This is a genomic window from Agromyces sp. GXS1127, assembly GCF_050565425.1.
In the GTDB taxonomy this organism is placed as follows: Bacteria; Actinomycetota; Actinomycetes; order Actinomycetales; family Microbacteriaceae; genus Agromyces.
Genome location: NZ_JBOCIG010000005.1, coordinates 1 through 56,041, shown reverse-complemented (window position 1 = coordinate 56,041; position 56,041 = coordinate 1). Strand labels below are relative to the sequence as shown.

The following is a 56,041-nucleotide window of genomic DNA, read 5'->3' as shown; positions in this document are numbered from 1 at the left end:
TGCGCGGCCTCCTCGGCCTCGTCCCGCTCGTGGAGGGCACGATGCGCTTCCGTGGCGCACCGCATGCCGCAGACGGAATGATCGGATTCCTCCCGCAGTCGTCCGAGCTCGATCCCGACTTCCCGATCAGCCTCGAGCAGGTCGTGATGCAGGGTCGGTACCGGCGACTCGGACTGCTCCGATGGCCCGGCCGGCACGACCGCGAGGCCGTGCGCGGCGCGCTCGAGACCGTCGGTCTCGCCGACCGCGCGCGTCGACGGTTCGGCGAGCTCTCGGGCGGGCAGCGGCAGCGCGGGATGCTCGCACGCGCCCTGGCCTCCGAGCCGGCGCTGCTGCTGCTCGACGAGCCGTTCAACGGCCTCGACCAGGCCAACCGGGATGCGCTCATCGACACCGTGCGGACGCTCAAGGCGCGGGGCGTCGCGATCATCGTGTCGACGCACGACCTCGAACTCGCGCGTGAGGTGTGCGACACCGTGCTGCTCGTGAACGGCACGCAGGTCGGGTGCGGTCGCGTCGAGGACGTGCTGACGCTCGAGAACGTGCAGGAGTGCTTCGAGGGCGTCGAGGTCGAGATCGACGAGCACACCCTGGTCGTCCCGGGTCACGAGGGGCATTGATGCCGGATCGGGCATGCGACCGGGGGAGGGGTGCGCGATGAGCCCCGGCGACGTCCTCTTCGGCGCCTTCGCCCTCCCGTTCATGGGGCGGGCCCTCCTCGTGCTGCTCGTCCTCGCGGTCGTCGCGGGCATCGTCGGCGTGCTCGTGAACCTGCGCGGACTCGAGTTCATCAGCGACGGCCTCACGCACGCGGTCTTCCCGGGTCTCGCGATCGGGCTCGCCGTGGGCGGCACGGCCGGGCTGGTCCCGGGCGCGGCGATCGCGGCGCTGATCGGCGCGGTGCTGCTGACGCTGTTCGTCCGAGCCGGCGTGACCTCCGACGCCGCCGTCGCCGTCGTGCTGACGGCCACGTTCAGCGTGGGCGTCATCGTCGTGTCGCGCAGCGACGACTACGCCGGCGAGCTCGAGGCGCTCCTCTTCGGCCGGGTGCTCACCATCGCGCCGGAGGACGTCGTCCCCCTCCTCGTGGTCTCGCTGGTCGCGGCGGTCGCGGTGGGCGCGACCCTCAAGCAGCAGGTGTTCCTCGCGTTCGACCGGCAGGGCAGCCGGGCGGCGGGCGATCGGGCGCTCCTGCTCGACCTCGTGCTCAACGCGTCGATCGCGCTCGTCGTCGTCGCCGGCGCGAGCACCGTCGGGACCCTCCTCGTCCTCGCGCTCCTCATCGTGCCCGGGGCGTCGGCCCGGCTCGCGACCGTGCGCCTCTGGCGGCTCTTCCCGATCGCCGCGGCGGTCGGAGCCGTGAGCGCCTGGCTCGGCCTCGCGGTCGGCTTCGGCGCGTCCGTCGGTGCCGGCGTCGACCTGCCCGCGGGCAGCACGGTCGTCGCGGTCTTCGTCGTCGTGTACGGGGTCATGCTCGGCGTGCGGCTCGTGCGCGACCGACTCGCCGGCCGGAGTCCCGTGGTCCGGGCGTCGGCGGATTCCGAGCCGATCGGCGACCGGCGGGTCGGCGCAGGGGCGGGGGAGGGCTGATGGGCTACTTCGAACGCGCCCTGCTCGCCGCCGTGGTGATCGGTGCGGGAGCCGGCTTCGTCGGCGCCCTCGTCGTTCTGCGTCGGAGGACCTTCTTCGCCCAGGCGCTCACCCACGCCACCTACCCGGGGGCGGTCGCCGCGGCAGCGCTCGGACTCAGCGTGCCGCTCGGCGCGGCCGTGGCATCCGTCGTCATCGTCGCCGTGATGGCCGCCATCGCCCGGGTGCGCCACCAGGGCGCCCAGGTCGCCGCGGGCATCGTCCTCACCGGGGGCTTCGCGGCGGGCGCACTCCTCCAGGCCGTGATCCCCGGCATCCCGGTCCGCCCCGAGTCCCTCCTCGTCGGGTCGATCCTCACGGTCACCGACGCCGACGTCGCCCTCGCGGCGGCCGTCCTCGTCGGCGCGATCGCGCTGGTGGCGGCCTTCGGCCCGCGGATCGCGTTCTCGACCTTCGATCCGGCCGGGTTCCGGGCCGCGGGGTTCCGCGAGTGGCCCGTCGAGCTGCTCGTGCTCGGCCTCACCGCGGCATCCGTCGTCAGCTCACTGCCCGCGGTCGGCGCCATCCTCGCCATCGCGCTCATCGCGGCACCCGCCGCGGCCGCCCGCGCCGTGGTGACGACCTACCGGGGCGTCCTCGTCGCGGCGCCCGTGATCGGTGCGGCGTCGGGCGTCATCGGCGTGCTCGCGTCGCGCGCGCTGGCGGTCGCGGCGGGGCCCTCGATCGCGCTCGCGGCGACCGCGTTCTTCCTCCTCGCGCTCGGCGGCTCACAGCTGCGGCGACTACCCTCGAGGCGGGCTCCGATACCGGTGGAGACCGCGGAGGACGCACGGATCGCATGAAACGGAACACCTGGCAGCGCGAGGCGGTGCGCGACGCGCTCGACGGCACCGACGGGTTCATCAGCGCGCAGGCGCTGCACTCGGCGCTGCACGCGAGCGGCTCGCCGATCGGCCTCGCGACGGTCTACCGGGCGCTCGGCGATCTCGCCGCGAGCGGCGACGCCGACTGCCTGCAGTCGCCCGAGGGCGAGGCGATCTACCGCGCCTGCAGCACCGGCCACCATCACCACCTGATCTGCCGCAACTGCGGCCTGACCGTCGAGATCGCGGCCGACGAGGTCGAGACGTGGGCCCAGCGGGTCGCCGCCGAGCAGGGCTTCACCGCACCGGCGCACGTCGTCGACGTCTTCGGACTGTGCGCGGAGTGCTCCCGGCAGGCGGCGGAGGGCATGCGCGCCTGACGGCCTGCTCGCCGCACCCCCCCTCACGCGACGCGCTCGAACGACGCCAGGTGGTTCTCCGAGCCGGCGCATGGGTCGGAGGTCCCGCCGGCTCCGCCGATCCGGCGACCGCACGGTCTCCGGTGGAATCCCCGGTCAACGCGAAATCCTCCGTCTCGATTCGACAACCCGTCGAACTCGTGGCTACGGTGGAGGACGGTCCGTGAGGACCAGACCGCCCAGTCCGCGCCCCCGGTCGCCGGCGCTCGCACGAGTGCCCGCCGAGGTCGTACGGTTCCCCGCGTGGTGTTCGGCCCGGATGGCCGGACGCGCTGGATTCGGTGTTCGCCGCGGTGCGCAGCAACGCCGCGGCTCGAGCCCGTCTCCCGGATCGCCAGGAACCCGGCCGTGACCCTGAGCACGCTCCTGCCCTCGGCCGAGCACCATGGCCGGCGAACGACGAGCGCGCCTCGGAGTGCCCGCACACATGCCCGAATCCCCCGTTTCCGAGGCGGACGGCGTCGCGACCCCTGACGTCGCCGCGCCGCCCGGCACGAACCCCGACCTCCGCGCCGCCCGCCCCGGTGTCGCTTCCCCCGACGCCGCGGCCGACCCCGCCGCCGCCGTCGCGGCCGCCGCGGCGCGGCACACGCCCCCGGCCCTCGAGGTTCGCGGCCTCACCCGCTTCTTCGGCCGGAAGCCCGGCGAGGCCCTGCAGCGGCTCGCCGAGGGCGCCACGCGCGACGACATCGCGCACCTCGGCACCGCCGCGGTCGTCGACGCCGAGTTCGACGTGCGCCGCGGCGAGATCTTCGTCGTCATGGGCCTCTCCGGCTCGGGCAAGTCGACCCTGATCCGCATGCTCAACGGCCTGCTCGAGCCCACCGCGGGCACGGTCACGGTCATGGGGGAGCGGCTCACCGGCGTCTCCCCGAAGCGCCTGCGCGCCGTCCGCCGCGACCACGTGTCGATGGTCTTCCAGCACTTCGCCCTGCTGCCGCACCGCACCGTGCTCGACAACGCCGCCTACGGCCTCGAGATCCAGGGCGTGCCCGCGCCGGAGCGCCGCGACCGGGCCGCTCGCGTGCTCGACCGCGTCGGGCTCGGCGGCTGGGGCGAGAAGATGCCGTCCGAGCTCTCGGGCGGCATGCAGCAGCGCGTCGGCCTCGCCCGCGCGCTCGCCGCGGACACCGACATCCTGCTCATGGACGAGGCGTTCTCGGCGCTCGACCCGCTCATCCGCCGCGAGATGCAGGAGCAGCTCGTCGAGCTCCAGCAGGAGCTCGGCAAGACCATCGTCTTCATCACGCACGACCTGAACGAGGCGATGTTCCTCGGTGACCGGATCGCGGTCATGCGCGACGGGCGCATCGTGCAGCTCGGCACGGCCGAGGAGATCCTCACCGACCCGGCCGACGACTACGTCGCGCAGTTCGTGCAGGACGTCGACCGCGCGCGCGTGCTCACCGCCGGCAACGTCATGGAGGCGCCGCGCGCGATCGTCTCGTCGAGCGCCGGGCCGCGCGCCGCGCTGCGGGCGATGCGCGACCTGCAGACCTCGACCGTGTTCGTGGTCGCGCCCGGCCGACGCCTGCTGGGCGTCGCGCACGATCGCGAGGTGCTCCGCCTCGTCCAGCGAGGCGAGCGCAGCCTCGACTCGGCGATCCGCGACGACATCGCGACCGTCGGCCCCGACGTGCACCTCGCCGACCTGCTCGGCAGCTCGGTCGAGCAGGAGCTGCCCCTCGCCGTCGTCGACGAGCGGCACCGCCTGCTCGGCGCCGTGCCGCGCGTGACCCTGCTCGCGGCGCTCGGCAACGTCGCGCCGTCGACGGGCGAGATCACGGTCGTCGACCCGCCCGCGACCGTGCCCGTCGAGGTGATCACGGCGACCCTGCACGGCACCGAACCGGCCGCCGAGGAGCCGGCCGCGGAGGAGGCCGCCGCCGCCCCGGCCTCCGCAACCCACCACCCCGCCGCGACCGAGGGGAGCCGCGCATGAACGAGTTCCGCCTGCCCCTGGGCGACGTCGCCGAGGCCGTCATCGACGTGCTGACCGACGCGCTCGGCGCCCTCTTCGACGTCATCCGTGCCGTGTTCGCCGGCTTCTACGACCTCGTCGACGTCATCCTGTCGACCCCGCCGTTCTGGGCCGTGATCCTCGTGATCGCCGCGATCGCCTGGTTCGCGAAGGGCTGGAAGCTCGCCGTCGGCACGGCGGTCGGCCTCCTCGTCATCGTCGGCGTCGACCAGTGGGAGAACGCGATGGACACCCTCGCGCTCGTCCTGGTCTCGAGCGCGATCGCCGTGGTCATCGCGATCCCCCTCGGCATCCTGGCCGCCCGGAACGACGTCGCGAGCCGCGTCATCCGGCCGATCCTCGACTTCATGCAGACGATGCCCGCGTTCGTCTACCTGATCCCGGCGCTCATCCTGTTCCGCGTCGGCGTCGTGCCGGGCATCGTCGCGACGATCGTCTTCGCGATGGCGCCCGGCGTGCGCCTGACGGAGCTCGGCATCCGCGGCGTGGACCGCGAGGTCGTCGAGGCGGGGTACGCGTTCGGCTCGTCGCCGTCGCGCATCCTGCGGCAGATCCAGCTGCCGCTCGCGATGCCGTCGATCATGGCGGGCGTCAACCAGGTGATCATGCTCTCGCTCTCGATGGTCGTCATCGCCGGCATGGTCGGCGCGGGCGGGCTCGGCGGCGACGTCGTGCAGTCGCTCACGCGCATCGACGTCGGCCTCGGCTTCGAGGCGGGCCTGTCGGTCGTGATCCTCGCGATCGTGCTCGACCGCATCACGGGCGCGTTCGGCGGGGGCCGCACCACGCGGTCGTTCCGGTCGAGGCGAGCGGATGCCGCGTCCGCGCGTCGCACGGACGCGTCGCCCGCGACGCCGACGACGGATGCCGCCGCGGCGACCGACCTCGCCGAGACCGACGGCTCCGGCCTCGCGCTGAAGCACTCCGCAGTGAAGTCGCCCGTCGGCTCGAAGTAACCAGACCATCCGGTCACCGCACGGCCGCCCTGCGGCACGGCGGTGCCCGGCATCCCCGGGACGCGGCATCCGTCGCCCCCGGAACCCCGCGCGACCCGCGCGCGGAGCCCCGACACCCGTGCCACAGCACACGGGAGGAAAGGAACACCCTGCAATGACCAAGCGTCACCTGATCTCCGCCCTCGCCCTCGGCGGCGCCGCGGCACTCGCCCTCTCCGGCTGCGCCTCGGGCGCCGGCGCCGAGGGCGACGCCCTCGACAACGGCGACCGGAAGGACGTCACCATCGCCGTGTTCAACGGCTGGGACGAGGGCATCGCCGCCAGTGAGCTCTGGAAGGCCGTGCTCGAGGAGCAGGGCTACGACGTCGAGCTCGAGTACGCCGACGTCGCGCCCGTCTACCAGGGCCTGAGCGACGACGACTACGACGTCGTGCTCGACACCTGGCTGCCCATCACCCACCAGGACTACATCGACGAGTACGGCGACGAGCTCGTCGACCTCGGCGCCTGGAACGAGGACGCCAAGCTCACCATCGCCGTGAACGAGGACGCGCCGGTCGACTCGCTCGACGACCTCGCCGCGAACGCCGACGCGTTCCGCAACCGCCTCGTCGGCATCGAGCCGGGCTCGGGCCTCAGCCGCGTCACGACCGAGAGCGTCATCCCGACCTACGGCCTCGACGGCATGGAGTACCTCACCTCGTCGACGCCGGCCATGCTCGCCGAGCTGACGGCCGCGACCGACGCGGGCGAGAACATCGCCGTGACCCTGTGGCGCCCGCACTGGGCCTACGACGCGTTCCCGATCAAGGACCTCGAGGACCCGGAGGGCATGCTCGGCGACGCCGAGGGCATCCACTCGTTCGGCGGCAAGAGCTTCGAGGAGAACTTCCCCACGCTCTCCGGCTGGCTGAAGGACTTCGAGATGGACAGCGAGCTGCTCTACTCCCTCGAGAACGCGATGTTCAACGAGAACGACACCGACGACTACGGCCCCATCGTGGAGCAGTGGATCGAGGACAACCAGGAGTACGTCGACTCCCTGACCTCCTGAGGTCTCCGGACCCGAGGAGGTCGGCCCGCGCCGAGACGGCGCGATGAGACGAAGAGCGGATGCCGCGGGCGCACGTCGTGCCCGCGGCATCCGTCGTCTCGTCTCGGCTCAGGACGTGCCGCCCGTGCCGGCCGTCCCTCGTCGTTCGGCGCGGCGCGCGGCCCGCGCCGCCTTGAGCTCCGCGTCGGTCTCCGCCATGGACTCCTTCGCCTCGTCGAGGTCGCCCAGCAACGGCCGCACCCAGGCCATCGACGGATTGGTGTCCACGAGCAGCACCCGGACCAGCAGCGTGAGCGGGATGGCGAGGATGGCGCCGACCGGTCCGATGACGAGGGCCCAGAACAGCACCGAGAAGAACGTGATGCCCTGGCTCAGCGAAACCGCGTTGCCGACGACGCGCGGCTGGACCACGGACTGCACGCCGGCGTTCACGATGCCGTAGATCACGACGACCGCGATCACCGTGGGCCACCCGCCGACCAGCCCGCCGAAGATGAGCGGCGGGATGATCGCGATGAAGTAGCCGATGTTCGGGATGAAGCTGCAGAGGAACGAGAGCAGCCCCCAGATGAACGCGCCCGGCACTCCGAGCAGCACCAGCGCGAGCCAGTTGAGGAAGCCCTGCGCCAGTCCGAGCAGCGTCGTCACGACCATGTACCGACGCACGCCGGACGCGTAACCGGCCAGCGCGGTCACCAGCAGCGGGCGGTGCGGCCGCAGCTGCCGGAGGAGGGTCGGGAGGAAGGCGCCGTCCATCGCGAGCAGGAGCAGCATCGTGAAGATGATCACGAGGAGGCTCACCCAGCCCGTCAGCCCTCCGACGAGCCCGCCGACGAACCCGACGAGCACCGACGGGTCGAAGTCCGAGCCGATCGCCGCGATCTGGTCGGCGGTGATGCCGATCGACCCGAGCCAGGCGGCGACATCGCCCAGCCAGTCCTCGATCTGCGGCTCGAACTGCGGCAGGAGCTGCGCGAACTGCCCGAACGCGACGAGCACGGCGTAGCCGAAGGCGAGGAGCAGCAGCAGGACGGCGAGGATGACCGAGCCCGTCGCAAGCCCGCGTGGGACGCCGCGTCGCTCGAGCGCGTCGCGCAGCGGGTGCACGCAGATCGTGAGCACGAGCGCGAAGAACACCGGCGCGAAGATCGGCGCGATCGCCGCGAGCCCGAAGGCGCCGAGCACCGCACCGCCGATGCCCATCAGGATGAATGCATTGCGGTGCACGGGCACCGGAGGCGGCGGCGGGGTCATCGCCGGATCACGCCCCCGACGGCTGCGGATACGCGACGTGCACCCGGTCGATGCGCCCCTCGAAGGCGAAGGGCATCCGGTCGGCGTACTGCCGCGACACGGCGCCGCCGTACGCTCGCCCGATGTCGAGGCAGTCGTTCGCCGAGAACAGCAGCGGCGCGCTCACCGGCACGGTGCCCGACGCCACCTCGCTGCCGTCCACGCGGAGCACGACCTTCAGCGGCCCGCCGGGCCGCGGCTCGACGTACGAGGTCTCGACCTCGAGCGTCACGTCGCCCGCCGGCAGCGGCGACGGCGATGCGATCACCGTGCGCTGCACGAGGAAGAGGTTGTACTCGTAGGTGAGCACGCCGTCGACCAGGAAGCAGGTGAGCCCGCCGCCCGTGCCGCCGAGCTTGTAGAGCACGCCGTCGGCGCGCTCGGGCAGGTGCACGTGCATGGTCACCGTGTTGGGGCGGTTGCCGAGCGCCGGCGCGCAGAACTCGGGCACGCGCACGGTGTCGCCGCTCAGCTCCCACTCCGTGTACGGCGGCGTGATCCGGTCCTCCGGGTGCAGCGCGACCACCCAGAGGCCGCCGCCGATCGGGAGCGCGTCGTTGCGGGCGGCCTCGATCGCGAACAGCTCCTTGAGCTCGGCGAGCTTCTCCGGATGCTGCGCGGCGACGTCGCGGGCCTGGCTCCAGTCGTGCTCGAGGTCGTAGAGCTCCCAGCGGTCCTCGTCGGGCGTCCACGTGCGGATACCGGGAGGCGCGCCGGGTACCCACGGCAGGCGCGGGCCGAGGGCCGATGCCATCCAGCCATCGGCGTAGATCGATCGGCTGCCCATGATCTCGAAGTACTGGGTTCGGCGGCGGCCCGCGGCATCCGCGTCGCCGATCGAGTACGCGAGGCTGATGCCGTCGATCGGGTCCTGCGGGATGCCGTTGACGACCTCGGGATGCGAGATGCCGAGGATCTCGTAGATCGTCGGCACGACGTCGACGACGTGGTGGAACTGCGTGCGCGGCACGGGGTCGGGCTCGATGCGAGCCGGCCACTGCACGAACATCGGGTTGCGCGTGCCGCCGAGGTGCGAGGCCAGGAGCTTCATTCCCTGGTACGGGGACGAGCCGGCCCACGCCCACGCGGCGTGGTACTGGTTGTCGGTGAGGGGGGAACCGAGCACGTCGAGGCCGCCGAGCTCGTCGAGCGCCGCGATGTGCTGGTCGACCGTCGAGGGGATCATGTTCTGCGCGAGCAGCTCGCTGATCGTGCCGTTCTGCCCCTCGCCCGACGAGCCGTTGTCGCCCCAGATGTAGATGATGATCGTGTCGTCGCCGTAGCCGAGCCGCTCGACCTCGTCGACGAGCCGGCCGGCCTGCACGTCGGCGTGCTCGCCGAACCCCGCCGCGACTTCCATCAGGCGGCGCTGGAACGGCTTCTGGTGGTCGGGGATGTCGTCCCATGCGGCCAGGCTCTCCGGCCGCGGCGTGAGCTCGGCGTCCTCCGGGATCCATCCGGCCGCCTTCGCGCCCGCGTGGGCCCGCTCGCGGTACGCGTCCCAGCCGTCGTCGAACGCCCCGGCGTAGCGGTCCGCCCACTCCTTCATGATGTGGTGCGGGCCGTGCAACGCCCCCGTCGCCCAGTACATGAAGAAGGGCTGGTCGGGCTTCAGCGCCTTGTGGTCGCGCAGCCACGACATCGCGTCGTCGGCGATGTCCTCGCTGAGGTGGTAGCCCTCCTCAGGGGACTTCGGCGGCAGCACCGAGGTCGTGTTGCGCACGAGGTTCGGTTCGTACTGGGATGCCTCGCCGGCGAGGAACCCGTAGAAGTACTCGAAGCCGTAGCCGGTCGGCCAGCGGTCGTACGGACCGGCGACCGTCGTCTCCTCGGCGGGCGTGTTGTGCCACTTGCCCCACGCGCCCGTCGAGTAGCCGTACTGGCGCAGCACCTCGGCGAGCGTCGCGCTGCTCTTCGGGATGTGGCCCGAGTAGCCGTCCCAGTCGTTCGCGAGCTCGGCGATCTGGCCGTTCCCGACCCGGTGGTGGTTGCGACCGGTGAGCAGCGACGCACGCGTCGGCGAGCACATCGCCGTCGTGTGGAAGCGGTTGTAGCCGACTCCGCCCGCGCGGATCCGGTCCAGCGTCGGGGTGCGGACCGCGCCGCCCAGCGTCGTGGGGAGTGCGGGCCCGGCGTCGTCGATCAGGATGATGAGGATGTTCGGGGCATCGGCCGGCAGGTGCCGTTCGGGCGGCCGCGGGCTGTAGGTCGACTCCTGCATGGTGCGACCGGCCGTGCTGCCCGATCGCGGCGGCGGGAACGGGAGCGTCCGCGCCGGTGGAAGCGGCGGGCCGATCACGGGATCGCGTGCGTCGTCGGTCATGGTGTCGTCCCCCTCCGCACCGCGCGGACCGGCCGGTCCCGCGGCGACTGCGTCGCCCGGGCGCTCGCGCTCCGCGCTCGACGCCCCGTCGCGGGGCACGATACGTTCGCCCCATCCGCACCCGCATCACGCGAATCGCGTGAACCGGCGGGGCGGCCCGGATCACCTGATTCGGGTGATGCGGACGGGGCGACCGGAGCGTGGACTGTGCGCGTGGACGCCGGTGCGCGACCCGAGGAGGGGTGGTGTCGTGGACTACGCCGAACGATTGCGTCGATTCAGCTTCAACGACCAGCGGATCGACGCCGAGGTCGCGGTCGCGGCGACGCTCGACGACAAGACGCACGCGCTCGCCCGGATCGCCGCGCTCATCGCCGTCGGCGGGGCCGAACCCTCGTTCGGCGCAGAGGCTGATGCCGCGGTCGGGGCCGGGGCCAGCCCCGCGGAGATCGTCGACGTGCTGGCGGTGGTGGCGCCCGTCGTCGGGCTCGCGCGCGTGGTCGATGCGGCGCCGAAGCTCGCGCTCGCGCTCGGCTGCGACATCGGGCTCGTCGCCGGCGACGAGTACTGACCGGGCCGCCGGATCGCGGCGTCGTCGCACGGCCGCGGGGTCAGGCGCCGAGCAGGCCCAGCGCCACCGCCTGCTCGACGGCCTCGCTCCTCGTCGTCACGCGCAGCTTCCGGTAGATCGAGCCGACCTCCGAGCTGACCGTGTTCCGCGAGATGAACAGCCGCCGCCCGATCTCGCTCAGCGTCAGGTGCGTCTGCAGGTAGGGCAGCAGCCGCAGCTCGGCCGGGGTGAGCGGCGTCCCGCCGCCCGCCTGCGGCGCCGAATCGGCACGTCGCCGGAACGCGGCGACCTCGTCGACCAGCCGCCCCATGCGCGGGCGGACGGCGAGCAGCTCGTCGATCTCGCGCAGGAGATGCATCGCGGTCGTGCGTTGGCCGCGCTCGGCGTAGGCCGTCGCGAGCTGGAGCCGCACCTTCACGGCGAGGTAGGGGAGCACGTACGTGCACCCCGCCCGCGCCCGCATGGCCTTGGCGAGCAGCCGCTCCGCCTCCGGCGCGTCGCCCCGATGGAGCGCGAGTCGCGCCGCGACGGCCTGCGCGAGGGCCGCCGTCGGGTAGCCGTCCATGTGGTGGGCGTCGATCGTCGCGAGCGCGGCGGCCGAATGCCGCTCGGCCTCGTCCCGCCGTCCCGCGTCGAGCTCGAGGAGCGCGAGTTCTGGTTCGCTGAGCACCACGGAATCCGCATTGCCCATCACCGTCGCCTGCTCCACCGCCTCGGCGAACGCCGTTCGCGCCTCGTCCGGGCTGCCGGTGAGGAGCCGGGCCATGCCCGCGAGATGGAGGGCCTGGTCCCGCCACGGGCTCCACGCCGGTTCGCTCGCGACCGCGAGCTCCGCGTCCTCGGCGGCGCGCACGGCGCCGTCGGCGAGCATCGCCGCACGTAGCATGGCGCGGGCCGACTCGAACTCGGGCTGCTGGTCGGCGGGGGCGTCGCCGTGCGACGCGCGCTCGACGACATCCGCCCACCGCTCGGCGTCGGCGGGCCGGCCCGTCAGCACGGCCTCCCAAGCCGCGAGCACCGCAAGCGGCGGATACGTCGCGACGGCGTCCTCGCCGAGCTCGGTGAGCCATCGGTTCACGACCGTCACCTGTCCGGCCTGGTAGGTCGGCAGCGAGAGCTCGGCCACGAGGTGGACCGACCGCGCGCGCTCTCCCGCGGCGAGGAGGTGCTCGATCGCCCGCGCGGGAACGCCGTGCTCCAGGTACCAGTCGGCGGCGCGGCGGTGCAGCTCGGGGATCGCGCCGGACTCGGCGTGCTCGAGCTCGGCGAGCAGGAACTCGCGGAAGAGCCCGTGGTACCGGAACCACCCGCGGCGGTGGTCGAGCGGCACGAGGAAGAGCCCGGTCGCCTCGAGCTCGCGCAGCACCGCGCTCGAGTCGGACCGTTCGAGCACGGCGTCGCACAGCGCGCCCGACATCTGCTCGAGGACCGCCGTCCGGCGGAGGAACGTCCGCGACGACTCGGGGAGCCGCCGCACGCACTCCCGGTACAGGTAGTCGGCGACGAACCGGTCGTCCCCGGCGATCGAAGCGCCGTCCCCCGTGTCGCGGGAGATCATCGCCGCGAGCACGAGCCCGACCGGCCACCCCTCGCTCCGCTCCACCAGCACCCCGAGCTCGCGGTCCGTGCGCTCGACGCCGAGGGTGCCGAAGATGACGCGCGCGGCCGCGACATCCGCTCGCAGGTCGGCGGCGCCGATCTCCCAGGTCAGGCCCTCGGCGCGACGCCGTGCCAGGTGCGCCTGCTCGTGCCGGCCCGCGAGCACGACCTGCGATCCGGCGGGGATGCCGGCGAGCGCGACCTCCAGCACATCCTGGCAGGCCGCGGAGTCGACCTCGTGGAGGTCGTCGATGAGGATGACGAACGGGCCCGGCGCCGCCGACAGCGTCGAGGCGAGGAGCGGTGCCGAACGTCCCAGCGGGCCGACGCTCATCCCGCCCATCTCGGAGGCGACGGCGGCGGCGCCGGGGAAGATCCGGCCGAAGGCCGTCGCCACGAGGGCGAGCAGCGCGGCCGGGTCGTCGTCGAACCGATCGAGCGCGACCCAGGCGACGGGCCGCGTCTCGGTCTCGGCCCATTCGGCGAGGAACGTGGTCTTGCCGTACCCGGCCGGCGCGCTGACCCCGACGATCCGCGCCTCGCTCGCGCGCGCCCGGTCGATGAGGCCCTGCCGGCTCGCGTACTCCCCCGGCGGGCGCGGCGCGCTGAGCTTCGTGTCGAGCAGGACCCGGTCCAGCTCGAAAGCAGGCGCGACGGCCTTGCGTGTGTCCCCGACCACGGGACGCATCCTATGGGCCGCCCGCGGCGCGCCTCAAGGAACTCGGTCGGTCGGGCCCCGGCGTCCGGCCGGGACCCGACCCCGGCTCAGGCCCTGGCCGCCTTCAGTTCGCGGCCGTGCACGGTGAGCGCGTAGATCACCAGGATGTCGAGCACGATGATCGTGAGCGACCACCACGGCTGCACCGGCAGCAGGAAGAGCTGGCTCACGGCATTCAGGACCACCAGGATGACGGCGATCACCCGGGCCCACGTCGCGCCGGCGAACAGCGCGAGCGCGACGATGATCAGCAGCGCCCCGCTGATGAGGTGCCACCAGCCCCAGCCCGCGATGTCGAACAGGAACAGGCCGCCTTCCCCGGTGACGAAGTAGGCGCTGTCCGGGCCGATCACGGCCATCAGCCCGTAGATGACGTCGAAGATGCCGGCGGTCAGCAGCACGATGCCCGCGAACCAGCCCCATCCGACCCATCCGGTCGTCTCGGTCTCACTCATCTCGAACCTCTCTCGTCCGGCGTCGTCGCTCGGCCCGATGCCGCGCGTCCCGACGGAACGGTGCCGAAGCTATCGGCGGGCCGCAGGCGGGGACATCACGCAGGTCGCGTGAAAACGGGCGTCCGGCGCCGCCGTCGGCCGATCTCGTCCGGATGGCATCGGCCGACCTCACCCAGATGGGGTGAGGCGATGAGCGTCCGTCCGGCGTACCCTCGGGCTCGGACGGCGGCCGGGGGGCTCGCGGAGCGGGTCGCGTCGCCGGCCGACGCCCGCAGGCGCGGGCGGGAATCCGAACGAGGACGCAGGGGGGACCATGCTTCAGGACGACGCACTCACGCCGACGTTCGCCCGAGCCGGCGAGGCGACGACCGCGAGGGTCACGAGGATCCCGGACGGCTCGATGCTGCCCGAGACCGCGTACCGGATCATCCACGACGAGTCGATGCTCGACGGCAACGCGCGCCTGAACCTCGCCACGTTCGTGACGACGTGGATGGACGAGCACGGCGACCGGCTCTACCACGACGCGTTCGACAAGAACATGATCGACAAGGACGAGTACCCCGCGACGGCGGCGATCGAGGAGTACTGCTGGCGGATCCTCGCCGACCTCTGGAACGCACCTGATCCCGATGACGCGATCGGCACGTCGACCATCGGCTCCTCCGAGGCGTGCATGCTGGGCGGGCTCGCGCTCAAGCGCCGCTGGCAGCACGCCCGCCGGGCGGCCGGCAAGTCCACCGAGACGCCGAACCTCATCATGTCGAGCGCGGTGCAGGTGTGCTGGGAGAAGTTCTGCAACTTCTTCGACATCGAGATGCGCTTCATCCCGACCAGCGACGAGCATCCGCTGATGGACGGCACCGGCCTCGAGGACGTGGTCGACGAGAACACGATCGGCGTCGTCGTGATCATGGGCGTCACCTACACGGGGTCCTATGAGCCCGTCACGAAGGTCGCCGCGAAGCTCGACGAGATCCAGGCGGCCACCGGCCTCGACGTCCCGATCCACGTCGACGGCGCCTCGGGCGCCATGGTCGCGCCGTTCCTGCAGCCCGACCTCGAGTGGGACTTCCGCGTCGAGCGCGTGCAGTCGATCAACACGTCGGGCCACAAGTACGGCCTCGTCTACCCGGGCGTCGGCTGGGTCGTATGGCGGAACACCGCCGCGCTGCCCGAGGACCTCGTGTTCCGGGTGAGCTACCTCGGCGGGTCGATGCCGACCTTCGCGATCAACTTCTCCCGTCCGGGCGCCCAGGTGCTGCTGCAGTACTACCGCTTCCTGCGGCTGGGTCGCGAGGGGTACCGGGCCATCCAGCAGGCATCGCAGGATGTCGCGGTGTTCCTGTCGGGCGAGATCGGCTCGCTCGATGCCTACGAACTGCTCAGCGAGGGCCGCGACATCCCCGTCTTCGCCTGGCGGCAGGCGCCCGGGTACACCGACAAGTGGACGCTGTACCACCTGGCCGAGCGGCTCCGCATCAAGGGATGGCTCGTGCCGGCGTATCCGCTCTCGGGTGACCAGTCCGACCAGACCGTCATGCGCATCGTGTGCCGCAACGGCCTCAGCCACGACCTCGCCGAGGACCTGCTGCGCGACATCCGCGAGGAGACCGAGTTCCTCGACGGCCTCGAGGGGCCGATGCCGCACGAGGGCCTCGTCCAGACCTTCCACCACTGAGCGCGGGGGAGCGACGTGGTCGAGGCGACGCGGCGCGAGGTGCCGACCGTCCGGCGCCTGCGCCGTGAGGCGTGGGGCTTCATCGTCGGCTCGTTCTGCTTCATCGTCGGCGCCGTGCCGAACTACGCGGAATGGGCGGGACCGGTCGGCGTCGGAATCACGTTCTTCGTCGGCTCGATCTTCTTCACGCTCGCCGCGTTCATCCAGTTGAGCCTCAGCGGGCGGCACGTGCCGCGGCGGGGCGTCTCGCGCGCGGACCGCAACGACTGGTGGGCTGCCGCCGTGCAGTTCGTCGGCACGCTCTTCTTCAACTGGAGCACGTTCTGGGCGATGCTCGCGGCGTTCGCCGACCCGGACCGGATGGGCGTCGGCTGGCGGCCCGACGCGTTCGGCTCGATCGCGTTCCTCGTCTCGAGCGGGTTCGCGATGGCGGCGACGAACGAGCGGCACGAGTTGTGGGACACCGACGCCCGCACCTGGCACGGCACGTGGCTCAACATGATCGGCTCGGTGTTCTTCGGCCTGTCGGCGATCGGGGCGTACGTGCTGCCCGACACCGGCACGTACGTGAACCTGCTCTGGGCGAACCTCGGAACGCTCCTCGGCGGCGTCTGCTTCCTCGTCGCGGCGCTGCTGTCGCGCCGGACCATCCCGAAGGGCTGAGCGAGCGGATGCCGCGTGCCGCGCGAGCCGCGGCATCCGCCGTTCCGCACGGCCCGCCGGAATTCGGCCGCGACCGGCCCGTCTGGTAAGCTCGACGTTTGGCTGGGCGCTTCCACCGCCCTGACCGTGGACGAATCCCCTGTATCTCCCGCTCGCGCGGAGGGGATCCGCCTGCAGACAAGAGACCTTGGGAGGGGCCGTCCGGCCCCTCGGTATTGGAGGAAAGACCAATGGCAGCAGTGTGCCAGGTGACCGGAGCCGTCCCCGGCTTCGGCCACAACATCTCGCACTCGCACCGCCGGACGAAGCGCCGCTTCGACCCGAACGTGCAGAAGAAGACCTACTACGTGCCGTCGCTTCGTCGTAACGTCACCCTGAACGTGTCCGCCAAGGGCATCAAGGTGATCGACGCCCGTGGCATCGAGGCCGTCATCAAGGACATCCAGGCTCGTGGGGTGAAGCTCTAATGGCGAAGCAGCAGGACATCCGTCCGATCATCAAGCTCCGTTCGACGGCCGGCACCGGGTACACCTACGTGACCCGCAAGAACCGTCGCAACAACCCCGACCGTCTCGTGCTCAAGAAGTACGACCCCGTGGTGCGCAAGCACGTCGACTTCCGAGAGGAGCGCTAAGACATGGCCAAGAAGAGCAAGATCGCGCGCAACGAGCAGCGCAAGGTGGTCGTCGACCGCTACGCCGCGAAGCGCGCCGAGCTGAAGAAGACGCTCGTCGACCCGAACGCGACCGACGAGGCCCGTGAGGCCGCCCGTGTCGGCCTGCAGAAGCTGCCCCGCAACGCCTCGCCGGTGCGCGTCCGCTCGCGCGACGCCATCGACGGCCGCCCCCGCGGCGTGCTCACGAAGTTCGGCGTCTCGCGCGTCCGCTTCCGTGACATGGCGCACCGCGGCGAGCTGCCCGGCATCACGAAGTCGTCGTGGTAATCCAGTAGCGCTTCCCGAGAGGGGCGTCCCGGTCTCCGGGGCGCCCCTCTCGTCGTCTCCGCGTCGATCGCCGAGCGGGTCGGCGACGGATGCCGCGACATCCGTCAAGCCCCCCTGACAACCTGCCCGAACGGGCCGGAAATCCGCGTGTTTCCGCGGGACTCTGCTACATTCGAGGCGGCCTGAACGGCTACGGGGGCGATCGACACGATCCGTTTCCGTGTTTCCACACGACAGCTGTATCAACAGCGAAGGTCCGAGGAGGACATTCAATGGCTGACAAGTCGCTCAACAAGTCGGAGCTCGTTGCCAAGATCGCCGCGTCGACGGGCCAGAGCCAGACGGCCGTCGACGCCGTGCTCAACGGCTTCTTCGACACCCTCGCCGAGTCGGTCGGCTCGGGCACCAAGGTGTCGATCCCGGGCTGGCTCGCCGTCGAGCGCACCCACCGCGCCGCCCGCACGGGCCGCAACCCGCAGACCGGTGAGACCATCCAGATCGCCGCCGGCAACTCGGTCAAGGTCACCGCGGGCTCGAAGCTCAAGGCCGCCGCGAAGTAACCCGCGCGCGTCCGCAGACGCACTCCGCGACTCCCGAAGGGGCGCCCGGTCCATCCGGTGCGCCCCTTCGTCGTGTCCGGCGGGCCCGCGTCGCGCGCACGGACCGGCTCGCACGCGTGCCGAGACGTCGCGGATGCAGGGTTGAGCCCCCCATCTGCGACGTTTCGATGAACGGAGAGCGCCGCACCGCGCTCCCAGCGGGCTCGCCTAGGCTCGTACGGTGATCCGTTCCGCCCGCGTGCTCGGCCCAGCCGCACTCGTCGCCGTCGCGCTCGCCGTGACGGTCCTGGCGCTCTCGTACGGCGGCGGCGCGGAGCCGTACCCGATCCAAGACCCGGGGCCGGTGGCCCGGTGGGGCGTTCCGATCGCGAAGCTGTTCGTGAACCTGGGCGCCGCCGGCATGATCGGCGCGCTGGTGCTCGCCGTGTGGGCGCTCAGCCCGAAGCGCCGCGAGTTCGACCTCGCGCTCGACGTGGCCGCGGCATCCGCTGCCGTGCTGACCGTCGCGAGCGCCGCGACCGGCGTGCTGACCTTCATGCTCGTCACCGGTGCCGAGTTCTCGTTCGGCGATCGCTTCGGCCAGCAGCTCGGGCAGTTCGCGACGTCGATCGAGCTCGGCCAGGCGTGGCTCACCACGACGCTCATCGCGGCGGCCGTCACGGTGCTGTGCTTCGCGGTCCGCAACCACACCGCGCTCGTGTTCGTCGCCGGGCTCGCGGTCGTCGCGCTCGTGCCCATGGCGCAGCAGGGCCACGCGGCCGGCGCGACCGGCCACAACGAGGCCATCACGGCGCTCGGGCTCCACCTCGTCTTCGCCGCAGCCTGGCTCGGCGGACTCCTGACGATCGTGCTGCTGAAGCCGGCGCTCGACGGCCAGCGCCTCGGCGTCGTGCTCTCGCGGTACTCGACGGTCGCGCTCGTCGCGTTCATCGTCGTCGCGGTCTCCGGGTACGCGAGCGCCGCGCTCCGCATCGGCACGTGGGACCAGCTCGCGACGCAGTACGGCGTGCTCGTCGTGGCCAAGGTCGCCGCGCTCATCGCGCTGGGCGTGTTCGGCGCCGCGCAGCGGCGGGTCATGATCGGGCGGATGCTGCGCGCCGACGCCGCACCGACGAAGCGCGGATCGTCGTCGAACCGCACCTTCTGGCTGCTCGTCGTCGTCGAGCTCGCGTTCATGGGCATCGCCTCGGGCGTGGCCGCCGCGCTCGCGCGGACCGCGACGCCGGTGAACGAGGACGTCTCGGGCGGGCTCGCGCGCACGCCCGCCGAGATCCTCACGGGCGAGCCGCTGCCGCTCGCGCCCGACACCCTCCGCTACTTCACCGAGTGGAGCCCCGACCTGCTGTGGCTCATCGCGTGCGGCTTCGGCATCTTCTTCTACGCGGCCGGCGTCGTCCGCCTCCATCGCCGCGGCGACCGCTGGCCGATCTACCGCACCGTGCTGTGGATCGCGGGCCTGCTGCTCCTCGCCTGGATCACGAGCGGCGGCGTCGCCGCGTACGAGCAGTACCTCTTCTCGGCGCACATGCTCGGCCACATGGCGCTGACGATGGCGGTGCCGGTGCTGCTCGTCCCGGGTGCGCCCGTGACGCTCGCGGCACGAGCCATCCGCCCCAGGAAGGACGGCAGCCGCGGCGGCCGCGAGTGGATCCTGCTCGCGGTCCACTCGAGGTTCGCGTCGATCATCGCGAACCCGATCGTCGCGGCCGTGCTCTTCGCCGGGTCGCTCTGGGTGTTCTACTACTCGCCGCTGTTCCGCTGGTCGATGGAGGACCACATCGGGCACGAGTGGATGATCACCCACTTCCTCATCACGGGATACCTCTTCGTGCAGTCGCTCATCGGCATCGACCCGGTGCCGTACCGGCTGCCGTACCCGTTCCGACTGCTGCTGCTGCTCGGCACCATGGCCTTCCACGCGTTCTTCGGCCTCGCGATCATGATGGGCACCGGGCTGATGCTCGCCGACTGGTACGGCGCGATGGGCTGGGGCACCGACGCGCTCGCCGACCAGCAGGTCGGCGGCGGCATCGCCTGGTCGATCGGCGAGATCCCGACGGTCGCGCTCGCGATCACGGTCGCCGTGCAGTGGTCGCGCTCCGATGCCAAGGAGTCGAAGCGCCGCGACCGGCACGCCGACCGCACGGGCGACGCGGAGCTCGAGGAGTACAACGCGCGGCTCGCGGCCCTCGCGGAGCGCGACGGGGTGCGCTGAACCCGGCGCACGGCCGGCGCCGCACCGCACGCCCCGCCGCGCCGACGCCACCGCCGCCCGGGCGCACGCCCGGCGCGTCAGCGCAGCTGGATCGAGATCGACCCGTCCGGCCGCACCGTCGCGTCGAGCGCGAGCGTGAACGACTCGTCCTGTTCGAGCGTGGAGAACGTGCCGTCGAAGAGCGACTGCACCTCGACCGAGATGTGGGCGAGCCCGGGAGTGGGCGGCATCTCGAACGTCGTGTCACCGGGGACCAGAGTGACCACCGGCGACTCGAGGATGGTCCACACGGGCTCGCCCACGATGCGGTCGTCGACGACGACGCCGAACGGGCACCCGGCCGGCTGCAGCACGGGCTGGCTCGCGCACTGGTCGACGAGGTACTCGTCGACCTTCACCTGCACGCGCTCGATGAAGGCCTCGGTCGGCAGCGAGTCGACCGTGACCGGGGTCCTCGCGCCGGGCTCGGCGATGACCTGCGCGGGCGGCGCCTCGAGGAGCGTCGACTGGTACGCGAATTCGTACACGGCCGGGGCGATCGCGAGGTACGGCGCCGTCTGCGAGAACGCCGTCAGCTCGTCGCCGGTCTTCGTCGCGCGCGCGTCGAGGGTGAGCGAGCCGACGGTGAACAGCGGGCTCTGGGCCGCGGTCACGTCGATCACGGCGAGCGGGCTCGTTGCGAACTCCCAGCGGTGCAGCAGGCCGTAGAGCGGTTCGATGGGGCTGACCTCGAACGCGGTCTGCACGATGGCCGTGTCGAGCCGGTAGCTCACGGTCACGGTGTGGTCGCCGTCGTCGTGGGCCTCGTCGGAGATGACGCGCACGTCCTCCGGACCGGAGTCGACGACGTGGGAGCGGAGCATCGCGGTCGAGATGTCGGCGGGCAGGCCGGCGCCGGCGAGGTCGCCCTGGTCGAGTCGCACGCCCGGCGTCGCCGCGGCGCTCACGATGTCGTCGCGCGCGATGGCGTCGAGGTAGCGCTCCACGAACGCCGGCGCGCCGTACAGGCTCTGGTTGAGGCCGCCGAGCGCGGCGAGGAACCCCCCGATGAGCATGACCGCGAGACCTGTCCACCCGATGATGGCGACGGGCGACAGGGGTCCCTCACGGCGGCCCGAGCTCCCCACCCGGCAAGTCTAGACAGCGGCATGTGACGGTCCGGTTTCTCCACAACGCCGAATGACGAAACGACGGATGCCGCGACCGCGGGCCGAGCCGCAGGATCGCGGTCTACAGTGAAGACGCCCGCCCGCGGCATCCGCCCCTCGAAGCGGCCCGCGCGAGCGCCGGCCGAACCCGTCGACACCGCGAACCGAAGGCGCCACCGTGCAGCACGTGACCCTCACCGCCGAGCAGCAGGCGGTCTTCCGGGCGATCGAGCACACGCGCGAGCACGTGTTCGTCACCGGCCGCGCCGGCACGGGCAAGTCGACGCTGCTGAACCACCTGAACTGGAACACGTCGAAGCAGATCGTGATCTGCGCGCCGACCGGCGTCGCGGCCCTCAACGTCGGCGGGCAGACCATCCACTCGCTCTTCCGGCTCCCGATCGGCGTCATCGCCGACCACGAGATCGACCAGAACGACGCGGTCCGCAAGATCCTCAACGCGATGGACACGCTCGTCGTCGACGAAGTCTCGATGGTGAACGCCGACCTGATGGACGCCATGGACCGCTCGCTGCGGCAGGCGCGCCAACGGCCGCACGAGCCGTTCGGGGGAGTGCAGGTCGTGCTGTTCGGCGATCCGTACCAGCTGGCGCCCGTGCCGGGGTCTGGCGACGAACGACGGTACTTCGCCGACACGTACCGGTCGATGTGGTTCTTCGACGCCAAGGTCTGGAGCGAGGCCGACCTGCGGATCTACGAGCTCGGGGAGATCCACCGGCAGCACGACGACGCGTTCAAGCACATGCTCAACGCGGTGCGCCACGGGATGGTCACGGCCGAGATCGCCGGCGTGCTGAACGATACGGGGGCGCGGCGGCCACTGCCGGAGCACGGCGCGATCACGCTCGCCACCACGAACGAGACGGTCAACCGGATCAACCGCGCGGCGCTGCACCGACTGCCCGGGCACTCGATCGCGAACGAGGCCGACGTGAACGGCGAGTTCGGCGGCCGCGGCTACCCGGCCGACGAGCGGCTGGAGCTGAAGGTCGGCGCGCAGGTCATGTTCCTGCGCAACGACACCGGCGGCTGGGGCGAGGCGCCGCGCTGGGTGAACGGCACGATCGGCACGGTCACGTCGCTCGAGCGCGAGGTGCGCGTCGAGGTCGACGGCGAGGAGCACGAGGTCGAGCCGGCGACGTGGGAGAAGTACCGGTACTCGTGGGATCCGGTCGCGAAGAAGCTCGCGCGCGACGTCGTCGCGGAGTTCACGCAGTTCCCGTTGCGGCTGGCGTGGGCGGTCACGATCCACAAGTCGCAGGGCGCCAGCTACGACACCGCGATCGTCGACCTCGGGTCGCGGGTGTTCAGCCCCGGGCAGACCTACGTCGCGCTCTCGCGGCTCACGAGTCTGGAGGGCCTGTACCTCGCCCGCCCGCTCGTGCCGCGCGACATCATCGTGGACCGCGACGTCGAACGGTTCATGTCGGGCGCGAGCCGCGACCTCGGCACGGCCGACGAACTGCCGGCCTGAGCGGCGGTCGCGGTGCGGTCGCGGCCGTTCGGTCGGCGGTCGCCGCCGTCCGGTCGCCGCCGCCGGCCTTCGGTTCACCGGAACATCCGCGATGCACAGGAGCCCGGTGCGGGTCCCGTCCTGCGGATCGCGGATCCTCCTCCGAAGGGGAGCGACCGGGGGCGTCATCGCCACGCGCCCCCGGCCGCGGTCGGTGGGATCAGTGGTGGTCCGTGTGGTCCGTGCGGCCGGTGCGGCCGGTCGGGTCGACCGGCGCGTCGATCGTGCCGTGCTCGCCGTGCGGCACGGCGGAGCGTCCGGCCTCGGTGGCGGCGAGGGCCGGCGTGGCGAGCGCCGAGACGAGGGCGGCGCCGATCGCGAGGCCCGCGAGCGAGCGCCGGGCCTCGGCGGCGGGGGAGGGGCGTGCCGGTCGGCGACAGGCGACCGCGGCGCGATCGCCGGCGGATGCCTCCGGCTTCGCCGTCACCGCACGCCCACGTCGTGCGGCGGGCGCGACGGACAGTGCGACCGCCGCGAGGAACACGCAGGCCGTCGCGAGCGGGAGGCCCGGGACGTCCGACATCGAACCGGACGCCACGGCCGCACCCGCCAGCAGCAGCGCGGCGACCGACGCCGCGAGCGTGGCGGGCGGGGCGAGCGGGCGGCCCGCGCGGAGGGACAGGACGCCCCAGCCGAGCGCGGCGACGCCGAGCCCGGCCAGGACGACCCGCGGTGCACCCCCGGCACCGGCGGCGAGGGCCGTGCCGACCAGGCCGCCGCCGAGGGCGGCGAGCATGGGCCAGGTCCGGGTCATCGTCGCCGGTGCGTGCATGGCCGGCCCCCTACGCCGTGGCCACGCGTGCGGAGCGCTCGGCGCCGACGCCCACGCCGAGCAGCACGATCGCGCTGGCCAGGTGCAGGAAGTGGTCGGGCGTGTTGAGCGCGAGGATGTTCGCCGGCGTGCCGGCGATGAAGAAGCCGACGACGCCGAGCAGCAGGTACGCGGCGCCGACGACGGCGTTCACGGCCTTCGCGGCGGCGACGTTCGACAGGCCGGCGATGAGCAGCGCAGCGCCGATCGCAAGGTGGGCGATGTTGTGCAGCGGGTTGACGGCGAACACGCCGAGCAGCAGGCCGCCCTCGGTGGCGATGAATCCGACGCCGCCGGTGACGGCGAAGCCGAGCAGGCCCACCAGGACGTAGACCGCGCCGAACACGGTCGCGGCGATGCGGTTGGGTGAGTTCTTCATGGCGATGCCTCCTTGTCGTCGCGCGGCGGTCGCCGTGCTGGAAGGGATTCGGCGCGCTCCGGCGCGCGGTTCGGATCCCGTCGGGCGACCGCTCGCCGCATGCCGCCGGGGGACAGGAGGCGCCGCCCGCCGCCCGGAGTGCCGGGCGGGTCGCGGGGCGACAGGCGGTCGCGCGGCGCGACCGGGTTACAATCGCAGCGGACACACGGCGGGGGGCGTAGTGGCTGCAGGTACAGGGCGGATGCGTCGGCTGGTCGCCGCGACGCTGGCGTCGGCGTTCGCGCTGGCGAGCCTCGCCGCCTGCACCGGAGCCGAGGATCCCGCCGCCGACTTCGCCCAGGTCGAGGCGACCTTCGACGGCGACGTCACGGAGCAGCTCGAGGCCACCCTCGCCGAGGCCGTCCGCCTCAGCGGGTCGAGCGGTGCGGTCGCCGGCGTCTGGGCGCCCTGGGCCGGCAGCTGGACGACCGGGACGGGCACGGTCGACTTCGGCGACGGCGCGGCCGAGGTCACCGCGGCCACGCAGTTCCAGCTCGCCGACGGGACCGGACAGCTCACCTGCGCGATCATGCTCCGGCTCGTCGACGCGGGGATCGTCGAACTCGACGAGCCGGTCGACGAGCTGGTCCGCGGCATCCCCGGACTCGACGGGATCACGCTCGAGCAGCTGTGCCGCAACCGCTCGGGCATCGCCGACTACTACGCGCCGCTGCGCGCGCACTTCGTGAAGAACCCCGAGCGCATCTGGCCCGCGAACGAGCTGATCGCGAGCGGCCTCGCCTCGGGCCGGAAGGGCGCGCCCGGCGAGACGTGGGCGGAGTCGCGCACGGGCATCCTGCTCCTGACGGCCGCGCTCGAGGAGCGGACCGGGAAGTCGTGGTCGGAGCTCGCCGAGGAGTACGTGCTCGGGCCGCTCGAGCTCGAGTCGACGACCCTGCCCTCGGCGTCGAGCACGACGTACCGCGGCGCGCTCGGCGGCTACGCCGCGGCCTACTCGGGCGGCACGCCCGCGTGCGACGCGATCGTCGACGTGTCGGAGCGCTCGAGCTCCATCGGCGGCACGGCCTCGGGCGCGCGCACGACGCTGACCGACGCCAAGGCCATCAGCGAGTCCTACGCCACCGGGGCGATGTTCACGGAGCCCACCGCGCGCGACGCCTGGACGCTCCTGCCGCTCGGCGGCGACGCGCCCGGGTGGCAGGCCCAGGGCATCGGCGCCCAGCAGTACGGGCCGCTGCGCGGGGTCGCCGGCGAGTCGACCGGCGCGCTCTCCGCGATGTTCACCGACCCCGCGACGGGCCTCACCGTCGTCCTCGCGCTGAACAACTCGACGGGCGGCGAGCGGCTCGTCCGCGAGGCGGCGTTCGCCCTCGCCTCCATCGCGTCGAAGGCCGCGCCCGTCGAGGGTCGCGACCGTCCGCTCGTCGAGCTGCCATGGTCGCTCGAGCAGGCGACGCAGCGCATGACGGATGCCGCGGCCTGCCCGCTCCCGGCGGAAACCGAGGAATGAGACCTTCGACCCATCGCGCGGAACCGCCCGGGTCCAGAATGGCGCCGACGCGGAGCGGGCTCCGCACCGGGGGGAGGCGTTCGCATGTGCCGATGGCTGGCGTACTCGGGTGAGCCGCTGAGGACCTCCGCGGTCCTGCTCGACTCGACCCACTCGCTCGTCGCGCAGTCGCTCGACTCGCCGCTCGGCGCCGAGACGGTGAACGGCGACGGCTTCGGGATCGGCTGGTACCCGCCCGGCGCGGTGGCCGGGAGCATCCCGGCGGTCTTCCACAGCACCGAGCCGGCGTGGAACGACGAGAACGTGCGCGAGCTCGCCCGGGCGATCGAGAGCCCGCTGTTCTTCAGCCACGTCCGGGCCGCCGCCGGGCCGCCGATCCAGCGCACGAACTGCCATCCGTTCCGCTGGGAGAACTGGCTGTTCATGCACAACGGCTTCCTGGGCGACTTCGCGAAGGTCAAGCGCGACCTCACGTTCGCGGTCGACCCGTCGCTGTACCCGCAGGTGAAGGGGACCACCGACTCGGAGGTGCTCTTCCACCTCGCGATCACGAACGGGCTGGTGGACGACCCGGTCGCGGCGCTCCGCGCGACGGTCGACCTCGTCGAGCGCGTCGGCCGCGACCACGGCATCCTGTTCCCGATGCAGGGCACGATCGCGGTGGCCGACGGCGCCACGATCTGGGCGCTGCGGTACTCCAGCCAGGGCCGGTCGCGCACGCTCTTCCACTCGGTCGACATCCCCACGATCCGCGAGATGTACCCGGATGCCGAGCGGCTGGAGCACTTCGGCGAGCACGCCCATGTCGTGGTCTCCGAGCCGTTGAACGACCTGCCGGGAATCTTCGTCGAGGTCCCGGAGTCCACCATCGCGGTCCTCGATCGAGAGGGATACCACCATGAGCCCTTCCGAAGCGCAGCCTGACCCCGGAGCGGAGGGCGCGCCGCCCGCCGACGGAACGTCCGCCGCGCCGCCGAAGAGCTCATGGGTCGTGGTCGCCGCGCTCTCGGCCGCGCAGTTCGTGATGGTGCTGGACAGCACGGTGATGAACGTCTCGATCACCCAGGTCGTCGAGGACCTCGACACGACCGTGTCGGCCATGCAGGCCGCGATCACGTTCTACACGCTCACGATGGCGGCGCTCATGCTCGTCGGCGCGAAGCTCGGCGACGTGTGGGGGCGGCTGCGCGCGTTCGTGATCGGCGCGATCATCTACGCGATCGGGTCGCTCACGACGGCGCTCAGTCCGAACATCGTGGTGCTCTTCACGGGGTGGAGCGTCGTCGAGGGCGTCGGCGCCGTCCTCGTCATCCCCGCGATCGCCGCGCTCATCGCCGACAACTACGAGGGCCGGGCCCGGGTCACGGCCTACGCCATGATCGGGGCGGCCTCCGGTGCCGCGGTCGCCGCCGGACCCCTCATCGGCGGGTTCCTCACGACGTACGCGTCGTGGCGGTACGTGTTCATCGGCGAGGTGGTCGTGATGGCGGTCGTCGTGCTCTTCTCGCGGCGCATCGTCGACCGTCACGCGCCCGCGAGGCTGCGCATCGACCCGCTCAGCGTGGCGCTCTCCTCCGCGGGCCTCATCGCGATCGTGCTCGGCATGCTGCAGAGCAAGACGTGGGGCTGGATCATCCCGCTGGACTCGCCGGAGGTGAACGGCGTGCCGATCGAGCCGCTCGGCATCTCGCTCACGACCTGGCTGATCCTCCTCGGCGGGGTGCTGCTCGCCTGGTTCGCGGGGCGGCAGCGCCGGCTGATCGAGCGCGGGCGCGAGCCGTTCCTCGATGTCTCGCTCCTCCGCATCGACCGCCTGCGGAGCGGGCTCGCGGCGCTCGGCGCGCAGTACGCGGTGACGGCGGGCCTCTTCTTCATGGTGCCCGTCTACCTCCAGATGACCCTCGGGCTCGACGCGCTGCAGACCGGCATCCGGATCTTCCCGCTCTCGGTCTCGCTCATCGTCTTCTCGTTCGCCGGCACGCGGCTGTCGCGCGTGTGGTCGCCGCGTCGGATCGTCCGCGTCGGACAGGTCGTGCTGGTGGGGTCGGCCGTGCTCCTGCTCGCGTCGGTCGACGAGGAGCTCCGCCACGTCGCGTTCAGCATCGGGATGTTCATCGCGGGCGCCGCCCTCGGCCTCCTCGCCTCGCAGCTCGGCAACGTGAACATGTCGAGTGTCGGGCCCGAGAAGTCGAGCGAGGTCGGCGGCATGCAGGGCGTGTTCCAGAACCTCGGCTCGTCGCTCGGCACCGCGCTCATCGGCTCGGTGCTGATCGGCGCGCTCGCGACGTCCTTCGCCGGCGGGGTCGCCACGAGCGAACTGCCCGCCGACGTGCGGGAGGCCGTGGCCGAGGCGACGTCCGGCGGCGTCGACCTGGTGCCCGCGTCGGCGGTGGAGGGGATCGCCGAGGATGCGGGCCTCGGCTCGGCCGACGCGGAGACGCTCGCCGAGACCTACCGCCAGGCGCAGCTGCAGTCGCTCCGGGTCGCATTCGTCGGCCTCATCGGGATCGCCCTGCTCGCGCTGCTCTTCTCTCGCGGCATCCCCGACGTCGTCGAGGGATCGACCGCGGCGGGGCGCCGGACGCCGAAGCGCGGGGAGGGCGGACTCGGCGACGCACCCGGGCCCGACGGCTCCGGCGATCCCGACGCCGGAAGCCCGATCGACGTCGTCGCGGAGGAGAAGCCATGAGCACCACGGTGGGGTTCGACGGGCGTCCGACCGGCCCCGACGCCGACCCCGGCCCGCATCCGACCGGGATCGAGGAACTCGCGCCCCGCGACGACTTCGGCGCCCGCGCCTCGGCGGGGCGCGCCGCCCGCGCGCGTGCGCCGCGCAGCTCCCACGCCGGCTGGACGCCGCCGCCCGACCGGGCCGACCCGGTCGCGCTGCTCGAGGAGCAGGCGACGACGCGCGTGCCCGAGCTCGTGCCGATCCGCTATGCGCGGATGGGACGCACGCCCTTCGACTTCTTCCGCGGCGCCGCGCTGATCATGGCGGCCGACCTGGCGTCGACGCCCGACTCGGGGATCACGGTGCAGATCTGCGGCGACGCGCACCTGTCGAACTTCGGCGTGTTCGCCTCGCCCGAGCGCGACCTGGTCTTCGACATCAACGACTTCGACGAGACCCTGCCCGGCCCGTGGGAGTGGGACGTCAAGCGACTCGCGGCGAGCCTCGAGGTCGCCGGACGCCACCGCGGCTTCACGGTCGAGGAGCGCCGCGGGATCGTCCAGGGCGCCGTCCGGGCCTACCGCGACCGGATGCGCCGCTCGGCCCGTGCGCGAGTGCTCGACGCATGGTACGACCGGCTCGACGCCGACGAGATCCGCCTGCGCCTGCGGCGCGAGCGGGAGGCGAACCGCGTGGGCAAGGCCCAGGTCAAGCGCACCGAGGCGGTGCTCGCGAAGTCGCGCACGCGCGACAGCGTCCGCGCCTTCTCGAAGCTCGTCTCGATCGAGGGCGGGCGGATGCGGATCACGCCCGACCCGCCGCTGATCGTCCCCGTCGAGGACCTCGTCGAGCGCGGACTCGAGGGCGAGGACGTGCCGCGGATCATGCGCGGCATCCTGCGGCAGTACCGCACGACGTTGCGGCTGCCGCGGCATCCGCTCGAGGAGTTCGAGTACGTGCACATGGCACGGAAGGTCGTCGGCGTCGGCAGCGTCGGCACCCGGGCCTGGATCGTGCTGCTGCGCGGACGCGGCGACGACGACCCGCTCATCCTCCAGGCCAAGGAGGCCGAGGCGTCGGTCCTCGAGCGCTTCCTGCCGGCGAGCCGGTACGACCAGCACGGCGAGCGCGTCGTGCAGGGCCAGCGGCTCATGCAGGCCGCGAGCGACCTGTTCCTCGGCTGGCAGCGGGTGGTCGGCGTCGACGGCGTGGAGCGCGACTTCTACATCCGCCAGCTGCACGACTGGAAGGGCTCGGCCGACATCGAGCTCATGCAGGCGCCCGGCGCGGTGCTCTACGCGGAGGCGTGCGGGGAGACCCTCGCGCGTGCGCACGCCCGCGCCGGCGACCGGGTCGCGATCGCGGAGTACCTCGGCGCGTCCGACCGCTTCGACCGCGCGATCGCCGACTTCGCGTCGGACTACGCCGACCAGAACGACCGCGACTTCGCCGCGTTCACCGCGGCCGTGGCGTCCGGTCGCCTGCCCGTCGCCGACCGGTTCTGAGCCGGGCCCGCTTGCCGGGCGGATGCCGCGGGGCGACGCGCACCGCACGGAGGCTGCGGCATCCGCCCCGCCCTTGGTAGCGTTCAGGGGTTCGGGTCGCGGCGACGGTGCCGCGGCCGCAGGCGACGGGCCATGGGGAGGCGCGAATGTCGGCAACCGCAGGCGAGCACGCGACGCAGCCGCGCGAGCAGTGGACGGGCCAGGTCGGCTTCATCCTGTCGGCGATCGGGTCGGCGGTGGGGCTCGGCAACATCTGGCGGTTCCCGGGCGTGGCGTACGAGAACGGCGGCGGCGCGTTCCTCATCCCGTACCTCGTGGCGCTCGTGACGGCGGGCATCCCGATCCTGTTCCTCGACTACGCCCTCGGACACCGCTTCCGAGGTTCGGCGCCGACGGCGTTCCGGCGGCTCGGCGGCGGCCGACTGAAGTGGCTCGAGAGCCTCGGCTGGTTCCAGGTCGCGATCTGCTTCGTGATCGCGCTGTACTACACGGTGGTCATCGCGTGGGCCGCGAGCTACTTCGTGTTCTCGTTCGACCTCCGGTGGGGCGACGACACCGCGGGCTTCCTGACGGGCGACTACCTGCAGGTCGGCGACCCGGGCCTGTCGTTCGTGTTCGTGCCGGGCGTGCTCATCCCGCTCGTGCTCATCTGGGTGGCCGCGATCGTGGTCCTCGCGTTCGGCGTCGCCCGCGGCGTGCAGCGCATCAACGTGATCTTCCTGCCGCTGCTCGTGGTCGCCTTCGCGGCGCTCGTCGTGCGCGCGCTGTTCCTCGACGGCGCGGCCGACGGCCTGAACGCGCTGTTCACGCCCGACTTCTCGGCGCTCGGCGATCCGAACGTGTGGATCGCGGCGTACAGCCAGATCTTCTTCTCGCTCTCGATCGCGTTCGGCATCATGATCACCTACGCCTCCTACCGGAAGCGCCGCGCCAACCTCACCACCCCGGGCCTCGTCGTCGCGTTCGCGAACTCGTCGTTCGAGATCCTCGCCGGCATCGGCGTGTTCGCCACGCTCGGGTTCTTCGCCTTCGAGCAGGGGGTGGATGTCGCCGAGCTGGAGGGACTCACCGGCGTCGGGTTGTCGTTCATCACGTTCCCGGCGATCGTGTCGCAGATGCCGGGCGGCCCGATCTTCGGCGTGCTGTTCTTCGGCTCGCTCGCGATGGCGGGGTTCACCTCGCTGCTGTCGGTGCTGCAGGTGGTCTCCGCCGGGTTCCAGGAGAAGTTCGGGCTCTCGCCGCGCCAGGCGGCGGCCCGGGTCGGCATCGTCGCGATGGTGCTCTCGGTGCTGCTCTTCTCGACGACCACGGGCCTCATCGCCCTCGACACGGTCGACAACTGGGCGAACAACATCGGCATCGTGGCATCCGCCGTGCTCACCGGGATCTTCGCCTTCTGGGTGCTCCGCAAGGGGCACGAGCTCAGGTACCACCTGAACGCCGTGTCGACGTTCCGCGTCGGCGGCGTCTGGACGCTGCTCGCGGGCGTGCTGGCGCCGGTCATCCTCGGCTACATGCTGATCTCGCGGATCGTCTCGCTCGTGGTCGAGGGCTACGGGGGCTACCCCGAGTGGTACCTCCTCGCGGTCGGCTGGGGCACGGTGCTGGTGATCCTCGTCATGGCGCTCGGGTTGACGGCCATCCGCTGGCGACGCAGTCCCGACGGGTTCCGGCCGTGGCCGCCGCTGCCGGACGCGCCCGCGCGGGCTGATACCGCCGCGACGACGGAGGGGGGCCGGTCATGACCGGGACGGCGATCTTCTTCCTCGTGCTCGCCATCGTGCTGGTGTGGGGCGGGTTCACGGTGAGCGTGCTGGCGCTCAGCCGGAAGCCCGACCGGCACGACTTCCCGCCCGGCGGCGAGGACGACCACCGCGAGGACATCGGGCCGGTCGAGCGGGACACGTAGGCGCGGGGGGCGCAACCCCCTGAGCCGCGGCGCCTGCTCGCGGCATACTGTGGACACCCCCGCGGGTGCGGTGGGCCGAGAGGAGGTGCGCCGTGGCCGAATCGGAGACGAAGGCCGAGGCCGAGAAGCCGGGCCGCTGGGCGCGGTTCCACGAGCGGTTCATCGTCGAGGAACGGGTGCTGTCCTCGCGGGCCAGACGCAACCTGTACGTGACGGCGGCCGCGCTCGTCGTCGTGGGCCTCACCGGGTTCTTCGTGGTGCTCGACTCGATCCTCGAGTCCGACGACCTCTCGTACATCGACGAGCCGGTCGAGACGTGGCTGGACTCGGGTCGCGACGACTGGCTGACGACGTTCATGATCGTCCTGGCGATCGTGTTCGGGCCGATCGCGATGCCCATCATCATCCTCGTGACGACCGTGGCCTGGGGCGTCTTCGCCAAGCACGCCTGGCGGCCGCTGCTGCTCGCCGGCGGGATGATCCTCGGCGTGATCACGGTGCAGCTGCTCGCGCCGCTCATCGCGCGCGATCGGCCGCCGGCCGACGAGATGCTCTTCGGGTACGACCCGACCTCGTCGTTCCCGTCGGGGCACGTGATGGGCGTGGCCGACTTCCTCTTCATCGGCACGTACCTCGTCTTCTCGAGGCATCGACGGCCCGTCGTCACGACGCTCGCCTTCGTCACGGCCACCGCGATCGTGCTGCTCACCGCCGCGTGCCGGATCTACCTCGGCTACCACTGGGCGACCGATGCGCTCGGTTCGATCTTCCTCTCGCTGGTGGTGCTCGGCCTCGTGATCGCGGTCGACACGTGGCGCACCGTTCGCGTCGGCACGGCGGAGCAGATCGCCGAGTCGGACCGGCGACCCGAGATGTGGGGTCGCGATGAGCGCGGATGACGCCGAGGCGACGCCCGGCGCGGGTGCGGACCACTCCGGTCACTCGCACGCCCCGGCCCCGTTGCGGGTCAGCCGTCGGCCGTGGCTCGTGGCGGGCATCATCGCGCTCGTCGCGGTCGGGCTCGTCGGCGTCGTGATCGTCTACTCCGAGCGGCAGGCGTTCGGCTTCGAGGTCGACCTGATGACCGCGCTCGCGGCGGCGAGGACGCCCGCCGTGACCACGGTCGCACTCGCCCTCGACGTGCTCGGCGGCGGACTGCTGTCGAACGTCGTCTTCCCGATCGTCATCGCGGCCGCGCTGCTCGTCTGGCGCCGCCCGTGGGCGGCGCTCTACTTCGGCGTCGCGGCGCTCGCGAGCGCGGGGGTGACGAGGCTCGTGAAGGTGACGGTCGGCCGCGTCCGGCCGGAGGACATCCTCGTCCATCCCGACTTCGGCTCCTTCCCATCCGGGCACAGCTCGGCGGCGGCGCTCATCGCGACCGCGCTGGGCCTGATCTTCATGCGCACCTGGGTGTGGGTCGCGGGCATCGCGTGGACCGTCCTCATGATGCTGAGCCGCATGTACCTCGGCGCGCACTGGCTGAGCGACACCGTCGGCGGTGCGCTCGTCGGCGCGGGCGCCGCGCTCGTCGTCTGGGCGCCGTTCGCCTACCGGCTCTATCGCGAGAACCGATTGCCGCACCAGCCGATCTGGCGGCCCGCGGAGCCTGCTGCGACGAGCTGACGGATCGGGCGCGCCGCCGCTCGCCGAAGGTCGCGGCATCCGCCATCATCGGAACCGGAGGCCGGATGGGCGCGAGCGAGGATCGGGAGCGGCGACGGATGCCGCGGCGCATGCCGCGCTGGCTGCCGCCGGGCGTCGAGGCGGCCCGGAACTACCGGCGCGACTGGCTGGTGCCCGACCTGCGGGCCGGCATCGTCGTCACCGCACTGCTCATCCCCGCGGGCATGGGCTACGCGAGGGTCGCGGGCCTACCGCCGGAGACGGGCCTCTACGCGACCATCGTGCCGCTCCTCGCGTACGCCGTGTTCGGGCCGAGCCGCATCCTCGTGCTCGGCCCCGACTCGGCGCTCGCGCCGATCATCGCCGCGGCGATCCTGCCGCTCGCGGTCGGCGACGACGAGCGGGCGGTCGCGCTCGCCGGGTTGCTCGCGATCATGGTCGGCGCGATCCTGCTGCTCGGCGGCCTGCTGCGCCTCGGCTTCGTCACCGACCTGCTCTCGAAGCCCATCAGGGTCGGCTACCTGAATGCGATCGCGCTCCTCGTGCTCATCTCGCAGGTGCCGCCGCTCCTCGGCTTCTCGGTCGACGGGGACTCGCCCGTCGCCGAGGTCGGCGCGATCCTGTCCGCGCTCGCCGGGGGCGAGGTCGATCCGCTCGCCGCCGCGTTCGGGCTGGGTTCGCTCGCCGTGATCGTCGGACTGACCCTCGTGCGCTCGCCCGTCCCGGGCGTGCTGGTGGCCGTCGTCCTCGCGACGCTCCTGGCCTGGATCCTCGGGCTCGGCGAGCAGCTGCCCGTCGTCGGCGCGCTCCCGCAGGGGCTGCCGGCTCCGGCGCTCGACGGGCTCGAATGGGCGGATGTCGCGGGCCTCGCGCTGCCCGCCGCCGGCATCGCGCTCGTCGCCTTCACCGACACCGCGGTGTTCTCCCGCTCGCTCGCCGCGCGTCGCGGCGAGACCGTGAACGGCAGCGCCGAGATGGCGGCGATCGGGTCGGCGAACGTCGCCGCCGGCCTCTTCGGCGGGTTCCCCATCTCGGCCTCCTCGTCGCGGACGCCGGTCGCGGAGCAGGCGGGATCGAAGTCGCAGCTGACCGGCGTGATCGGCGCGGTGCTCCTCGTGCTCTTCATCCTCCTCGCGCCCGGTGTCACGGCGTTCCTGCCCTCGGCGACGCTCGCCGCGGTCGTGGTCATGGCCGCGGCGCGGCTCATCGACCTGCGCGGCTTCGTGCGACTGGTCCGCATGGACCGGGTGGATGCCGCGCTGTCGGCGGCCGCGTTCGTGGGTGTCTTCGCGTTCGGGGTGATCCAGGGCATCGCCGTGACGATCGGGCTGTCGCTGCTCGCGTTCGTCTACCACTCGTGGCAGCCGTACCGGGCCGAGCTCGGCCGGGTCACGGGGCTCCGCGGGTACCACGACCTGTCGCGCAACCCGGAGGGGGAGCGGATCCCCGGCGTCGTGATCGTGCGCTTCGACGCGCCCCTGTTCTTCGCCAACGGCGGGCTCTTCGACGACTTCGTCCGATCCCGCGTGCGGGCGGCCGGCGACGACGTCCGCACCGTGATCCTCGCGGCCGAGCCCATCACCGACATCGACACGACCGCCATCGACGAGTTCGTCGAGCTCGACGACTGGCTCGCGCGCCGCGGCATCCGCCTGGTCATCGCGGAGATGAAGGACCCGGTGATCGACGTGCTCCGTCGATACGGGCTCGCCGACCGGTTCACGCCCGACCGCTTCGCGCCGACGGTGGGCGCCGCGGTCGACGAGATCACGGGCACCCTGCGCGGCGACCTCGAGGGCACGAAGTGGGACGAGGACGCGGACGACGGGCCCGGGCGCTGAGGGTCACCGGGCCCGGTCGCCACGGATGCCGCGGGCACGGGTCGTTGGGCCCGCGCTGCCGGGCCGCCGGGGCCTAGCGTCGGAGTCGGAGGTGCGACATGAGCAACGGGTCGAATGCGGGTCTCGCCGGGGGCGGTGCGATCTACGGTCTCGGGATCTTCGGGGCGTGGGTGTACTTCTGGCAGCAGGCCGACGCGTTCTGGGAGTACGTGTGGGCGATCTTCCAGGGCCTGTTCTGGCCGGCGTTCATGGTCTATGAGCTGTTCGAGGCGCTCGGCGACTGACGCCGCGCTCTCCTCGCGGGCAGAAGGTCCCGCGGCCCGTTCAGCTCCCGTGAATACGGTAGGGGTATGCCTGAGCCCCGCCCGAGCGATGCGAACGACGCGCCCGACCCGAACGCGACGCCCGACCTGAACGACCCGACCGGACCGCCCGACGGCAGCGACGAACGCGGACTCACCCGCCGCTCGGTGCTCGTCATCGGAGCCTCCGCGGTCGGCGCCATCGCGGTCGGCGCCGGCGGTCTGGCCTGGTGGGCCTCGTCGCAGGACGGGGGGACCGGCACCGGGACACCCGACCCCGGCAGCGCGGCGGACGCCGACGCCGACAGCGACGAGGCGTCCGGCGAGGCGTTCCGCGAGCCGGAGGTGCGCGCGAGCTCGGGCGGCCGGCTCGACGTCGAGTTCACCGCGGCGCTGGCGACGGTCGCGGTCGACGGCCGCGAGGTGCGGGTCCTCGGCTTCGAGGGCGGCATGCCCGGCCCCACGCTGCGGGTCCGGCCGGGCGACCGGATCTCGGTGCGGTACCGCAACGACCTGGATGCCACGACCAACCTGCACACGCACGGGCTCGAGGTCTCGCCCGAGGGGAACTCGGACAACGTCTTCGTGATGATCCCCGCCGGCGGGACGTTCGACTACGAGTACGAGCTCGGCGACGAGCATCCGCCCGGCGTCTTCTGGTACCACCCGCACCACCACGGCACGACGGCCGACCAGCTCTTCGCCGGCCTCTACGGCGCGATCATCGTCGAGGACCCCGAGCCGATCCCTGCCGCACGCGAGCGCGTGCTCGTGATCGCCGACATCGCGTTCGACGCGAACGGCGACCTCGCCGTCCCGTCGCGCTTCGACCGGATGCTGGGGCGCGAGGGCGACCTCGTGCTCGTCAACGGACAGCTGCTCCCGACCATGGCCGCGGCCCCCGGAGACCGCGAGCGATGGCGCATCGTCAACGCGTGCACCTCGCGCTACCTGCGCCTCCGGCTCGACGGGCAGCGGATGCGACTGCTCGGCATCGACGGGGGGCGCTACGCCGAGCCGCGCGAGGTCGACGAGATCGTGCTGCTGCCCGGCAATCGCGCCGACGTGCTCGTCGACGCGTCGGCGGGCGAGGCGGTGCTGCAGACCCTGCCGTTCGACCGCGGCAGCATGGGCGCGATGGGCGCGCCGCGGAGTGCGACGACGGGCGCCGACCTGGCGCGGTTCGTCGTGTCCGGGGATGCCGCGGCCTCCGCCGGGCCGCTGCCCGCGGCATCCGTCGCCCCTCGCGACCTTCGCGACGAGGAGCCGACCGGTCGCCGGACGGTGACACTGGCGATGGGCGGCATGGGCGGCGGCATGGGTCAGGGGATGGCGTTCACGATCGACGGGCGCACGTTCGCCGAGGGCCGCACCGACCTCGAGGTCGAGGCCGACGCCATGGAGGAGTGGACGATCGAGAACACGAGCACCATGGACCATCCGTTCCACCTGCACGTGTGGCCGATGCAGCTCGTCGAGGTCGACGGCCGGGCGGTGGACGGGGTGGACCGACGGGACGTGGTGCCCGTGCCCGCGGGCGGGCGCGTCGTGGTCCGGATCGCGTTCGAGGGCATCAGCGGGCGGACCGTGTACCACTGCCACATCCTCGACCACGAGGATCTCGGCATGATGGGCGCGATCCGCGTCGCCTGAACGGGCCCCCTCCGGAGACCGGATGGCGCGCGCAGGCGCCGGGCTCAGCGCGCGGCGCCCCCGTACGAGCGCAGGAACAGCGCCTCGGCGATCGCGAGGTGCTCGATCTCCGACGGGTCGACGCTCTCGTTCGGGGCGTGGATGAGCGCGAGCGGCTCCTCGACGCCCATCAGGATGATCTCGGCGCCCGGGTAGGTCTCGGCGAACACGTTGCACAGCGGGATCGACCCGCCCTGGCCGAGCGTCGTCATCGGGGTGCCGTAGGCCTCCTGCATCGCGGCCGCCATGGCGTGGAACGCTGGCCCGTCGGTCTCGGCGCGGAACGCCGACCCGATCGCCTCGGTCTCGACCTCGACGCGCACGTTCCAGGGAGCGTGCGCGCGGAGGTGCGCCGCGAGCGCGTCGTGCGCGACCTGCGAGTCCATCCCCGGCGGCACGCGGAGGTTGAGCCGCGCCGCCGCGCGCGGCACGATCGCGGCGGTCGAGCCGACCACCTTCGGGGCGTCGATGCCGAGCACCGTGAGCGCCGGGCGCGCCCAGAGCCCGTCGGCCACCGTGCCGTCGCCGAGCAGGTCGACTCCGTCGAGCACGCCCGCGTCGGTGCGGAACTGGCCGGCGTCGTAGGGCGCGCCCGTCCACGTCGCGGTGCCGTCGAGCCCGTCGATCGTCGTGTTCCCCGCGGCGTCGCGGAGCGACGCGAGCATCGCGATGAGGGCTGCGAGCGCATCGGGCGCCGGGCCGCCGAACATGCCGGAGTGCACCTCGGAGGCGAGCGCCCCGACCTGCACCACGACGTTCGCCATGCCGCGCAGCGTCACGGTCGCGGCCGGCCGGCCGACCGCGGCGTTGCCCGTGTCGCACACGAGGATCGCGTCGGCGCGCAGCACCTCGGGGTTCGCCGCGACGTACCGCTCGAGTCCGCCCGTGCCCTGCTCCTCGGAGCCCTCGACGGCGAGCTTGAGGTTCACCGGGATTTCGTCGCCGAGTGCACGCAGCGCGAGCAGGTGCATGAGGATGTTGCCCTTGCAGTCGGCCGCACCGCGCCCGTGCCAGCGCCCGTCGACCTCGGTGAGCTCGAACGGCGGCGTCCGCCACGCGGACTCGTCGAGCGGCGGCTGCACGTCGTAGTGGGCGTACAGCAGCACGGTCGGGGCATCCGCCGCCGCGGCCGGCCGCGAGCCGACCACCGCATCGGAGCCGTCGGGCGTGCGCTCGAGGCGCGCGTCGGCGAAGCCGAGCTCGGCGAACCGGTCGCGAACCCATGCCGCGGCGCGGGCGCACTCCTCGGGCGGGAACTGCCGCGGGTCGGCGACCGATCGCATCGCCACGAGCTCGGCGAGCTCGTCATGCGCGGCGGGCATCATCTCGCCGATGCGAGCGCGGATGTCGCCGCTCACGAGTCGTCACCGTCGACCGTGTCGAGCGAGTCGACGAACTCCTGGAACTCGTCGAGCTCGTCGGGGCAGTACGTCTCGATGATGAGCAGCTGCCCCTGGAGCAGGCGCTCCTCGACGATGACCGGGCGGGTTCCCGGCCCGGCCGCGCCGTTCGCGAGCTGGCTCAGCAGGATCGACCGCGACAGCGCATCGTTCGGGTTCGCGCAGACCGCGCCGCCGTCGTCGCCGAGCACCGAGGCGATCTGCTGCGACGTGAGCGTCACGTCGACGTCGGCGTCCTCGAGCGACTGGATGAGCTCCTGCGCCTTCGCCTCGGCCTCCGCGCTCTGGCGCGCCGCGCGCAGGTTGAGGAGGCCGATGACGACGAGGACGACGAGGAGCACGACGGCCACGATGTAGATGATCGAGCGCTCGCGTCCGGTCTGCGTTTCGGTCTGCGTGCTCATGACCCGCTCCCCTCGGTTCCCGACTCGGGCGGGAGTTTCCACGACGGCTTCCGGAACCGGTAGAAGAGGAACGGCACGAGCAGGCCCAGCCCGAGCGCTCCGCCCGCGACGATGAGGAAGTACACGATCGGGTCGCCGCCGCCGAACTGCGACGGCGGGATGAACCCGACGAGCAGGGCGGCCAGCGATGCGGCGAAGCCCATGCCGGCGAGGCCGATGAGCATTGGCGCGCGGTAGCCGCGCGGGTGGTCGGGGTGCGACTTCCGCAGCCGGATCGCCGCGACGAACATCAGCAGGTACATGATCAGGTACACCTGCGTGGTGATCACCGAGAAGATCCAGTAGGCGCTCGACACGTTCGGGATGAGCGCGTACCCGAGCGCGATGATCGAGGTGATGACGCCCTGGGTCACGAGCAGGTTCTGCTGGATCCCGTTCTTGTTGAGCTTCTGCAGGAACGGCGGGAGGTACCCCTCCTCGCGCGAGATCAGCAGGAGGCCCTTGGATGGCCCGGCGAGCCAGGTCAGCATGCCGCCGAGGGATGCCGCGACGAGCATGATGCCCACGATGGGCGTCAGCCACGACACCGAGAACGCGGCGAACACGGCCTCGAACGCCTGCATCACGCCGGCAGTGAGCGAGAGCTGCTCGGCCGGGACGATCCAGCTGATCGCGAGCGCCGGGAGGATGAAGATGACGAGCACGAGACCCATGGCCAGGAAGATCGCCTTGGGGTAGTCGCGACCGGGGTTCTTCAGCGACGAGACGTGGACCGCGTTCATCTCCATGCCGCTGTACGACAGGAAGTTGTTCACGATGAGCACGAGGCTCGCGAGGCCCGCCCACTGCGGCAGCAGGTTGTCGACGGTCATCGGGGCGGCCGACTCGTTGCCCTGTCCGAGGAAGACCGCGCCGAGGAGGATGAGCACGGCGCCCGGGATGAGCGTGCCGATGATCAGTCCGCCGCTGGCCAGGCCGGCGACGGCCTTGGTGCCGCGCGACGAGATGAACACGCCCGACCAGTAGCAGACCATGATCACGAGCGCCGTCCAGACACCGCTCGAGGCCAGGGCCGGATTGATCACGTAGGCGAGCGTCGACGCCACGAAGCCGAGCAGGGTCGGGTAGTAGAAGATCGTCATCGCGAACTGGCACCAGACGGCCAGGAAGCCCATCGGCTTCGAGATGCCGGTCGACACCCACTTGTAGACCCCGCCCTCCCAGCCGGAGGCGAGTTCCGCGGCCACGAGCGACGTCGGCAGCAGGAACACGATTGCCGGCACGAGGTAGAGGAAGATCGCGGCGAGCCCGTAGACCGCCATGGTCGGCGCCGGCCGGAGGCTCGCCACCGAACTCGTCGTCATGAGCGCCAGCGCGACCCACGAGATCCAGACCGTGCCCGGCACCGCCTTCGCCTTCGACATCGCCGCGCTCCGCGGGCGGTCGGCCGCGGCATCCGCCGTGCTCATCGCCGAACCACCTCGTCCACCGTGCACTGCAGCATGGCCACCGCCCCCTTCGCCTCTGCCTCACGCGAAATCTAGCGACGCGCCCGAGGGGGAAATCGGGACCAAAGGCCGTTGATCTGGAGGGCCCCCGAGTACCGTGTGACTCGTCACCGAAGCCGTCGAAAGGAACTCCCCGTGGATCTCTGGGCCTGGATCTGGTTCTTCTTCTGGATGTTCGCGTACATCGCGTACCTGATCGTGCTCGTCTACATCGTGATCGACATCTTCCGCGACCACTCACTGAACGGGTGGCTGAAGGCGGTCTGGGTCATCTTCCTCGTCTTCCTGCCCTGGCTCACGGGACTCGTGTACCTCATCGCGCGCGGCCGGGGCATGGCCGAGCGCTCGGCGCGGAAGCAGGTCGAGTACGAGACCCACACGGCCGAGGAGTACCGGCAGATCTCGTTCGCGAACCCGGCCGATGAGATCGCCAAGGCGCAGTCGCTGCGCGACCAGGGCGTGATCAGCGACGGCGAGTTCGAGGCGATCAAGGCGAAGGCGCTGGGGTCGAAGTTCTGAGCGACGGGGCGACGGACGCGCGCCACTCAGCGCGCTACCGCGAGATCGCGGCGGTCCTCCGCCGGCACAGCTTCGGCGTCCTCGCCGGGCTGGTCGGCGCGGGCCGCCGCAACCCGTTCCGCCGGTCGGCGCCCGGCGACCCCGGCTCCGACGCCCTCGCCGCCGTCGGGCCCGAGCACCTGCGCCGCGCGCTCGAGGAGCTCGGGCCGACCTTCATCAAGTTCGGGCAGCTGCTCTCAACGCGCTCCGACCTCGTGCCGCCCGCCTACGCGGACGAGCTCGCGAAGCTGCAGGATGCCGCCCCGCCCGTGCCGGTCGAGCAGATCCGCGCCGTGATCCGCAGCGAGCTCGGCGCGGACGCCGACGAGCTCTTCGCATCCTTCGATGACGCGCCGCTGGCATCCGCCTCGATCGGGCAGGCGCACGCGGCCGTGCTCCACGACGGCACGTCGGTGGTCGTCAAGGTGCGGCGACCGGGCGCGGTCGCGCAGGTGCAGCAGGACCTCGAGATCCTCCGCAACCTCGCCGACCGGGCGAGCCGCACGTGGAGCCTCGCCCGCGACCACGACGCCCGCGGCCTCGCGGAGGAGTTCGCGCAGACGCTGCTCGCCGAGCTCGACTACCTGCAGGAGGGGCGGAACGCCGAGCGCTTCGCCGAGGACTTCGAGTTCGAGACGGATGTCGCGATTCCCCGCGTCTACTGGGAGTACACGACCTCTCGCGTGCTGACCCTCGAGCGGATGACGGGACTCAACGTCGGCGACGCGGCCGCGCTCGACGCGGCGGGCGTGGACCGCAAGCGCGTCGCCCGTCGCGGCGCCGAGATCGTGCTGAAGATGACGTTCGAGGACCGCTTCTTCCACGCCGACCCGCACCCGGGGAACCTGTTCGTGCAGCCCGACGGCACGATCGCACTCATCGACTTCGGCATGGTCGGCGAGATCGACGAATCGCTGCGCGATGGGCTCGGCGCGCTCTTCGTCGCGCTCGTGCGCGGCGACCCCGAGCGGCTCGCCTCGGCGCTGATCGACCTTTCGCCGACCTCGGCCGGCGTCGACCGCGAGCTGCTGCAGGACGATCTCGCGGACTTCCTCAGCCGCTACCGCCTCGACTCGCTGCGCGACACCCCGTTCGCGCGCATGATCGCCGAGCTCTTCGGCATCCTGCGCCGCCACCGGCTGCGGCTGCCCCGCCAGATGGCGCTGCTGTTCAAGGCCCTGCTCGTGATCGAGGGGCTCGCGCAGCGGCTCGACCCGGAGTTCCGGCTCGGCGAGACGCTGCGGCCGTACGCCCAGCGCCTCGCGCGCGAGCGGCTCAGCGCGATCGTGCTCGCCAAGCGCATCGCGCGCGCAACGGCCGACCTCGGCGAGCTCGCGCTCGACATGCCCGGCACCCTGCGGCGACTCCTCGAGCACGCCGACGAGGGCGGGATCCAGGTGCACCTCCGCGCAGCGGAGCTCGAACCGCTCGTGGGCCGCGCCGAGCGCATCGGCAACCGGCTCGTCGCCGGCATGATCAGCGCCGCGCTGATCACCGGGGTCGGCGGCATCGTCCGGAGCGAGCGGAGGTGGCGCTCGTGGGAGGGCGTGATGCTCGGCACGGGCCTCGGGGTGCTCGGCTCGCTCGGCGGCTACCTCGCCTGGACGTCCCGGCGATCGGGGCTGCGCCGGCCTCGATGACGGATGTCGCGTGCGCGCGCCGCGCCGCGGACGCCGGGCGGCGGCCTTCGCGGCCTTCCGCGGTGGAAACGGGGACTGTCCTCCCCCCGTTCGGGTGCCATACACTCGGCGCGTGGCCGACCCCGACGGCGCACTCGCCGGTGCCCCCCTGCGCGTGGAGCACCTCCCGCGCGCGCCCGCACCGGTCGGTGCGGAGCAGTTCGCGTCGGTGCTCGCCGCGGCCCAGGCGGGGGCGCGCTGGGCGAACGCGAGGCTCTGGAACGACCACGCGCCGGCCGTCGCGGCCTTCCTCAGGGCGCGCGGCTCGCGCGAGCCCGACGACCTGACGAGCGAGGTGTTCCTCGCCGTCTTCGACCGGTTGGCCGCGTTCCGCGGCGGGGCGGCCGAGTTCCGCGCGTTCGTCTTCACGATCGCCTACCGGCGTCTCGCCGACGAGCTCCGCCGCCGCGGCCGTCGCGGCGATCACGAGGAGTGGCGACCGGAACTCGACGCCCGCCGGGCTCCGAGTGCCGAGGAGGAGGCGGTCGATCGCCTCGGCGACCGCGCCGCCCGGGACCTCATCGACTCGCTGGCACCCGACCAGCGCGACGTGATGGTGCTCCGCATCGTCGGTGACCTCACGGTCGAGCAGGTCGCCGCCGTGCTGGGCAAGCGTCCCGGCGCGGTGAAGGCGCTGCAGCGGCGGGCGCTGGAGTCGATGCGGAGGAAGATCGCGCAGGGCCGTACCCCTGCGCGCCGCTCCGTCGATGGCAGGGAGTGAGATGACGAACCGGATCACCGACGACGACGCAGAGGCACTGCTCCATGGCCGTTCCCCCCACGGCCGGGCCGAGCTCTCCCCCCTCGCCGATGCGATCGCCGGGTTCCGCGCTTCGTCATCCGGGGGGTCGCCGCGGCCGAGCGCCGCGGTGGCCTCCCGACTCGACGTCGGCCTCCGGCCCGGCGTCGGGTTCTCCCCCGATGAAGACCCGAACGAGGCGGCGCTCGTCCCTGCGCGCGCGCCGTCGGCGAGGAGACGAGTGGTGACGGAGTGGTTCGCGGGCCTGGGGCTCGCGGCGAAGATCTCGATGGGCGCGGTGGCCGCGGTGGCCGTGGGCGCGAGCGGAGCCGGCGCGGCCGGCGCGGCGGGCATGCTGCCCGAGCCCGCGCAGGTCGTGTTCGACCGGATGGCGGGCACCGAGTCCGGCACGGATGCCGATGACTCGAGCCTGACCGACGCGACCGGCGACGAGGCCGACGAGGCCCTCACCGGCCTCGAGAACGCGGAGGAGAAGGCCGGCTCGGGCCTCGAGACGGCGGTCGAGCACGCCGACGAGCACGCCGAGTTCGGTCTCGAGACCGCGGAGGAGAAGGCGGGCTCGGGCATCGGCACCGGCGCGGAGGCCTCCGAGGGCGCCGGCGCGCCCGAGGGTGCCGGCGACCGGGCCGACGACGCCGGTTCGCAGGCCGGCGATGCGGGCTCCCAGGCGGATGACGCTGGCTCGCAGGCGGGCGACCGCCCTGCATCGGGTGGCGACGACTGATCGTCACCGCCCGACGATGCTCGACGGGCCCTCGCCGATCTCGGCGGGGGCCCGTCGTCGTCGCCACGAGGCATCCGCTCGACCCGCCTGTGTGATACCTGAAGGGTATTTTGACAATACCCCGGGGGTATTGCTACGGTACTGACATGACCTCGAACCGGTACCTCATCATCGGCGGCGTCGCGGGCGGAATGTCCGCAGCCACCCGCCTCCGCCGCCTCGACGAGCACGCCGACATCATCGTGCTCGAGCGCGGCGGTCACGTCTCGTTCGCCAACTGCGGCCTGCCGTACTACCTCGGCGGCGTCATCGAGGAGCGCTCCAGCCTCCTCCTGCAGACCCCGGCCTCGCTCGGCAGCCGCTTCAACCTCGACGTGCGCGTGCGCACCGAGGCCGTCGCGATCGACCGCGAGGCGAAGACCGTGCTCGTCCGCGACCTCGTCACCGGCGAGGAGACCACCGAGGCGTACGACGCGCTCGTGCTCTCTCCCGGCGCGACCCCCGTCCGCCCGCCCATGCCGGGCGGCGACCGCATGCTCACCCTCCGCGACATCGACGACGTCGACCGCGCGATGGCCGAGCTCGAGGTCGCCCCGCGCACCGCGCTCGTCATCGGCGCCGGCTTCATCGGCCTCGAGATGGTCGAGAACCTCGTGCACCGCGGCCTCGACGTCACGCTCGTCGAGCTCGGCGACCAGGTCCTCCCGCCGCTCGACGCCGAGATGGCCGCGCCCGTGGCCGAGCGCCTTCGCGACGCGGGCGTCGACGTGCGCCTCGGCACGCAGGTGACCGAGCTCCACGCCGACACCGCGCTGCTCAGCGACGGCACCACCGTGCCGGCCGAGTTCGTGCTCGGCTCGATCGGCGTCCGCCCCGACACGACGCTGGCCGCCGCGGCCGGCCTCGAGATCGGCGAGCGCGGCGGCATCCGCGTCGGCGACGACCTGCGCACGAGCGACCCGCACATCTGGGCCATCGGCGACGCCGTCGAGAAGGTCGACGCGATCAGCGGCGAGCACCGCCTCGTCGCCCTCGCGGGCCTGGCCAACCGCCACGGCCGGCTCGCCGCCGACGTGATCGCGGGCCGCGACATCCGCGTTCGCAACGCTCTCGGCACCGCCGTCGTCGGCCTCATGGGCCTCACGATCGCCACGACCGGCTGGCCCGAGAAGCTGCTGCGCCGTGTCGGGCGCGACGTCCGCGTCATCCACACGCACCCCGCCTCGCACACCGGGTACTACCCGGGCGCCGAGCAGATGGCGCTGAAGCTCGTCGTCGACGCGCAGACCGACGAGATCCTCGGCGCGCAGGGCATCGGCGGCGACGGGGTCGACAAGCGCATCGACGTCATCGCGACCGCGATGGCCGGCGGCCTCACCGCGTCCGACCTCGCCGACCTCGAGCTGGCCTACGCGCCGCAGTTCTCGTCGGCCAAGGACCCGGTCAACATGCTCGGCTACGTCGCGCTCAACGCCGCCGAGGGGCTGACCCCGTCGATCCAGTGGCACGAGCTCGACGCGGCGATGGAGGCCGGCGACGTGCTCGTCGACGTCCGCACGCCGGGCGAGGTCGCCGCGGGCGCCATCCCGGGCTCGATCAACGTCCCGCTCGACGAGATCCGCGCGCGCGTCGACGAGCTGCCCGCCGGGCGCCTCATCGTGCACTGCAAGGTCGGCCAGCGCGGCCACACGGCGGTGCGCCTGCTCGCGCAGCTCGGCCGCGAGGCCGTGAACCTCGACGGCGGCTACCTCACGTGGCAGGCGGGCGAGTCGGCCCGGATCAACGCCGAGGCCCGCGAGACCGCGGCCGCCGCCTGAGGCATCCGCTTCCCATCCCCTTCCCATCCACCCACGCACACTCGATCCCAAGGAGAACCATCATGTGCAGCCCCGTCACCTGTTCCTGCGGCAAGACCACCTGGTCCGGCTGCGGCCAGCACATCGACTCGGTGAAGGACTACGTCCCCGCCGACCAGTGGTGCAACGGCGACCACGGCGACCGCTGAGCCGCGGCATCCGCCCCACCCGACCCTGACGTCGCCGGTCGCACCGCGACCGGACGACCCGACACGTCCCCGAACCCCGAGGAGAACCACCATGTGCCGAGCCGTCACGTGCCGCAAGTGCGGCAAGACCACCTCGGCCGGTTGCGGCCAGCACGTCGACCAGGTCATGCGCGGCGTGCCGCGCAACCAGCGCTGCGCGGGCCACGAGAACGAGCCGTCGACCGGCTTCTTCGCGAAGCTGTTCGGCCGCTGAGACGGCGCGCCGCTGTCGCTGCCGCCGTCGCTGAGTCGCCACTGCCGAGCCGATGCCGATCTCGCTGAGCCGGTTCCGCCGAGACCCACGGGCCGAGACGGAGGAGATTCCGCCGAGCGAGCCGCGTGTCCACCCCCGACACGCCGCCGATTCGCCGGATGATCCTCCCTCTCGGCCCGTGCTCGTGCGCGACGACCTCCGCGCGCTGCGCGCCTCTGCGGCCGCGGCCTGGTCCGAGACCATGGGGGATACCACGTCCTGCGCGCTCGCGAAGGACGGCCGGTCGCACCCCGCGGGCAAGTTCCACGAGGGCCGGGTCGCCGCCCTCGGCGAGCTGCTGAGGGCCTGCCCGGCGGATGCCACGGGGCAGGCGGTCACCGCGCTCGCCGCGTCGCTCGCCGACGAGTGGGTCTCCCGGGTGATGCCGGGCGGCGGCAGCCGCGAATGGGAGAGCTACCGCGCGGGCGGGGTCGAGGTGCTCCGCGAGGTCGCGGCATCCTGAGCCTGTCGTCGCGCGTCGTCGAGGTCGATCGAGGCCGGTCGAGGCCGAGCGATCGCGCCGATGCCGACCCGAAGTACGCTGAGGCATCCGGCCCGACCGCATCACGACCCTCGCGAGGACCCATGGCAACGACGCAGCCCGCGATGTCACCGTCCGACCTCCCGGTCGACGTGGCCCTCGATCGCGCCACCGGCCCGCGTCGGGCCGAGGCCGACGAGCTGCTCGCCCTCTTCGGGGAGGTCAGCGGCGAGCCGCCGGTCGTCTGGGCGGGCCGCATCGTCGGCTTCGGTGAGGTCGAGTACCGCTACGAGAGCGGGCGCGGCGGCCGCTCGCCGCTCCTGGCCTTCGCGCCGACGCCCCGGCAGCACACGATCTACCTGTCCGAGGGCTTCCCCGAGCGGTGGCCCGAACTCCTGGCCTCGCTCGGCCCGCACCGATCGAGCAAGGTGTGCCTCTACCTCCCTCGGTTGACCGGGGTGGACCGCGGCGTCCTGCGGACGCTGCTCGAGCGCGCGCTCGCGGAGGCGAGGGCGCAGGGTCGCTGATCGGGCGTCGAGGACGGCGCCGCGGGCGTGGCATCCCGGCCCATGTTCCATTCCTCGGACGAGGGAGAAAGGTATACCGCGACTACCTTTCTCCCCGACATTGAGGAGCAACGATGGATCCGTCGCGAAGCTCGGTGACCAAGTGGTCGCACGACCGGCCCTTCGCCGTCTGCGTGAGCCGAGCGATCAGGCGGCCGGGGGCTCCTCGGTGTCGGCGTCGTCACGGTCGCCCTTCCGCGGTGCGAGGAAGAGGTTCGCGAGGTAGCCGGTGAAGGTGCCGAAGATGCCAACGCCGACGACGATCATGAGCGCCCCCGCGAAGCGGCCCGCGTTCGTGACGGGGAACTCATCGCCGTAGCCGACGGTCGAGATCGTGACGACCGTGTACCAGAGCGCGTCGGACGCGGTCGTGATGTTCGCGCCCGGGGCGTACTGCTCGAGGTAGAGCATCGTCAGGCTTCCGAACTGCAGGACCAGCACGCCCATCAGGAGGAGTGCGTACAGGGCGCTCCCGGCGCGGTCGCGCACGAGGGTGCGCCAGATGGTGCGCGCGCCGAGCTCGCGGAACAGGCGGATGACGCGGATGATCCGGAACAGCCGCAGGATCTTGAGCTGGGCGAACGGCAGGCTCGCGAGGAGGTCGGCCCACCCGAAATGCCGGAAGAAGTACGCGCCGCGCTGTGGAGCCGTCACGAGGCGGTAGGTGAAGTCGATGAGGAACACGGCACTGAACAGCGCGTTCATGACGGTCAGCACGGTGTCGAGCGCCTCGTCGTCGACCAGCGCGTACATCAGCACGAGGTTGACGATCGAGAGCACCGAAAGTGCGCCGACGAAGATCTCGTACCCGGTGCTCTTCAGCTCGCTGCGGCGCTTCGGCATGCGTGGATCATGGCGCGAGCGCTCCGTGCGGAGCGGGCGCCACGCGGGGCGCCCGGCAGGTCGCTGATCCGGCTCAGGTCGCGGCGCGCGTGTCGGCCGACTCGCGGACCCCGACGGTCGGTTCTGGGGCCCGGCCGACGAAGCGCTCCGTGTCGGACACGGCCGCGGCGAGCAGCGCGACGAGCCGGTCGTCGCGATCGCCGATGACGGCGGTCGCGATCCCGTCCACGGCGCCGGTGATGACGTGGCGGCACTGCGTGACCGTCGTGCGCGGGTGGCCTCGGCCGACCTCGTCGATGAACCGGATGGCCCATGCGTCGGCCGCCGGCGCGGAGCGCAGCGCCGACTCGGCGAGCTCGCGCGCCGCCACGGAGAATTCGTCGTCGCGGTCCGCGATCGAGACCATCGCAGCGCGGAGACCAACCGCCTGGGATCGCTGCCGTTCCTCGGCGGCGACCGGAAGGGCCGCGTGCGCGGCCCGCACCGCGAGGAGGACGTCGAGCAGGGGGTCGTCGCTCGTCAGGCCGACGACCGACGGGATGAGCGCGGTGAGGCGTGCGCGGCCCCCGTCGCTCGTCCGATCGTTGACCAACCGGGCGAGGTGGGCGAGGGTGCCGTGCGTGCACGCGGGGTGATCACTCCAGCGTTCGCCGGCGAGGAAGGACGCGAACTCCATGAAGCACGCGCCGCGCCGCGGCGAGCGATGGCGCCCCGTCGACAGGATGGGCACGACATCCGGGTGCAGTTGGCCGCTTCGCATGGGAACCCCCTCGCAGGTCCACTGTGCGCCGGTCGCGACCGCGAATCAAGGGGTCGGCGGTCGCGCGGTGGTTGCGAGGTCACGCATCAGGGGTTTGCCGCGTCAGTTGAGCGTGCGGAGGACGTCGTCCATGCCGTCGACCAGTCGGCGTGCTGCCTTGAGCAGTTCCGCGGCGCGTGCTTCGGTGAGCAGCAGTGGGAGTACACGATGAGGTCGGCAGAGGTGAGGAACGCGTGGGCGTGCTGGGCGCGGGTGCGGACCTCGGTGCGAGTCATCTTCCGTGTACGTGCCGGCATCAGGGCGCTGCATCTCCTCGGTCGGTCGCCTTCGCGTTCGCGCCGAGGAGACTCCCGATCTCGACTCCCATGACGGTCCTGCCATCCCGGCGGATGGATGCGACCAGCGGGTCGTCGTGTTCGACGAGGCGGGCGAGCTCCGCTCTCGTTACCGCGAGAGCTTGGACCCGATTACCGGTCAGGCGTCGGAGCCGCTCCTCCAACGCCTCGAGGACGGCATCACGCTGGTCCACGGCCGTCTCGTCCTCCCAGACGACGAGGACATCGACGTCGGATTCCGGCCCGGCCTCACCGCGGGCCATGGACCCGTAGATCGCCGCGCTGGCGACGATGTCGGCGGCGGCCTCCCTGACGGCTTCCTCGACAGCGGATGTCACGACGGCGCGACTGGCCAGGATCGCCTCGATCAGATTCCACAGCACGTGTCCGCGATTCAGCGTGTACGCGTTCGCCGGTCCGACCTTCTGCATATCGACCAGGCCGAGCGTGACGAGCTCATCGAGGATCCGTTGCGTGCTGCGAAGCGCCCGCACTCCGCTGAGCTCGTGGATCCGGCGACCGGACGCGGGTTCGGCGAGCACCGCCAGTCGCCGCAGGATCCTGGCGCGGTTCTCGCCGAGGATCACGTATTCGGGATGACTCAGATCCACGGTCCCCCTGACTCGAGTCCGCATCAAGTGACTACATATTACATCAAGTGACTACCCATTGGCGGAATCGCCCGCTCGAGCCCGTGAATCTACCGAGGTGCGTCCCGGCGGACCCTTTCCGAGCGATCTCGGCCGCAGCGCGGGATTGCATGCCTTGCTTCGGACGCGCGGAGAGTGCGGTTGATCATGCAATCTGTGAAGAGCCGATGACGGGAATCGAACCCGCGCTGTCTGCTTGGGAAGCAGAAGTTATCCAGTAGTGATTCACTCGGCTTCACTCGGGCTCACGAGCCCCGGAATCACGGGGAAGTGTGAACTCCAGTGAGTCAACGTGATCTCGATTTTGTGACTATTAAGTGACTACGAGCTTCCCTGCGCGCTCCTCGATGGACGGCGGCGTTGGCTCAACCAGGCTCGCTCAGGTGCGCTACGGTGGCGCTCATGCGAGTGGGGGTCTACATCGACGGGTTCAATCTCTACTACGGCGGCCTTGCGCATCTGGGAAGCACGGCTGGATGGAAGTGGATCGACCTGCGTGCACTTGCCTCGCGGTATGCCTCATGGCAGGGGGCGCACGTCGAACGCGTCATCTACTGCACGGCCCGGTGAACGATCGAGACGACCCGGCGCAGACGCAGCGGCAGGACTTCTATCTCAAGGCGCTCAAGCTGCACGGCTCGGTGGACGTCATCGAGGAGGGCTACTACGCGTCCTGGGCGAAGGAGTCGGTCATGACCGTCGAGGCCGCAGGTACTCGAACGCCGTCGGTGATGCGCGATCCGAACCGTCGGCTGTCATGGTCGCCGGGCCTGCGCGTGCGCCGCAACGGCGAAGGCATGATGTTCGCGACGGTGCGCAAGCGCGAAGAGAAGGGTTCGGACGTGAACGTCGCGACACACCTGCTCGCCGACGTATTGCAGGGTCACGTCGACGCGGCAATCGTGATCTCGAACGACTCCGATCTGGCGTTGCCAATCCGCATCGCACGTGAGCACGTGCCGATCGGCCTCATCAACCCTGGACGCAAGCCCCTCGCTGGCGCGCTGAAAGGCATAGCCAGCGACGGAGTCGGCCGCCATTGGTGGCGTCGCCTCAACCCGTCCGACCTGCAGCAGTGCCAGTTGCCCGACCCCGTGGAGGGCATTGCGAAGCCTTCAACTTGGTGACCCGACGAATCGGGCAGCCGTGCTACAGTTGGTTTCACCAACCCGCTCCTCCATGTGAGGGCGGGTCTTTTCTTTGCCGACAGTCGCGCCGAACAGCGACCGGCCAGCGGGCTCCGGTGCGCCCACGAGTACGCCGAATCGGCGGGCGCCGATATCGCTTCGCCGCCCAAGGAACTCGCGTGCCATCCAGCAGTGGTCTGCAGACTGCCCGGCGGCGGCGGCGGCGGCGGTGACGACGACTGCAGGCAATGCACGGCGTTGACGTAACGAGTACAACATCCTGTCGACGGTCAATCGTCCTGAAAGCGGACATCGGTGCACGTGGGCGCATTCAACCGTCGAATACCTCGCCGCTGGCAAACGCCGCGTCTTCGGAGAGCAGCTCCACGAGCGCCGATGGGCACTCATCGAAGATGATCCGGTCAACGGACGGCCGGGCCATCGGCTGGAAGTCTGCCTTGATCCCGTAGCACGTGAATACCGTGCTCGGACCCGTGTATTGCACGCCCTCGTCGGTCGCCACGTCGGGCCGTGGCCCGGAGGCGATGAAGACCGAGAGCTCGGCCGTGGTATCGGTCGAGGAAGTGCCATAGATGACCACTCCGCCCTCCCGAAAGTCCAGGTCGGTCGCTGAAGTTTCCGATCTGTCCCAGCGCAGGCCTTCGATCGCGTCCAAGTAGGCGGATGGCTCGTTGTCGTCGACCGCCGGCTGGTAAAGGCTTCGCGACAATGGGTCCTCGAAGGACGCGATCTGCCGCCACAACACTCCATCGATTCCGCTTTCGTAGCCGCGATACTCGGTGCGGCAGCCGGCGAGCACTACCGGCAACACAGCCATCACCAAGACGGCTCCTCGCGCCCCTGCCCCGTGAGGCAGCTTCTCAACGCGTTCGGCCCGCGGGCGATGATCCTTTCCTGAATGGTCCCCATCCTGATTGGGCGACCGGGGTCGCCGCGTCTCGCGGGCTGTCCAAACCAAGGCGGCTCAGAACCGGGGCTGCGTGAGAAGGTGCCAAACGAGAGCCGCACCGGTAATGGTCACGACGGCGCTCAACGTGGCCAGCGAGATTCTTCCGGCCGCCTTCGAGGGAAATGCCGCGGCCGCCTGTCCAGCGAAGCCGACGACGACGGCGATGGCGACGAGCACCGCGCTGGAGAACACGACGCCGCCCAGGTTCATCCCTGAACATGCCGTGGAATCCGCGGTGCAGCTGCGGAAGGGTCCGCCCTGACCGCTGGTGTCGTAGTCGTGCAGGCTGGTCGAGAGCAAGTACATCGCGAAGAGACTGACCGGCAAGGCGACGCCGGTCAGCACGACTGTGAGCAGGGGGCCGAGGACTCGGCGGATCCGCACCAGTCGTGCGTCGGCGCCCGTGTGGATGGGAGGCATCAGCCTTGGGCGGCGCGGAGTTCCGCCATCCTCGTATCGACGTCGAGGCACAGTTCGAACACGGCCTGCTCGAGGTGCGGGTCGATGGGCGCGGGGCCGGTGTTGGGGAACCAGACGTAGTCGGGCCACTTCGCCACCCATTCGTCGCGCGGCGCCGGAGGCGGGTTGTCGAATCCGTTGGCAGCCAGGCACGGAGCGCTGTAGGCGACGAGGTAGTCGTAGATCCAGCCGAGTTCGGCGGCGGTGGGACCGGCGGCGGTGCGCTCGATCGGGTGCGAGGTCTCGCAGGTCCACGCTGCGATGGCCTCTGCCTCGTTCGCCGTGATGGCGCTCACGCTGACGACCGGTCCATCCGGGTCCGTCGCGGCGCGTCCTTCCTCGATCTGGAGTCCGGCCGCGTCGTAGCAGGCGCGGCGGACCTCGAGACGATCGGCGTCGGTGATGTACGCCTCGAACGGGTCGGCCGGCCGCACGGCGTCGGGGTAGGTGATGAGCAGAGCCGCCCACTGCGCGTCGGCGTCGGCCAGCCGCGCTGTCTCGGACTCGGCCGCCGTGAGCGGCGGCGCCGGGGCGGGGACCGCGTCGAGGTCGGGCATCGGAATCATGACGAGCGAGTTCTCCGGCGTGGCGTCCGTGGTCGCAGTGGGAGCGTCGGGCGCCTCGGCGGCGCAGCCAGCGAACGTGACGACGGTGAGTACGGATGCCGCGGCAAGCGCGGCACGGATGCCGCGACGGCCACCATGGCGGGAGGATCGCGTCGTGAATGAATCCTGTCGGAGATGCCCTTCCGCATCAGTTAGCCACGACGGGATCATGCGGTCGGCTCGCTGTCGGCGGGTGGGAGGTAGGCGGTGATGTCGATCGAGGTGTGCGGGGCCATGCTGACCGCGGTCGGATCCGCGCAATGCGCTTCGCGCTGGTCGTAGGGTGTCACGTCGTCTCGTTTCCGTTTCGTGGCGCTGGTTGTATGGGAAACCTATGTCGCGCGTGGTCGTCTGGGCGATACGACCTTCGCCACATTCCTCCGCTGTGCCGCCCGTCGGCGGCTCCGGGCTGGTCACCAGTCGAGTTGGTACCAGTCCCCTTCTCCGGGCGCGCGGCTGAACATCAGGTGGTAGCCGGTCGGGGTACGTTGCAGCACGTACTCTCCGGTCGCCAGCGCGTGGTTCGGGTCGGCTGTGAGGATGGATACGCCGTCCGAGTACAAGGGGCCGCCGGCAGGCTCGAGGATGGTGTAGTCGGTGTGATGCCCGGTGATCGCGCGGACAAGGAACTGAGCGCCGTCGTCTGCCGTGATCGTCACGTAGTGCCTGACCGAAGCGAACACAGTGAAGAGGTAGAGCAGGATCACCATCGCGACTCCGCACACGGTGACGAGTGGGCCCCAGCACCCACGCAGCGGCGCGTTCGAGCTTCAGGGACGCCCAGGCCAGCTGATGCGCGATCGTTCCCGTGCGATGCACATGGATGCCAGGAAGATGAAGTGCATCGTGGGCCGCCACTGGAACGCGCCGACCGAGAAGATCACCACCTCGAAGCCTGGCCGCTCGAGATGCTCCAAGATGAGCAACGCACTCAACGCGGTTCCCGCCGCGAGTATCGCGATCCACCGAATGACAGTGCGAGCGTGGCCGGCCAGCGTCGAAGGCGATGCGGCCGAGCCCGCCGATGTCCGTGACGCCAGCCCGGCACCCTCGTGCGGGGCAGGGTTGCGTGGGGGTTCGCTCACGATCGGGTGGAGTCGATCTCGCCGAGCCGCGTGGCCTTGGCCACGGCTTCGGTCCGAGACGTCGCGCCGAGCTTGGCGTAGATGTTGGTGTTGTGCCGTTTGACGGTGCCGACCGAGATCGACAGCGACCGGGCGATGTCGTCATTGGACCGGCCCTGCGCGATCAGCCGCATCACTTCCCTCTCGCGCAACGAGAGGACCGAAGCGGCGTGCAGATTACCGGGGGCGGGGCTCGGTGCGGCCGTGGCCGAGTGGATCGCGTCGACCAGTTCGCTGGCAGGGGCGGACTTCGACACGAACCCGGCCGCGCCGGCCGCGCGCAGGTGGTTCGCGAGAACCCGGTCGCGGTGCATGGTGACGATGAGGATATGTGTTCCCGGTGCATCCGCCCTGACCCGGCCGATCGTCGAGAGCACTGGAATGCCCGGCATCTCGACGTCAAGCAGCAGCACATCCGGCCGTGTCGCGATCGTCTGTTCGTAGGCTTCGTCGTGAGTCGCTGCCTCGCCGATCACACGTACTCTGTCGGCGGCGGTGAGCATCGCCCGCAGCCCTTCGCGGAAGAGCTCGTGGTCATCCGCGATGACGACCGTGACGGATTCCGCTCCGGTCACGTCGTGCCCCGGTCGACGAATGGCAGGTTCAGTCGAATACCCGCAGCGCCGGGCGCGCGGAGGAACTCGACGGTTGCTCCGATCGTGCCGGCGCGTTCGGCGATCCCTCGAAGGCCCAGTGAGGTCGGCTCGCGGGTGTCGTCGTTGTAGCCGAGGCCATCATCGGTCACCGTGATCCGCAGCTGAGTTGGCGACCACTCGAGTCGTGCGTGTACCGCTGTTGCCTGCTGCGCGTGGGTGCGGGCGTTGCGGCTGGCTTCGGCGACGATCGTGAACAGCTCCTCACGGGCAAGATCACTCAGGGGTCTCACCGTGCCGACTTGCGTGACGTGAACGGGAAGCGTGCCAGGTCCGCCGGTCGCGTACGCGTACTCTTCAAGGGCCGCAGCCAGTTCCATGTTTCCTACCTGTGCTCGGAGGTCGACGGCGATGTCCTGTGTGTCCATGAGCGCGCCACGGAGGACGCTGATCGCCGTGGCGACCTCCTCATCGGGGCGGCGCAACTGGGCGGCTTCCAGCCGCTGCACGCCTGCAGCGATCCCGTGCGCGATGCGATCGTGCAGCTCACGCGCCAGACGCGACCTGGCCTCGCGATCAGACGAGCGGAGCTGATCCCGGAGCACTTCCACGTACGCGATCGCACCGGGTGGGAACCGCCGCCAGATCGCATGATGCAACGTGCGGGCGACCTCCAGGTCTCGACGCTGTCCGGATGCCGCGGTGAACGCGTCGGCGAGAATCGGCAGCGCGACGCCGAATAGCACCTCCGCCGCCATCAGCGGCTCCGACGGATCGATGTCCAATGCCGCGGACCGCTGCCCGTGCGCACTCAACGCGTCAGGGTTGCCGTACTCGACCGACACCAACGCCGGAGACTCGAAGTCGCCGTCGACCCCCGAGATCGCCTCCGCCAGGATCGACAGAGCTTGAAACTCCAGCCCACCATCGAGCGCCTCGGCGGTCGCCAGTGCGCTTCCACGCTCAACCAGCCGCAGATGCAGCTCGGCGATCACCGCATCCGAGACCGTGGCCACGTCTATCCGCATGGTCGTCCAGTGCCGCCCTTCGTTGATCTCCGAGCGACGGCCGACAGCGCGCTCCTCTGGGACGGTACCCCGGAGCGCGTCACCCGGCGATACGACTTCCGACACATCCCTGACCGGACGGGACGCAGTGGCTGCCCTGGGGTTGCTCGTACGAACACTGGCGCCGGGCACGGGCTGGCGTGCACCTGTCTACGACGGTGCTCGGGCGATCCTTCGACCACCGCGAACAGAGCTTGACGCTGGAATTTGTGACTATCAAGTGACTACGAAGCACAATTAGCAATGGGTCTGCTGCACGAGTAGGTGACATCTGAGTTGGCTTGTCCTGCGGGACGGGCTGGAAGGATGTCATCGTGCCCAA

Annotated in this window: 57 protein-coding genes and 1 tRNA gene (1 of these 58 cut by a window edge); 37 read left to right on the top strand and 21 right to left on the bottom strand. The window is 71.6% G+C overall.

Annotation, left to right across the window (positions count from 1 at the left end; genetic code table 11):
- From ACQ393_RS10480 to ACQ393_RS10450, 7 genes are all read left to right on the top strand, one after another.
- Positions 1-620, top strand: partial view of a metal ABC transporter ATP-binding protein gene (locus tag ACQ393_RS10480; protein WP_430646777.1) — the 3' portion only. The gene continues 148 nt to the left of window position 1, outside the view; 620 of the gene's 768 nt are visible here — the last part of the coding sequence; its start codon lies off the left edge, out of view; it ends in the stop codon at positions 618-620.
- A gap of 37 nt (positions 621-657) precedes the next feature.
- Positions 658-1,590: a metal ABC transporter permease gene (locus ACQ393_RS10475; RefSeq protein ID WP_430646776.1), complete on the top strand. Its 933-nt coding sequence runs from the start codon at positions 658-660 to the stop codon at positions 1,588-1,590.
- The gene (locus tag ACQ393_RS10470) at positions 1,590-2,432 is read left to right on the top strand and encodes a metal ABC transporter permease (RefSeq protein WP_430646775.1); all 843 of its coding nucleotides are present in this window, start codon (positions 1,590-1,592) and stop codon (positions 2,430-2,432) included. Before ACQ393_RS10475 ends, ACQ393_RS10470 begins: the two co-directional genes overlap by 1 nt.
- A complete protein-coding gene (locus ACQ393_RS10465) occupies positions 2,429-2,833 on the top strand; it encodes a Fur family transcriptional regulator (RefSeq protein ID WP_430646774.1) in 405 nt (134 codons plus the stop codon). The genes ACQ393_RS10470 and ACQ393_RS10465 overlap by 4 nt, the downstream gene beginning before the upstream one ends.
- Positions 2,834-3,299: 466 nt before the next feature.
- Positions 3,300-4,814 carry a quaternary amine ABC transporter ATP-binding protein gene (locus ACQ393_RS10460; RefSeq protein WP_430646772.1) on the top strand — a complete coding sequence of 505 codons (1,515 nt, stop codon included), beginning with the start codon at positions 3,300-3,302 and terminating at the stop codon, positions 4,812-4,814.
- A complete protein-coding gene (locus tag ACQ393_RS10455; RefSeq protein ID WP_430646770.1) occupies positions 4,811-5,809 on the top strand; it encodes an ABC transporter permease in 999 nt (332 codons plus the stop codon). Before ACQ393_RS10460 ends, ACQ393_RS10455 begins: the two co-directional genes overlap by 4 nt.
- 154 nt (positions 5,810-5,963) lie before the next feature.
- Positions 5,964-6,863: a glycine betaine ABC transporter substrate-binding protein gene (locus ACQ393_RS10450; protein WP_430646769.1), complete on the top strand. Its 900-nt coding sequence runs from the start codon at positions 5,964-5,966 to the stop codon at positions 6,861-6,863.
- 108 nt (positions 6,864-6,971) lie between these two features.
- Here ACQ393_RS10450 and ACQ393_RS10445 read toward each other — a convergent pair whose 3' ends face one another.
- A complete protein-coding gene (locus tag ACQ393_RS10445) occupies positions 6,972-8,117 on the bottom strand; it encodes an AI-2E family transporter (protein ID WP_430646768.1) in 1,146 nt (381 codons plus the stop codon).
- A 7-nt stretch (positions 8,118-8,124) separates the two neighbouring features.
- Positions 8,125-10,479: an arylsulfatase gene (locus ACQ393_RS10440; protein ID WP_430646767.1), complete on the bottom strand. Its 2,355-nt coding sequence runs from the start codon at positions 10,477-10,479 to the stop codon at positions 8,125-8,127.
- 250 nt (positions 10,480-10,729) lie between these two features.
- Between ACQ393_RS10440 and ACQ393_RS10435 the strand changes: the two genes are divergently transcribed.
- Positions 10,730-11,050 carry a carboxymuconolactone decarboxylase family protein gene (locus tag ACQ393_RS10435; protein WP_430646766.1) on the top strand — a complete coding sequence of 107 codons (321 nt, stop codon included), beginning with the start codon at positions 10,730-10,732 and terminating at the stop codon, positions 11,048-11,050.
- Between the two features lie 40 nt (positions 11,051-11,090).
- Here ACQ393_RS10435 and ACQ393_RS10430 read toward each other — a convergent pair whose 3' ends face one another.
- Together ACQ393_RS10430 and ACQ393_RS10425 are read right to left on the bottom strand one after the other, a co-directional pair.
- The gene (locus ACQ393_RS10430) at positions 11,091-13,328 is read right to left on the bottom strand and encodes a LuxR C-terminal-related transcriptional regulator (protein WP_430646765.1); all 2,238 of its coding nucleotides are present in this window, start codon (positions 13,326-13,328) and stop codon (positions 11,091-11,093) included.
- Positions 13,329-13,414: 86 nt separating this feature from the next.
- A complete protein-coding gene (locus ACQ393_RS10425) occupies positions 13,415-13,822 on the bottom strand; it encodes a DUF7144 family membrane protein (protein WP_430646764.1) in 408 nt (135 codons plus the stop codon).
- Positions 13,823-14,135: 313 nt separating this feature from the next.
- Between ACQ393_RS10425 and ACQ393_RS10420 the strand changes: the two genes are divergently transcribed.
- The 7 genes from ACQ393_RS10420 to ACQ393_RS10390 all read left to right on the top strand — a co-directional run bounded on the left by ACQ393_RS10420 (position 14,136) and on the right by ACQ393_RS10390 (position 19,884).
- Positions 14,136-15,503 carry a glutamate decarboxylase gene (locus tag ACQ393_RS10420; protein ID WP_430646763.1) on the top strand — a complete coding sequence of 456 codons (1,368 nt, stop codon included), beginning with the start codon at positions 14,136-14,138 and terminating at the stop codon, positions 15,501-15,503.
- Between the two features lie 15 nt (positions 15,504-15,518).
- The gene (locus ACQ393_RS10415) at positions 15,519-16,166 is read left to right on the top strand and encodes a hypothetical protein (RefSeq protein ID WP_430646762.1); all 648 of its coding nucleotides are present in this window, start codon (positions 15,519-15,521) and stop codon (positions 16,164-16,166) included.
- A gap of 230 nt (positions 16,167-16,396) precedes the next feature.
- Positions 16,397-16,633 carry a 50S ribosomal protein L28 gene (gene rpmB / locus ACQ393_RS10410; RefSeq protein WP_056727420.1) on the top strand — a complete coding sequence of 79 codons (237 nt, stop codon included), beginning with the start codon at positions 16,397-16,399 and terminating at the stop codon, positions 16,631-16,633.
- Positions 16,633-16,800, top strand: coding sequence for a 50S ribosomal protein L33 (gene rpmG, locus ACQ393_RS10405; RefSeq protein ID WP_021760158.1), 168 nt, complete (start codon positions 16,633-16,635; stop codon positions 16,798-16,800). The genes rpmB and rpmG overlap by 1 nt, the downstream gene beginning before the upstream one ends.
- Positions 16,801-16,803: 3 nt before the next feature.
- Positions 16,804-17,109 carry a 30S ribosomal protein S14 gene (gene rpsN, locus ACQ393_RS10400; RefSeq protein ID WP_155053011.1) on the top strand — a complete coding sequence of 102 codons (306 nt, stop codon included), beginning with the start codon at positions 16,804-16,806 and terminating at the stop codon, positions 17,107-17,109.
- Positions 17,110-17,381: 272 nt separating this feature from the next.
- A complete protein-coding gene (locus ACQ393_RS10395; protein WP_129233735.1) occupies positions 17,382-17,669 on the top strand; it encodes an HU family DNA-binding protein in 288 nt (95 codons plus the stop codon).
- A gap of 220 nt (positions 17,670-17,889) precedes the next feature.
- The gene (locus ACQ393_RS10390; RefSeq protein ID WP_430646761.1) at positions 17,890-19,884 is read left to right on the top strand and encodes a cytochrome c oxidase assembly protein; all 1,995 of its coding nucleotides are present in this window, start codon (positions 17,890-17,892) and stop codon (positions 19,882-19,884) included.
- 77 nt (positions 19,885-19,961) lie between these two features.
- Here ACQ393_RS10390 and ACQ393_RS10385 read toward each other — a convergent pair whose 3' ends face one another.
- Positions 19,962-21,011, bottom strand: a complete 1,050-nt coding sequence (locus ACQ393_RS10385; protein WP_430646760.1) for a hypothetical protein — start codon at positions 21,009-21,011, stop codon at positions 19,962-19,964.
- Between the two features lie 199 nt (positions 21,012-21,210).
- On the opposite strand from ACQ393_RS10385, the gene ACQ393_RS10380 reads away from it, so the two are divergent.
- Positions 21,211-22,527: an ATP-dependent DNA helicase gene (locus ACQ393_RS10380; protein ID WP_430646759.1), complete on the top strand. Its 1,317-nt coding sequence runs from the start codon at positions 21,211-21,213 to the stop codon at positions 22,525-22,527.
- A 199-nt stretch (positions 22,528-22,726) separates the two neighbouring features.
- On the opposite strand, the gene ACQ393_RS10375 is transcribed toward ACQ393_RS10380, so the two are convergent.
- Complete coding sequence (locus ACQ393_RS10375) at positions 22,727-23,338, bottom strand: hypothetical protein (RefSeq protein ID WP_430646758.1); 612 nt, start codon at positions 23,336-23,338, stop codon at positions 22,727-22,729.
- A 10-nt stretch (positions 23,339-23,348) separates the two neighbouring features.
- Positions 23,349-23,756 carry a DUF4383 domain-containing protein gene (locus tag ACQ393_RS10370; protein WP_430646757.1) on the bottom strand — a complete coding sequence of 136 codons (408 nt, stop codon included), beginning with the start codon at positions 23,754-23,756 and terminating at the stop codon, positions 23,349-23,351.
- Between the two features lie 241 nt (positions 23,757-23,997).
- On the opposite strand from ACQ393_RS10370, the gene ACQ393_RS10365 reads away from it, so the two are divergent.
- From ACQ393_RS10365 to ACQ393_RS10315, 11 genes are all read left to right on the top strand, one after another.
- Complete coding sequence (locus ACQ393_RS10365; protein ID WP_430646756.1) at positions 23,998-25,266, top strand: serine hydrolase domain-containing protein; 1,269 nt, start codon at positions 23,998-24,000, stop codon at positions 25,264-25,266.
- Between the two features lie 84 nt (positions 25,267-25,350).
- Complete coding sequence (locus tag ACQ393_RS10360; protein ID WP_430646755.1) at positions 25,351-26,190, top strand: class II glutamine amidotransferase; 840 nt, start codon at positions 25,351-25,353, stop codon at positions 26,188-26,190.
- Positions 26,165-27,955: an MFS transporter gene (locus tag ACQ393_RS10355; protein WP_430646753.1), complete on the top strand. Its 1,791-nt coding sequence runs from the start codon at positions 26,165-26,167 to the stop codon at positions 27,953-27,955. The genes ACQ393_RS10360 and ACQ393_RS10355 overlap by 26 nt, the downstream gene beginning before the upstream one ends.
- Positions 27,952-29,442: a DUF2252 domain-containing protein gene (locus tag ACQ393_RS10350; protein ID WP_430646752.1), complete on the top strand. Its 1,491-nt coding sequence runs from the start codon at positions 27,952-27,954 to the stop codon at positions 29,440-29,442. The genes ACQ393_RS10355 and ACQ393_RS10350 overlap by 4 nt, the downstream gene beginning before the upstream one ends.
- A 146-nt stretch (positions 29,443-29,588) precedes the next feature.
- Positions 29,589-31,187 (top strand): sodium-dependent transporter, encoded by a 1,599-nt coding sequence (locus ACQ393_RS10345; protein ID WP_430646751.1) that lies wholly within the window; start codon positions 29,589-29,591, stop codon positions 31,185-31,187.
- A complete protein-coding gene (locus ACQ393_RS10340) occupies positions 31,184-31,351 on the top strand; it encodes a methionine/alanine import family NSS transporter small subunit (RefSeq protein WP_155053021.1) in 168 nt (55 codons plus the stop codon). The genes ACQ393_RS10345 and ACQ393_RS10340 overlap by 4 nt, the downstream gene beginning before the upstream one ends.
- Before the next feature lie 92 nt (positions 31,352-31,443).
- A complete protein-coding gene (locus ACQ393_RS10335; RefSeq protein WP_430646750.1) occupies positions 31,444-32,250 on the top strand; it encodes a phosphatase PAP2 family protein in 807 nt (268 codons plus the stop codon).
- Entirely contained in the window at positions 32,237-32,974 is a 738-nt protein-coding gene (locus ACQ393_RS10330) for a phosphatase PAP2 family protein (protein ID WP_430646749.1), read from the top strand. The genes ACQ393_RS10335 and ACQ393_RS10330 overlap by 14 nt, the downstream gene beginning before the upstream one ends.
- 110 nt (positions 32,975-33,084) lie before the next feature.
- Positions 33,085-34,815 carry a SulP family inorganic anion transporter gene (locus ACQ393_RS10325; RefSeq protein WP_430646748.1) on the top strand — a complete coding sequence of 577 codons (1,731 nt, stop codon included), beginning with the start codon at positions 33,085-33,087 and terminating at the stop codon, positions 34,813-34,815.
- 98 nt (positions 34,816-34,913) lie between these two features.
- A complete protein-coding gene (locus ACQ393_RS10320) occupies positions 34,914-35,099 on the top strand; it encodes a hypothetical protein (RefSeq protein WP_430646747.1) in 186 nt (61 codons plus the stop codon).
- 66 nt (positions 35,100-35,165) lie between these two features.
- Positions 35,166-36,770 (top strand): multicopper oxidase domain-containing protein, encoded by a 1,605-nt coding sequence (locus ACQ393_RS10315; RefSeq protein ID WP_430646746.1) that lies wholly within the window; start codon positions 35,166-35,168, stop codon positions 36,768-36,770.
- Positions 36,771-36,814: 44 nt separating this feature from the next.
- Here ACQ393_RS10315 and ACQ393_RS10310 read toward each other — a convergent pair whose 3' ends face one another.
- The 3 genes from ACQ393_RS10310 to ACQ393_RS10300 are packed head-to-tail and all read right to left on the bottom strand — an operon-like array spanning position 36,815 to position 40,082.
- Positions 36,815-38,167 (bottom strand): dipeptidase, encoded by a 1,353-nt coding sequence (locus tag ACQ393_RS10310; RefSeq protein ID WP_430646745.1) that lies wholly within the window; start codon positions 38,165-38,167, stop codon positions 36,815-36,817.
- On the bottom strand, positions 38,164-38,613 hold the full coding sequence (locus tag ACQ393_RS10305) for a hypothetical protein (RefSeq protein WP_430646744.1): 450 nt from the start codon (positions 38,611-38,613) through the stop codon (positions 38,164-38,166). The genes ACQ393_RS10310 and ACQ393_RS10305 overlap by 4 nt, the downstream gene beginning before the upstream one ends.
- Positions 38,610-40,082: an APC family permease gene (locus tag ACQ393_RS10300; RefSeq protein WP_430646743.1), complete on the bottom strand. Its 1,473-nt coding sequence runs from the start codon at positions 40,080-40,082 to the stop codon at positions 38,610-38,612. The genes ACQ393_RS10305 and ACQ393_RS10300 overlap by 4 nt, the downstream gene beginning before the upstream one ends.
- Before the next feature lie 174 nt (positions 40,083-40,256).
- On the opposite strand from ACQ393_RS10300, the gene ACQ393_RS10295 reads away from it, so the two are divergent.
- The 9 genes from ACQ393_RS10295 (at position 40,257) to ACQ393_RS10255 (ending at position 47,147) form a co-directional block, all read left to right on the top strand.
- The gene (locus ACQ393_RS10295; protein WP_430646742.1) at positions 40,257-40,640 is read left to right on the top strand and encodes an SHOCT domain-containing protein; all 384 of its coding nucleotides are present in this window, start codon (positions 40,257-40,259) and stop codon (positions 40,638-40,640) included.
- A 254-nt stretch (positions 40,641-40,894) separates the two neighbouring features.
- On the top strand, positions 40,895-42,319 hold the full coding sequence (locus tag ACQ393_RS10290) for an ABC1 kinase family protein (RefSeq protein ID WP_430646741.1): 1,425 nt from the start codon (positions 40,895-40,897) through the stop codon (positions 42,317-42,319).
- 112 nt (positions 42,320-42,431) lie between these two features.
- Positions 42,432-43,079, top strand: a complete 648-nt coding sequence (locus ACQ393_RS10285; protein ID WP_430646740.1) for an RNA polymerase sigma factor — start codon at positions 42,432-42,434, stop codon at positions 43,077-43,079.
- A gap of 1 nt (position 43,080) precedes the next feature.
- Positions 43,081-43,842, top strand: coding sequence for a hypothetical protein (locus ACQ393_RS10280; protein ID WP_430646739.1), 762 nt, complete (start codon positions 43,081-43,083; stop codon positions 43,840-43,842).
- A 146-nt stretch (positions 43,843-43,988) separates the two neighbouring features.
- A complete protein-coding gene (locus ACQ393_RS10275; protein WP_430646738.1) occupies positions 43,989-45,659 on the top strand; it encodes an FAD-dependent oxidoreductase in 1,671 nt (556 codons plus the stop codon).
- 62 nt (positions 45,660-45,721) lie between these two features.
- Complete coding sequence (locus tag ACQ393_RS10270) at positions 45,722-45,847, top strand: hypothetical protein (RefSeq protein ID WP_430646737.1); 126 nt, start codon at positions 45,722-45,724, stop codon at positions 45,845-45,847.
- A 91-nt stretch (positions 45,848-45,938) separates the two neighbouring features.
- On the top strand, positions 45,939-46,100 hold the full coding sequence (locus ACQ393_RS10265) for a hypothetical protein (RefSeq protein WP_430646736.1): 162 nt from the start codon (positions 45,939-45,941) through the stop codon (positions 46,098-46,100).
- Between the two features lie 178 nt (positions 46,101-46,278).
- Entirely contained in the window at positions 46,279-46,602 is a 324-nt protein-coding gene (locus ACQ393_RS10260; RefSeq protein WP_430646735.1) for a hypothetical protein, read from the top strand.
- A gap of 122 nt (positions 46,603-46,724) precedes the next feature.
- Positions 46,725-47,147: a DUF1801 domain-containing protein gene (locus ACQ393_RS10255; protein ID WP_430646734.1), complete on the top strand. Its 423-nt coding sequence runs from the start codon at positions 46,725-46,727 to the stop codon at positions 47,145-47,147.
- A gap of 186 nt (positions 47,148-47,333) precedes the next feature.
- On the opposite strand, the gene ACQ393_RS10250 is transcribed toward ACQ393_RS10255, so the two are convergent.
- The 4 genes from ACQ393_RS10250 to ACQ393_RS10235 all read right to left on the bottom strand — a co-directional run bounded on the left by ACQ393_RS10250 (position 47,334) and on the right by ACQ393_RS10235 (position 50,008).
- Complete coding sequence (locus ACQ393_RS10250) at positions 47,334-48,029, bottom strand: ion transporter (RefSeq protein WP_430646733.1); 696 nt, start codon at positions 48,027-48,029, stop codon at positions 47,334-47,336.
- Positions 48,030-48,102: 73 nt separating this feature from the next.
- Complete coding sequence (locus tag ACQ393_RS10245) at positions 48,103-48,789, bottom strand: hypothetical protein (RefSeq protein ID WP_430646732.1); 687 nt, start codon at positions 48,787-48,789, stop codon at positions 48,103-48,105.
- Positions 48,790-49,084: 295 nt separating this feature from the next.
- Entirely contained in the window at positions 49,085-49,735 is a 651-nt protein-coding gene (locus ACQ393_RS10240) for a nucleotidyltransferase domain-containing protein (protein ID WP_430646731.1), read from the bottom strand.
- Positions 49,736-49,936: 201 nt separating this feature from the next.
- A tRNA-Gly gene (locus ACQ393_RS10235) sits at positions 49,937-50,008 on the bottom strand.
- A 332-nt stretch (positions 50,009-50,340) separates the two neighbouring features.
- Between ACQ393_RS10235 and ACQ393_RS10230 the strand changes: the two genes are divergently transcribed.
- Positions 50,341-50,901 carry an NYN domain-containing protein gene (locus ACQ393_RS10230; protein WP_430646730.1) on the top strand — a complete coding sequence of 187 codons (561 nt, stop codon included), beginning with the start codon at positions 50,341-50,343 and terminating at the stop codon, positions 50,899-50,901.
- Positions 50,902-51,232: 331 nt separating this feature from the next.
- On the opposite strand, the gene ACQ393_RS10225 is transcribed toward ACQ393_RS10230, so the two are convergent.
- The 7 genes from ACQ393_RS10225 to ACQ393_RS10195 all read right to left on the bottom strand — a co-directional run bounded on the left by ACQ393_RS10225 (position 51,233) and on the right by ACQ393_RS10195 (position 55,668).
- Complete coding sequence (locus ACQ393_RS10225) at positions 51,233-51,739, bottom strand: hypothetical protein (protein WP_430646729.1); 507 nt, start codon at positions 51,737-51,739, stop codon at positions 51,233-51,235.
- 147 nt (positions 51,740-51,886) lie between these two features.
- Complete coding sequence (locus ACQ393_RS10220) at positions 51,887-52,216, bottom strand: hypothetical protein (RefSeq protein ID WP_430646728.1); 330 nt, start codon at positions 52,214-52,216, stop codon at positions 51,887-51,889.
- Between the two features lie 74 nt (positions 52,217-52,290).
- A complete protein-coding gene (locus tag ACQ393_RS10215) occupies positions 52,291-52,887 on the bottom strand; it encodes a hypothetical protein (protein WP_430646727.1) in 597 nt (198 codons plus the stop codon).
- A 215-nt stretch (positions 52,888-53,102) separates the two neighbouring features.
- The gene (locus ACQ393_RS10210) at positions 53,103-53,225 is read right to left on the bottom strand and encodes a hypothetical protein (protein WP_430646726.1); all 123 of its coding nucleotides are present in this window, start codon (positions 53,223-53,225) and stop codon (positions 53,103-53,105) included.
- A 123-nt stretch (positions 53,226-53,348) separates the two neighbouring features.
- Complete coding sequence (locus tag ACQ393_RS10205; RefSeq protein ID WP_430646725.1) at positions 53,349-53,645, bottom strand: hypothetical protein; 297 nt, start codon at positions 53,643-53,645, stop codon at positions 53,349-53,351.
- Between the two features lie 371 nt (positions 53,646-54,016).
- Positions 54,017-54,634, bottom strand: coding sequence for a response regulator (locus ACQ393_RS10200; protein ID WP_430646724.1), 618 nt, complete (start codon positions 54,632-54,634; stop codon positions 54,017-54,019).
- The gene (locus tag ACQ393_RS10195) at positions 54,631-55,668 is read right to left on the bottom strand and encodes a sensor histidine kinase (RefSeq protein ID WP_430646723.1); all 1,038 of its coding nucleotides are present in this window, start codon (positions 55,666-55,668) and stop codon (positions 54,631-54,633) included. The genes ACQ393_RS10200 and ACQ393_RS10195 overlap by 4 nt, the downstream gene beginning before the upstream one ends.
- Positions 55,669-56,041 lie beyond the last annotated feature (373 nt).

Bases quoted from the DNA above. Each gene is read 5' to 3' on its own strand.
- ACQ393_RS10360 (WP_430646755.1), top strand. From the start codon at position 25,351: ATGTGCCGATGGCTGGCGTACTCGGGTGAGCCGCTGAGGACCTCCGCG.
- ACQ393_RS10450 (WP_430646769.1), top strand. From the start codon at position 5,964: ATGACCAAGCGTCACCTGATCTCCGCCCTCGCCCTCGGCGGCGCCGCG.
- ACQ393_RS10425 (WP_430646764.1), bottom strand. From the start codon at position 13,822: ATGAGTGAGACCGAGACGACCGGATGGGTCGGATGGGGCTGGTTCGCG.
- ACQ393_RS10315 (WP_430646746.1), top strand. From the start codon at position 35,166: ATGCCTGAGCCCCGCCCGAGCGATGCGAACGACGCGCCCGACCCGAAC.
- ACQ393_RS10370 (WP_430646757.1), bottom strand. From the start codon at position 23,756: ATGAAGAACTCACCCAACCGCATCGCCGCGACCGTGTTCGGCGCGGTC.
- ACQ393_RS10345 (WP_430646751.1), top strand. From the start codon at position 29,589: ATGTCGGCAACCGCAGGCGAGCACGCGACGCAGCCGCGCGAGCAGTGG.
- ACQ393_RS10305 (WP_430646744.1), bottom strand. From the start codon at position 38,613: ATGAGCACGCAGACCGAAACGCAGACCGGACGCGAGCGCTCGATCATC.
- ACQ393_RS10455 (WP_430646770.1), top strand. From the start codon at position 4,811: ATGAACGAGTTCCGCCTGCCCCTGGGCGACGTCGCCGAGGCCGTCATC.
- ACQ393_RS10265 (WP_430646736.1), top strand. From the start codon at position 45,939: ATGTGCCGAGCCGTCACGTGCCGCAAGTGCGGCAAGACCACCTCGGCC.
- rpsN (WP_155053011.1), top strand. From the start codon at position 16,804: ATGGCCAAGAAGAGCAAGATCGCGCGCAACGAGCAGCGCAAGGTGGTC.
- ACQ393_RS10255 (WP_430646734.1), top strand. From the start codon at position 46,725: ATGGCAACGACGCAGCCCGCGATGTCACCGTCCGACCTCCCGGTCGAC.
- rpmB (WP_056727420.1), top strand. From the start codon at position 16,397: ATGGCAGCAGTGTGCCAGGTGACCGGAGCCGTCCCCGGCTTCGGCCAC.
- ACQ393_RS10350 (WP_430646752.1), top strand. From the start codon at position 27,952: ATGAGCACCACGGTGGGGTTCGACGGGCGTCCGACCGGCCCCGACGCC.
- ACQ393_RS10225 (WP_430646729.1), bottom strand. From the start codon at position 51,739: ATGGCTGTGTTGCCGGTAGTGCTCGCCGGCTGCCGCACCGAGTATCGC.
- ACQ393_RS10215 (WP_430646727.1), bottom strand. From the start codon at position 52,887: ATGCCCGACCTCGACGCGGTCCCCGCCCCGGCGCCGCCGCTCACGGCG.
- ACQ393_RS10270 (WP_430646737.1), top strand. From the start codon at position 45,722: ATGTGCAGCCCCGTCACCTGTTCCTGCGGCAAGACCACCTGGTCCGGC.
- ACQ393_RS10280 (WP_430646739.1), top strand. From the start codon at position 43,081: ATGACGAACCGGATCACCGACGACGACGCAGAGGCACTGCTCCATGGC.
- ACQ393_RS10250 (WP_430646733.1), bottom strand. From the start codon at position 48,029: ATGCCGAAGCGCCGCAGCGAGCTGAAGAGCACCGGGTACGAGATCTTC.
- ACQ393_RS10365 (WP_430646756.1), top strand. From the start codon at position 23,998: ATGCGTCGGCTGGTCGCCGCGACGCTGGCGTCGGCGTTCGCGCTGGCG.
- rpmG (WP_021760158.1), top strand. From the start codon at position 16,633: ATGGCGAAGCAGCAGGACATCCGTCCGATCATCAAGCTCCGTTCGACG.
- ACQ393_RS10355 (WP_430646753.1), top strand. From the start codon at position 26,165: ATGAGCCCTTCCGAAGCGCAGCCTGACCCCGGAGCGGAGGGCGCGCCG.
- ACQ393_RS10275 (WP_430646738.1), top strand. From the start codon at position 43,989: ATGACCTCGAACCGGTACCTCATCATCGGCGGCGTCGCGGGCGGAATG.
- ACQ393_RS10395 (WP_129233735.1), top strand. From the start codon at position 17,382: ATGGCTGACAAGTCGCTCAACAAGTCGGAGCTCGTTGCCAAGATCGCC.
- ACQ393_RS10445 (WP_430646768.1), bottom strand. From the start codon at position 8,117: ATGACCCCGCCGCCGCCTCCGGTGCCCGTGCACCGCAATGCATTCATC.
- ACQ393_RS10330 (WP_430646749.1), top strand. From the start codon at position 32,237: ATGAGCGCGGATGACGCCGAGGCGACGCCCGGCGCGGGTGCGGACCAC.
- ACQ393_RS10470 (WP_430646775.1), top strand. From the start codon at position 1,590: ATGGGCTACTTCGAACGCGCCCTGCTCGCCGCCGTGGTGATCGGTGCG.
- ACQ393_RS10420 (WP_430646763.1), top strand. From the start codon at position 14,136: ATGCTTCAGGACGACGCACTCACGCCGACGTTCGCCCGAGCCGGCGAG.
- ACQ393_RS10375 (WP_430646758.1), bottom strand. From the start codon at position 23,338: ATGCACGCACCGGCGACGATGACCCGGACCTGGCCCATGCTCGCCGCC.
- ACQ393_RS10440 (WP_430646767.1), bottom strand. From the start codon at position 10,479: ATGACCGACGACGCACGCGATCCCGTGATCGGCCCGCCGCTTCCACCG.
- ACQ393_RS10340 (WP_155053021.1), top strand. From the start codon at position 31,184: ATGACCGGGACGGCGATCTTCTTCCTCGTGCTCGCCATCGTGCTGGTG.
- ACQ393_RS10465 (WP_430646774.1), top strand. From the start codon at position 2,429: ATGAAACGGAACACCTGGCAGCGCGAGGCGGTGCGCGACGCGCTCGAC.
- ACQ393_RS10205 (WP_430646725.1), bottom strand. From the start codon at position 53,645: ATGGTGATCCTGCTCTACCTCTTCACTGTGTTCGCTTCGGTCAGGCAC.
- ACQ393_RS10245 (WP_430646732.1), bottom strand. From the start codon at position 48,789: ATGCGAAGCGGCCAACTGCACCCGGATGTCGTGCCCATCCTGTCGACG.
- ACQ393_RS10460 (WP_430646772.1), top strand. From the start codon at position 3,300: ATGCCCGAATCCCCCGTTTCCGAGGCGGACGGCGTCGCGACCCCTGAC.
- ACQ393_RS10320 (WP_430646747.1), top strand. From the start codon at position 34,914: ATGAGCAACGGGTCGAATGCGGGTCTCGCCGGGGGCGGTGCGATCTAC.
- ACQ393_RS10475 (WP_430646776.1), top strand. From the start codon at position 658: ATGAGCCCCGGCGACGTCCTCTTCGGCGCCTTCGCCCTCCCGTTCATG.
- ACQ393_RS10325 (WP_430646748.1), top strand. From the start codon at position 33,085: ATGCCGCGCTGGCTGCCGCCGGGCGTCGAGGCGGCCCGGAACTACCGG.
- ACQ393_RS10300 (WP_430646743.1), bottom strand. From the start codon at position 40,082: ATGAGCACGGCGGATGCCGCGGCCGACCGCCCGCGGAGCGCGGCGATG.